This is a genomic window from Intestinimonas sp. HCP28S3_D6, assembly GCF_052065695.1.
In the GTDB taxonomy this organism is placed as follows: Bacteria; Bacillota; Clostridia; order Oscillospirales; family Oscillospiraceae; genus Intestinimonas.
On sequence record NZ_JBQHTM010000004.1, the window covers coordinates 1 to 57,671 of the forward strand.

Sequence of the window (57,671 nt, forward strand, 5' to 3'; positions counted from 1 at the left end):
TCCGAAAACTCCGTCATGAGCACTCCGTTCGACTTGCATGTGTTAAGCACGCCGCCAGCGTTCATCCTGAGCCAGGATCAAACTCTCAATAAAATGGTATCTAAAGAGCTTCCGCTCTTCAAATCATCTTATTGAAGCTATCCATAAGCTTCAAAGAAATCTTGTCAAGAGCCTTTCAAGTCACTCGACTAGAAAGGACATCTGTCCTTTTCTGGTGCTTCGTGTTTCGTTCTTCACGTTGTTTAATTTACAAGGTACACGCCGCTTTCACAGCGGTTCTTCATTTTACCACATTCCGTGGTGCTTGTCAAGCACTTTTTTCAACTTCTTTCGAAGTTTTCAGAGTACTTAACCCGTTTGCGTCTTACGCGAACTCATTTAGTTTACCAGATCATCGAGTTCTTGTCAAGAACTTTTTTCGAGGTTTTCCGAACTTTTCGTCACTCTCGAACTGGTTCTCTCTGACGCGTACTTGTTTATTCTAGCAAACTCACGAGCTTTTGTCAAGCACTTTTTTCAGATCTCAGAGATTTTCTTCTCGTCATCGTCCTGTTTTTGTGCCTCTCGCAAAGCGCTCAGTTAATATACCAAATCGTTCCCGCTTTGTCAACACTTTTTTTCAAATTTATTGACTTTTCCTGCCTTTCTTTTTTACAGCAGCAAAACATAACTATATCTGTCCCTTTTCCCCCTCTTTACACCCCAAGATATGGATGCATCCCAAAGGGCTTAGGAGCTCGGCGGCGCTCTCCCCCGTTTCCTCTCTCTGATATAGCTGCACAGCAGGGCCAGAAAGGGCAGCACAAAGGCCAGTACCAGCTGTCCCGCCGGAGCCAGCCAGGTGTCCAGATCCCGGGCGGCAAAGTCGTCCGGGAAGAGGAAAACGGCGGCCAGGAAGGCCAGGAGGGCGGCGAGAACCGGGGCCCGCTTCACCCATTTGGGGCCCACCAGGGTGGCAGCCATGGCCTTGACGGCAAAGAGGAGGGTACCCATCCAGACAAAATCGCTCAGAATCCAGAAGGCCATGACCACAGACTCCACCCGCTGGAAGGCGCCGTCCATACCCACGCCCCGGGCCATCTCGAAGAAGGGGACCTCCACCCGGGCGCACAGCTGCGCCCCCAACTGGGCCACGGCGCCCAGCTGGAGCAGGGTGATGACGATACAGGTACTCAGCAGCCACCGGCGGCCCCGCCGGGCGTCCCCCTCTCTGGGCGCCACCTGTGCGGCCAGAAAGCCGCCCAGCACGCCGCCGGAGAGGACGCCCACGGGCACCAGGGTGGCGGCGGCCGCGGCGGGCAGGTCCTGGGTCCACACGGGCAGCACCCGGCGGGGCCGGGCGTCCAGGAGGGAGAAGCCCACCACCAGCGCCAGGATGAGGGCCAGGACCAGAAAGCAGATCTCGGAGGCCCGGGCAAAGGCAGAGAGCTTCCGCCGGGCCATCCACACCACCACCGCCAGCAGCATCAGCAGAAAGACGGCGGGCGAGGCGCCCCGGTAGCCGGCGGTGACCATGCGCCCGGCGTAGAGTCGCCCCTCCAGGCACAGGAGGAAGAGGGCCCACACCATATATATAATTGTAATGGCCTTGCCCGCCGCCGGACCGAAGGCCCGTCGAAAGCCGCCGGAGAGTCCGTCCTGTCCCCTGGACAGGGTGTAGACGGCCCAGCCCGCCCCCAGCAGGGGCGGAAAGGCCAGCAGGCCGGTGAGCCAGGCGCTCTTGTCGGCCACGGCGGCGGTGAGTACGGGGAGCGCCCGCACCGCAGGGGTCAAAAGCCCGGTGAACAGCATCCCGTAGAGCTGCCGGGCGGAGATCCGGTCCCCCTCCATGGGGCACCTCCTTTCCTCAGCTTCTGGCCACGGTGGCCTCCACCTTCACCTCCAGGGTGAGGTTGGGAAAGACCTCCTGCCACTGTTTTTCCAGGGTGGCCTGCTTCCAGGGCACGGCCAGGGCCACCCGGTCCAGCAGGTGGATGGCGTCGGCGCGGAAGGCCTGAAACTGCGCCATGGCGGCCTCCATGGCCTCCCCGGCCAGCCGGGAGAGCTCCCCCTCCAGGGCCAACCGGTCCTCCTCCCCCAGCCGGGCGGCGGCGCCGGAGAGCTCCGCCGCCTGGGTCTCCAGGGCGCAGGCCACCCGCAGCCCCGTGAGGGTGTCCCCCTCAAAGACGGTGCGGAAGGTAGTCTTGACCCCGGTGATTTTTAAGGCGGTATAGCCCCGATCAGGGCCGGAGAGCTCCAGGATCTGCCCCTTGCCCATGCTCCGCAGCAGGTCGGCCCCGAAGGCGGCGTTCTCATCGGTGAAGCCCTGGAGGACGCCGTCCCGGATGACGGCATAGCCCGCCGTCACCAGCACATACTCCCCCTGGGCCCCCTGGCCGTCCTCGGCCTCCAGGCGCTCCAGGGCGGGGAGCAGGGTGGCGCCGTTCTCCAGCAGATCGGTGAGAGCCCCGCGGGCCATCTGGGGCCGGGGTCCGCCCAGCAGCTCGGCGTTCCGGGACATGGCGGAGAGCCGGTCAGGCAGGCTCTCCCCCTCCCCCGCCTCCAGCAGCAGGTCGGCGGCCTGGGCCCCCTTCACCACCCACAGCTCGGCCTCCAGCCGCAGCTCCGGGTCATGGGCCATGTGACCCAGCAGAGACTCCAAGCCCCGTTGGGCCTCCCCCTCCCCCACCAGGACCTGCTCCACGTCGCCGAAAAAGACAAAGTCCTCGCCCCGCTCGCCCATGTCGGAGCAGGCCGCCGAGATGGTGCCCGCCTGGGCCGAGAGGACCAGGGGCTCCTGGTCCCCCGGCCGGGCGCCGCTGGCGGCGGTAACCGTCACCGTCTCCCCCGCTCCGGCGTCCACCCCCAGGACCTCCATGAGCACCGTCTTATCGATCTGGTGGGCGTAGGGTAGGGCCGAGCACCCCGTGAGCAGGAAGCTGAGTATGACAAATGGGGAAATGATGCGTCTCATGGGGACCTCCTTTCCATTGAGTGGGGTGGGCCGGCATCGGCGCGCCAAACCACACGCAAAAATGGGGCCCCCGCGCGAGCCCAGCGCAGCGGGTCGCGTGGGGAGAGGACGAGCAAGGGAACGAAGCGAGTTTTCGCCGCCAGGCGGAAACAGAGCAAAGTGGACTTTGCGAGGACGACAAAACCCGTTTCTTTTTCCCTGCTGGAAAAAGAACGGTTTTTGGAATCCAAAGAAAAAGGGGCTCCCGGGCGGGTTAGGTGGCTCCAAATAGGAATCCGGCGGCCCGGCTTTACGCCCCCGTTGAGGTCCAGCCCCGTCTACGGTAGACTACCTCGGTGGAACAGGGATAAGTTGTGGTCCTATCCCCACTCTTTTCGCCGCCTGCGTGGGAGAGTGTCGGGGCGTGGCGCCGCTGCCTGGGATTGACGTCGCTGCGGCGCGGGTGGGAATTGTGGCGCAGAGCAGAGGCGCGTTGGTCGCCGCGCGGTCCCTCTTCTTTTCGTCACCGGGCGCAAGCTTTCAATTCTTTGCCTGCGTCCAGAGCGGGCCCAAAGTTCTTTTTGGGTACTTTTTCTTTTAAGAAAAAGTACCTTGGTTGCGGCGGTTGCGGGTGCGGAGGGCGGCCTCCCGGAGCTTGACGAAGGGCAGGGGCCGCCGGAGTACGGCGTAGACGGCGTGGCGCTGCCCGTCGTTGGCCACAAAGGGCGAGAGGTAGGCCACGCCGAAGGACTCCAGGGAGGAGAGGTGGCAGATGAGGAGCAGTCCCCCCATAGCCACGCCGAACATCCCCGCCAGGGCGGCCAAAGCGGCGAAGCCAAAGCGCCACAGCCGCAGGGCGGCGGCGAAGTCCTGGGAGGGCATGGTGTAGCCGGCGATGCCGGCGGCGGCCACCACGATGAGGACCACCGGGGAGACGATGCGGGCCTCCACGGCAGCGGAGCCCACCACCAGGCCGCCCAGGATGGAGACGGTCTGGCCGATGGAGCTGGGGAGCCGCAGTCCGGCCTCCTGGATGACCTCGAAGGCGGCCAGCATCATGATGACCTCAAAGATGGTGGTGAAGGGCACGTCCTGCTTGGCGGCCACGATGGCCAGGGCCAGCCGGGTGGGCAGCAGCTCCAGGTGGAAGGTGACAGCGGCGATATAGAGGGCTGGGAGAAAGAGGGTGGTGAGCATGCACAGGTACCGGAGCACCAGCAGGGCCGAGGCCGCCATCCAGCTCAGGGCCTTGTCCTGAGGGGTGCGGAAGAACTGGCTGAGCCCGGCGGGCAGCAGCCAGCCCATGGGCAGGCCGTCCACCAGCACCCCCACCCGGCCCTCCACGATGCCGGAGGAAAAGCGGTCGGGCCGCTCGGTGGAGAGGATGGTGGGAAAGGCGGTGCGCACCTCCCCGGTGAGGTACTCCTCCAGGCTGGCCGGGGAGATGAGGCCGTCGATGTCGATGGCGGCCAGCCGCCCCTCCACCGCCGCCACCGTCTCGGGGTTGGCGATGCCCTCGATCCACACCAGGTCCACCGGGGTCACCGTCTGCCGCCCCACCAGCAGCTCCTTGATGCGCAGGTCGGGGGCTCGGACCCGGCGGCGGAGGATGGAGGTGTTGGTGCGAATGGACTCCACGAAGGAGTCCCGGGGCCCCTTGAGGGGCGGCTCGTTCTCCGAGGGGGAGATGGACCGCTTCTCCTCGGTCTGGACCAGGAAGGAGAGCACCTTCCCCGTTTTGGGGAAAAAGAGGAGGCACCAGCCGTTGATGAGGTCGAAGGCCCCCTGGTCGGCGGTGGTCCGCTCCTCCACAATAAGGTTGTAGAGGGCCCCCTTCTGGATGCGCTCCACCGCCTGGGCCTCGTCACACTGTGCCAGCGTCTCGTCCTGGGCCAGAGGACGCAGGATGTAGTCGCTGATGCGCTCCATCTTCACCATGCCGGAGAGATAGCACAGGGTGGCCGTCCGGGCGGGGTCGCCCCCCAGAGCCACCGTCCGCTTGGCAAAGTCCACGCTGCCTCCAAAGACCCGCTCCAGGTTCTCCACCGTCAGGGGTCCTTCGATCCGGGGCTCCTGCCGCGGATGGGGCGGTACCGGCTCCCGCCGGCCCTTTTTCCGTCCAAACACCGTCCTCCCTCCTTTCTGGCCTAGTCTGTCCCGGCGTTTCCCCGTTTATTCCCCCATTTTGGGGAAAAATGGACCGGGAGGGTTGATTTTTCCCGGGAAACGGCTATACTTTTACCGTGCCGCCGGGCTTGCCCGGCTCTGAGGTGAACAGCGGAGGGTCCCCCTCCGGGAAAGATAGTGGAAAAAGGAGCGGCTATGGAAGCGAAAGATTTTTACGTCAACGCCACAAAAAAGCTCATCATCGAGGTGGACGGCAAGACCTATGCCCGTCACGCCATCCAGATCCCCTTCGTCAACGTGGGCGACGACTACGACGCCCTGGTGCGGCAGTACGTGGCGCCGGTGTGGCAGCCCGGCGACATCGTCTCCGTCAGTGAGAAGATCGTGGCCCTGTGCCAGAAGCGGGTGGTCTACGCCGAGGACGTGAAGCCCGGCCTCCTGGCCAACATCCTGTGCCGCTGCGTGGCCCAGACCGCCGCCGGCCCCGGCGCCGGCGTGCCCTACAAGATGCAGTTCGCCATCAACCAGTGCGGCGCCCCCAAGATCCTGTGGGCCGCCTTCCGGGCCGCCATCGACAAGCTCCGGGGCGTCCACGGCACCTTCTACAAGATCGCCGGCGACGAGGTCTACGGCCTGGACGGCTTCTTCGGCCACGACATCGAGGAGTATGCCGAGATGGGCATCCGCATCCCCGCCGACCCCGACGGGGTGTGTGAGAAGGTGCTCAAGGACACCGGCGTGGTCTCCATGATCGTGGACGCCAACGCCCTGGCCCAGGAGATTCTGGGCAAGTGCTCCGCCCTGAAGGACTGGCCCGACGAGAAGCTCGCAAAGCTCATCGGGGACAACCCCGCCGGCCAGGTGCGGCAGCTTACCCCCTTCATCCTCATCCGGGAGGTGCCCAAGGAGGAGGCCGCCGGGCTGGAGGCCAAGGCTCAGGCCGATATCGCCGCCCGGGAGGCTGCCCAACAGGGCTGAGCACCCCCGCAATACAGAACCCGAGGGCTGTCGAAAAAGCACATATGCGCTTGATTTTTGGCAAGAGCCTCGCAGAGTTCCGTCGTCCGCAGACGACGGAATGACATTTATTCCGTTTTTTCCGGGGACATGTGCCTCGGAAAAAACTCTCTTCAGCCTGCAAGCGTGCGAGTCGGGGCCCCAAACAAAGCCCAGCGAAGCGGGTTTGTTTGGGAGAGGAGGGGCAAGGAAGCGGAGCGATGCCTGGCCGTCAGGCCAGGATGAGCGGTGTGGACTTTGCCCCGACGAAGTGCGACGCAGCAGGCTGCATCCCTTCGAAAAAATGCTTGCATTTTTGAGAGAGCCTGTCGACTTTGTCGACAGGCTCAGCGGCGGACACATCACAGATGCGCCCGCCGTTTTGTCCCCTGGCCGCGGACACGGGTACCGAGCAGAGGCAGGCACGTCCCTTGCCCCGCCCGTCCCACTTTCGTTTGCGGCCTGAAAATTTCCTTTTTGCCCGATTTCTCTTGTCATCGCCGGGGAAATAGGCTATACTGAGACAAGACACGGCTGCGCGGCAGCCACATGGTAAAGTGGATCGGAGATGACAATATGGAACTGAAAAATTTCGACGCGATCCTGGAGCGCGTACCCAAGATGTCCCGTCCCATGCGGGTGATCCTGGCCGGTTCCGACGGCGAGAACATGCTCAAGGGTATCTTCGCCGCTCAGGAAAAGGGTCTGGTACAGCCCGTGCTGGTGGGCGACCGCGCCCGGACCATTACGGTCCTGGAGCAGTTCGGTCTGGAGAAGGAGCCCTACACCATGGTGGACACCCCTCCCGGACACAACATCACCCAGATGGCCATCGACATCATCAACTCCGGCGACGGCGACGTGCTTATGCGCGGCAACATCCCCACCCGTGACTTCCTGATGCCGGTGCTGGACGGCAAGAACGGCCTGCGCACCGACCGGCTCATGAGCCACGTGTCCCTGGCCTCCCTGCCCGAGTACCCCAAGCTGCTGGCCCTGAGTGACATGACCGTCATCATCAAGCCCAACATGACCCAGAAGAAGGCCATCATCAAGAACACCGCCGACGCCCTGAAGGCCTTCGGCTATGAGAATCCCAAGCTGGCCCTCCTCAGCCTGGTGGAGCAGGTGACCTTCCATATGCAGGACACCGTGGAGGCCCAGCGCCTGGTGGCCGAGCAGAAGCAGAAGCCCTTCGCCGACTGCGAGCTGTGGGGCCCCATCGCCTACGACCTCATTCTGAGCAAGGAGGCCGCCCGCCTGAAGCACTACGACTGCCCCTGGAGCGGCGGCGGCTTCGACGGCATCATCGCCCCCGACCTCTCCACCGCCAACACCCTGGTGAAGAGCTGGCTCATCCACGCCCACGCCGTCACCTGCGGCGCCGTGGTGGGTGCCAAGGTGCCCATCGCCCTCACCAGCCGCAGCGCCAACGAGGAGGAGACCTACCTCTCCCTGGTGTTCTGCGCCGTGCTGGACGCCTGGCGGAAGAAGAACAAGGCCGCCGAGGGCTGACAAACTCCATAGACAGAAAGTGGCTGGAGCAGACTGCCCCACCCACTTTTTTGTCCCCGGCGCGCCAAACCACTTCTAAAACGCACCCTCATCCGGCCCTGCGGGCCACCTTCCCCCTGAGAGGGGGAAGGTTTTACGGAGTAAATGACGGATGAGGGGGCGCTGATCGGGCACTCAGCCGGTTTCTGCCCTCTTCACACCCCCACGGCCTTGCGGCCCTTCCGGTCCTTCCGGCGGTCCCTGTGGAGGAGCTTTTCCCCCTCGCTGGCGGCAGCGGGGACCAGGGACAGCAGGAGCACCCAGCCCCAGGCCCGCAGGGGCATGGCCACGGTGCCGAAGACCAGCCGCAGGGGCGGGCACACCAGGGCGGCGAGGAGCAGGGCCAGCCCCACCAGGAAGGCCTTGACCATGGCCCGGTTGGAGGTGAGGCCCAGCTGGGCCACGGTTTTGTGGTCGCTGCGCACATCAAAGGCGTGGAAGAGCTGACAGAGGGTGAGGGTGGCGAAGGCCATGGTGCCGGCCAGAGCGCCGCCGTCGTGGGCCATGGACCAGCCCAGGCCCCAGGCGCCCAGGGTGACCGCCCCCACCAGCAGCCCCTGCCAGGCCAGGCGCAGAGAGAAGTCCTTGGTGAAGAGACTGGCGTGGGCGGGGCGGGGCCCCTCCTCCATGACCCCCTCCTCCACCGGCTCCACCCCCAGAGCCAGGGCGGGCAGGGAGTCGGTGACCAGGTTGAGCCACAGGAGCTGCACCGGCGTCAGGGGGGTCTGGGGCAGGTCCAGGGCGGTGGCCAGGGCCACGGCGGCAATCTCCCCGATGTTGCAGGAGAGCAGGTAGTGGATGGCCTTGCGGATGTTGGCAAAGATGCCCCGTCCCTCCTCCACCGCCCGGACGATGGTGGTGAAGTTGTCGTCGGTGAGCACCATGTCGGCGGCCCCCTTGGCCACGTCGGTGCCGGAGCGGCCCATGGCACAGCCGATGTCGGCGGCCTTGAGAGCAGGGGCGTCGTTGACCCCGTCCCCCGTCATGGCCACCACCTGGCCCCGCTTCTGCCAGGCCTGGACGATGCGCATTTTGTGCTCCGGGGTCACCCGGGCGTAGACGGAGAACTTCTCCACCTCCCGCTCCAGCATGTCCTGGGGCATGAAGTCCAGCTCCTCCCCGGTGACGGCCACATCCCCCGGCCGCAGCAGATCCAGCTCCCGGGCCACCGCCAGGGCGGTGAGCCGGTGGTCGCCGGTGATCATGACGGGTCGGATACCGGCGGTGAAGCACCGGGCCACCGCCTCCCGCACCTCCGGCCGAGGCGGGTCCATCATGCCCACCAGCCCCACCAGGGTGAGGCCCTTCTCCAGGCTGCGGGTGTCGGTGCCCGCCGGGAGGGCGGGCAGGTCCCGCCGGGCCACCGCCAGCACCCGCAGGGCCCGCTGGGCCATGGCCTCGTTGGCCGCCGCCGCCCGGCGGGCCACAGCCGGGGTGAAGTCGATCTCTCCGTTGGGCCCTAAAGCCTTGGCGCACAAGGAAAAGAGCACGTCGGGGGCCCCCTTCACCAGCAGGCGGCAGCCGCCGCTTTCCAGGGGGTGGAGGGTGCTCATCCGCTTCCGGTCGGAGTCGAAGGGGCACTCCCCTCTCCGGGGGTATTTCCGCTCCAGCTCGGACTTGTCCATCCCCGCAGCCCGGGCCGCCTCCACGATGGCGCACTCGGTGGGGTCCCCCACCGTCTTTGTGCCGCCGCCGTCCCGCACCAGCTCAGCATCCGAGCACAGGGCCCCACCGGAGAGGACGGCGTTCCGGTCCCCGCCGGGAGTCCACACCTCCTGGACCGTCATCCGGTTCTGGGTCAGGGTCCCCGTCTTGTCCGAGCAGATGACCCCGGCGCAGCCCAGGGTCTCCACCGCCGGCAGCCGCCGGACGATGGCCCCCCGCTTCGCCATCCGCTGCACTCCCAGGGCCAGCACAATGGTGACCACCGCGGGCAGGCCCTCCGGGATGGCGGCCACCGCCAGGGAGACGGCGGTGAGGAACATGTCCAGGATGCCCTTTCCCCGCAGCAAACCCACTCCGAACATGACGGCGCAGACGCACAGGCAGAGGAAGGAAAGGGTACCTGAAATTTCCGCCATCTTCTTCTGTAAAGGAGTTTCACCTTCACCTTGTTCCAGCAAGAGACCGGCGATGTGACCCATCTCGGTCTCCATGCCGGTGGCGGTGATGACGCAGGTCCCCCGGCCGGCGGTGATGACGGTGCCGGAGAGGACCATGTTCCTCCGGTCGCCCAGGGGCGTCTCCGGCGGCAGGGCGCCGCAGGCCTCCTTGGTGACGGGGAGGGACTCCCCGGTCATGGCCGACTCGTCGGCGGTGAGTCCCGCGGCGGAGAGGACCCTGGCGTCGGCGGGGACCAGGTCGCCGGCCTCCAGGCGGATGAGGTCGCCGGGCACCAGCTGAGCGGCCTCCACCCGGCAGGGCTGACCGTCCCGGACGGCATTGGCCATGGGGGCGGAGAGGTCCCGGAGGGCCTCCAGGGCCCGCTGGGCGCTGTCCTCCTGGGAGAGGGAGATGACGGCGTTCAAAAGGACGATGCCCAGGATGATGACGGCCTCCACCCAGTCCTCGCCGCCCCCGGCCCACAGGGAGAGCCCCGCCGCCCCCAGCAGCACCAGCACCATGGGGTCCTTGAGCTGGCCCAGCAGCCGCTTTAGCAGCCCCGGGCCCTCCCTGGCTTTGAGCTCGTTGCGTCCCCCCGTCTCCAGCCGCTTCTGGGCCTCCCCGGCGGAGAGGCCCTTTGTGCCGCTGGTCCCCAGCTCGTCCAGCACCGCTTTGGTGCCCATGGCGTACCATGCTCTCATTCCGCGTCCCCTCTTTTCCAAATTCTGTATGAAGCAGTATACCACCGGCCTGTCCGACTTTCCCCGTGAAGAAGGGCGGACGATTGGGGACATATTTTATTCTTGGGCCGCATAGGACGGGGACGGCATCTTCGGCGCCCCTCAAATATCATCCTGCGCCGCAGCAACGGCAATATCAGGCAGCGCCACCACGTCCCGACACCCACCCACTCAGGCGGCGAAAAAATTGCGGATAGGATCACAGCTCTTCCCTGTTCCACCGGCGGAGTCACCTGTGGACGGGGCTGGTCCTCTACGGGGGCGTAAAGCCGGGCCGCCGGATTCCTATTTGGAGCCACCTAACCCCCACGGGAGCCCCTTTTTCTTTGGATTTCAAAAACCATTCTTTTTCCAGCAGGGAAAAAGAAATGGTCTTTGACCGTCTCCCCCGTCCTTTCACATAACAGAATGGTTCATGGTTGGGGGCGTGGTTTGGTAGGCAGCCTTTGCTGCCCGATAAAAAACGGCCCCGCCCTGTTTTCACAGGGCGGGGCCGTTGGCTTACTTGATTATTTACGCCGCGGGGGTCTCGGTGGGGGCCACCGTCTCCGTGGGGGCGACGGTCTCAACGGGGACCTCGCTCTCGGCGGGGACGCTCTCCACAGGGGCCGTGGTCTCGGGCGCGGTGGTTTCGGTGGGGGCGGTGTCGGCCTGGCTGGCGGCGGAGATGTCGCTCCGGAGGGTGGTGAGGCCGTCGTAGTAGGCCTGGAGATCCAGGCTGTCCAGCTCCTCGGCGCGCTCCACCTGGGCCTCGTCCATCCACTGGTCAATCTGATCCTGCATCTTCACCTGGGCGTACTTGTCGTAGCCGGCCTCGTTGTCGGCGGAGAGGCGGAGGATGATGTGGTAGCCGTACTGGCTCTGGATGGGCTCGCTGATCTCGCCCTCGCCCAGAGCCTTGGTGCCCTCGTAGAACTCATCCACCATCTCGCCGGGACCAAAGGTGTAGCCATCGGTGCCGCCGTTGATATTGCCGGAGGAGTCCACGTCGTCGGTGTTCTCGGTCATGAGCTGGTCGAAGAGGGTCATGGGGTCCTCGGCGGAGAGGAGCTGGTCGTAAAGCGCCTGGGCCTGGGCCTGGGCGGCGGCCATGCCGTCATCGGTGACGTTGCCGTCGGCGTCGGTGACGGGCTCGGCCTTGATGAGGATGTGCTTGGCGTGGAAGACGCCGGCCTCGTTCAGCTTGTCGGCGTCGGGGGCGTCGGTGCCCTCGGTGCCGAAGAGTCCCTCCATCAGGTTGTTATAGAGGAAGCTGGCCTGGTTGATATGGAAGAAGCCCTCCTGGGAGAGGCCCATGTAGGAGATGAGGCGGACCAGCTCGGTGTCCACCTGGGCGCTCTGGGTCTCGGGGTCCAGGCCGGCCTGCTGGGCCAGGGACTCCTTCATGGTCTGGAGCTGCTCGTCATAGGCGGTCTGATTGTCCTTGGTCCAGCCCAGCTTCAGCTCATCGGCCTTGTTCTCCATGAGCTGGTAGAGGGTGGCGGTCTCCACGGCGCTGTCCAGGTAATACTGCCCCAGGGTCTGGCCATTCCCCATGTCCATGGTGAGGTCGGTCATGCCCCAGGCGGCGTACTGGTCGGCGTAGCTGCTCACCCAGTAGAGGAGTTCCTCGGCGGGCACCTGGGCGCCGTCTACGGTGAGGAGGGGGGTGTCCCGGGTAATGCCGGCGGTCTGCATGATAATGTCCTCCGGCACCTCGCTGGGCAGGGGGAGCTCCGTAAAGGTGGCCGCGGTGGAGCCGCAGCCGGCCAGGGCGCCGCCCAGCACGGCGGCAGACAGGGCCGCGCCTAACATTCTGGTGGTCAATTTCATGTTGTTCTCTCCTTAATGGTCTTGAATAGGCGGGGATAACTATACCACTTCCGCCGGAAAAAAACAATGGGAAAGGGGGCGCGCAGCGCCGGAGATGGAGATTTCTCGCCCGCGGCGCGGAAATGGCGGGGACGGGGCACGGGCTTGGCGGGCGGCCAAAGGCCGCCCCTACCCCCGTCGGAGGAACGGTTTTGTTCCCCGGATACAAAGGGGCCCGCCGCGGAAAGCGGCGGGCCCTCGTGTGCAGGCAGGGGTGTTTACCCCTCGTTTTCCTCCCACGTGTTGTGGCTGAGCTGGGTCTCCAGGATGTGGGTGCTGTCCAGGATGCCCGCCTCCCGCAGGGTGTCCAAGGTCTCCACCGAGGTGGTCTGGAGGGTGATGCGCACCCGCTCGTCCCCCCGCGCGGGGTCGTCCCACTGGTAGGTGAGCTCCAGGTCGGTGTAGTAGCAGTTCTCCATCCGGTCCATATCATCCATCAGATAGCGGCGGCCCAGGTCGCCGTGGGCGATGTCGTCCTTCAGGGCCTGGATGACCTCCTCCCGCCAGCCCACGGGGACGGGATAGGCGGCGTACGCCCCCGTCTCGGTGTTGTAGACGTCCAGAGAGATGCCGGTGAGGCGCAGAGAGCCGTCGGCCAGGGCCTCCTCCCGCCGGGCGGGGAAGTACTGCTCCTCAATGGCCTCCGGCCGGTTGAGGAGGGCGGAGAGCTTCCCGGCGGCGGAGTCGGGATCGGCCAGACTGGTCTCGTCCAGGGCGATGTAGTACCTCCGCTGCATCACGTCCCCGCCGATGAGGGTGTATCTGAGGGTCACCTGGCTGCTGCCGGCGGTCTCCACGTCCACCCATCTCCCGTCGGAGAGGGGTCTTACCTCATAGCAGCCATACACATCCATGTCCTCATGGCGCTCCTGTTCGTCCACCACGGCCTGATGGAAGTCCACCACAGCCCGGATGAGGTCGGGGTCGGTGGTGAAGATGTTCCCGTTTCCGCTGTCGTGGGGGGCGGTGGACATGGGGTCCACCTCCACCGACACCACCCGGTCGGGGTCGGGGGTCCGCCGCTCGAAGCCGGTGAGGTCCAGCTCCATGACGGCGATGAGGCAGGTGAAGGCCAGGCACAGGCCCACACAGCCCTTCCAGCTGCCTTTAAAGACCCAGAATTTTTTTTGGAGGAGCATCTCGGCCACGAAGTAGCCCACGGCGCCCCACACCAGCAAAAAGCCCAGCAGAGGCCAGCCCCCCTTGGGGAGGACGTAGGCGAAGAACTGGTAGAGGACCTGGCCCACGGAGAGGGCGGCGCAGACGCCCACGCCGTACTTGAAGAGGGGCTTGCTCCAGGCCACGGTGACCACGTCGCCCGCCCCCTCCAGGTGGCGGCGGCGGTAGAGCCACAGGGCGGCGGCGGTGAGGACGACGCCCACCAGGGCGTAGATGAGGACGGTGCCCATGCCGTGGAACCGGACCTGGAGCAGGCGCTCGGCCCCGATGCTCTCGGCGCTCCACTCGCTCTCCGTGGTCAGGTCGCTCATCAGCTGGAAGAAGGGGCTCAGCCATTCACACAGGCTTTCCAGCCGGCCCACGTTCACATAGCCGTAAACGAAGGAGGAGAGGACCTGGTTGATGAGGTAGAGCAGGCCCACCGCCAGCACGTTGAGGATGCCGTAGAAGGCAGGCAGGGCCAGGATGTGGCCGGTGAACATGGCACAGAAGACGGCGAAGGAGAAGAAGAAGAAATTGACCAGCACCTGCACTGCCAGCCACACCAGCAGCCCCCGCAGGTCCAGCACCCCCAGGGCGGCCTCGGTCAGGAGGGTGAGGAGAAAGACGGCCAGGGCGGGCAGGACGGTGAAGGAGAGGCCGGAGAGGTAGTTGGTAAAGAAGAGGTCCTCCCGGCGCAGGGGCAGGGCGTGGAAGAAGGCCACGCTGCGGCTGCTGTAAAGGTAGGAGAAGACGGCCATGGCCGAGAGGATGGCAAAGACCACGGCCACGATCACCGTGGAGCTGCAGGAGAGGCTCCGGACGGCGTCCACGGCGAAGTACCGGGCGGCGGTCATGCCGTTGATGTCGCCTCCGTTCTGGCCGCTCAGGAGGAGGGCCATGGGCAGGGCCACCAGCCAGCCCAGGGCGTACACCGCCCAGATGGGCCAGAACCGGGCCATGTTCTTCTTCCACAGGGCGGGGTAGAACCGCCGGTTTTTCTCAGAGGATGACGTCGCGGACCGCATAGTCCTCACCTCCCAGCTCATAGATGAAAATTTCCTCCAGCGTGAGGGGCAGGGCCTCCATTAGGATGGGAGCGTACACCGCCAGACGGTTGGTGACGTCGGTGGCGTTGCCCCGGACGATGAGGGTGTGGATACGCCCCACCTGGGAGACGTGGAGGACCTCCAGGTCGTCGGGCAGCTTGGGCATCTCCCGCTCCTGGAAGACCACCTGCATTTTGACCAGGTTTTCCTGGAGGTCGGTGAGGCTCCGCTCGATGAGCACCTTGCCGTGGGAGAGGATGCCCACCCGGTCGCACACGTCCTCCAGCTCCCGGAGGTTGTGGGAGGAGACCAGCACCGTGGTGCCCTCCTGGGCCACGTCGGCCATGATGAGGCTCCACACCTGCCGGCGCATCACCGGGTCCAGGCCGTCCACCGGCTCGTCCAGCACCAGCACCTCCGGCCGGCAGCACAGGGCCAGCCAGAAGGCGGCCTGCTTCTGCATGCCCTTGGACAGGCGGCGCATGGGCCGCCTCTCGTCAATCTGGGAAAAAAGGTCCCGGAGGGTCTGGTAGCGGCTCTGGTCAAACTTGGGGTAAAAGCCCTTCAAAAATTTGGCCATGTCCCGGGTGGAGGCCGACAGGAAGTAGTAGAGCTCGTCGGGGATGGAGGCCACCCGGGCCTTGGCCGCCGGGTTTTCGTAAATGGGCTCCCCCTCCAGCAGCACCTCCCCGGAATCCTGCCGGTAGATGCCGGTGATGTGGCGCAGCAGGGTGGATTTACCCGCTCCGTTGGGGCCCACCAGGCCGTACACCGACCCCTTGGGCACCGTCATGGTCAGCCCGTCTAGGGCCCGAAAGCCGTCAAAGGCCTTGACCACATTCCTTGCCTCAATCATGTCTCACTCTCTCCCTTCGTCCCCGCTTCGCTCACCCGCTCGGCCAGCTCCCGGGGAGTCATCCCCAGGAACAGCAGCTCGGTGACCGCCTCGTCCAGCTGCCGGAGCAGAGCCTCCCGCCGTCCGTGGGCGCCGTCGGCCCCTCTGGCCGCAAAGACGCCCCGGCCGGCCTCCGCCCGGAGATAGCCCTCCTGCTCCAGGGCCTCGTAGGCCCGCTGGATGGTGTTGGGGTTGATGGCCAGAGAGGCGGCCAGCGCCCGCACTGACGGGAACTGCTCCCCCTCCCGGATGGCACCGGTGATCACCAGGTGCCGCAGGCCGTCCTTGACCTGAAGATAGATGGGCCGGGCGTCCCGATAGTTGAGTTGGATCACAACCCGTCCTCCTTTCCTCCCCGCGGGGAAGTGTATGAACTGTCTTGGTACAGTCAGTATACAGGAACCAGTCAAAGGATGTCTTAAAAATTTATGACGTTTTTCCGACTCCCTGCCACTTTCTTCACCTGGACATTGGCTGTACAGGAGCCTATAATATATGTATGGGGGACCGCTGCCGTGTCCCCCGCCATTCGTCATCAAAGGAGGGCAAGGTGATTCCCATGCACAATCCAAACTACGATTCCTTTCTCCGCTGCGTCCAGGACCTGCTGGACACCCCGGAGGTCCGTTCCATGCGGCAGTACCCCCACCACCCCCGCACCACCTGCTATGAGCACTCGGTGTGCGTGGCCTACGTCTCCTACCGCCTGGCCCGCCGTTGGGGTCTGGATTACCGCGCCGCCGCCCGGGCGGGGCTGCTCCACGACCTCTACCTCTATAATTCCAGAAAGAAGCCGTCCTACTACGGCAACCAGTGCTTCACCCACCCCGTGGTGGCCCTGAAGAACGCCTGGGCCCTGTGCGGCAGCCTCACCCCCATGGAGGAGAACATCATCGTCTCCCACATGTGGCCTCTGGCCCGGAAAATGCCCCGGTACAAGGAGGCTCTGGTGGTCAACCTGGCCGATAAGCTGTGCGCCACCGCCGAGGTGGTGGGGCTCCGGCGGTTCTCCCGCCGGGTGGCCGCCCGGGCCTGGACCGTCCGGGATACCCCCGCCGTGGCCTGAACCCAAACGGCACCTGTCCCCTTTCCCAAAGCCGGACAGGTGCCGTTTCGTATTTTGGGTCGGCCGCGCAGCCCACCTCCAGAGGGAATGTCGTAGGTCCGCACCCACCACACCGCAATCCTCACCCACGCAGCGGCCTACGCCACCCACGTCGCAACAACGACAATACCAGGCAGCGCCACCACGCCCCGACACCCACCCATGCAGGCGGCGAAAAAACTGTGGATAGGACCACAGCCTGTCCCTGTTCCACCGGCGGAGTCACCTGTGGACGGTGCTGGTCCTCAACGGGGGCGTAAAGACGGGCCGCCGGATTCCTATTTGGGACCACTCAACCCACACGGGAGCCCCTTTTTCTTTGGATTCCAAAAACCGTTCTTTTTCCAGCAGGGAAAAAGAAACGGGTTTTGACCGTCTCCCCCGTCCTTACACATAACAGAATGGTTCATTGGTTCGGGGCGTGGTTTGGCGCGTCTAGGAAGCCGCGCCCCACAAATAACGCAGTCTCATGTTGGTGCGGCGGGCGGATGGTATCCGCCCCTACCCCATCTTTGCGGCGCGGTCTGCCGCGCCCACATCCCGCCAAAGCGCCCTTGCCCCCTTCTCCCCCCCCTGATTTTCCGGCAAATTGACGGAAAATGCCACCATTTTGCTTATTTTGGTACTACCAATCGCCCTTCTGTGAAAAAATTTGCGGTTAGGAGTGCAAAACACATACCAATCTGATATAATGTTCACGCGCGGGCGGACGGCGTGCCGGACCGCCCTGATCCGAACTCTTTTCTGGAGGCTTTTCTTATGGGATCTATGGGAGCCATCGTGTTCCTGCCCCGGGAGGACGACACCCCCTCCCTCATGCTGCAAGACATTCTCTTTGACCCGGCCTGCACCTGGCTGTCGGCGGCGCTGGAGCGCGCCGGCGTGGAGCGGTTCCTGGTGGTCTGCCACGGCGACGACCAGGCCGCCGCAGAAGCCTGCTTCCCCGCCGGGACTCAATTTGTCACCGAGGGCGCCGGCGACGCCGCCGGACGCCTGTCCGCCTTCCTCTCCGATCTGGAGGGCTCCGTGCTGGTCTTTACCCGCCCCGTCTTTCTGGACGACCAGGGAGCCGGCCGGCTCACCGGCCGCTTCGGGGAGGGCCTGCCCCGGGGCGAGGACGCCGGCGCCTACACCATGGACGCCCAGGCCCTCCGCTCCGCCATGGAGGAGGGCGGCGACTTCCTGACCGCCGTCCGGGCCCAGGGTAGCGCCTTCGGCGTCACCCCCGGCGCCTATAAGGGGCTTTTGCCCCTGGACCGCTCCACCCCCGTCTGGGACAGCGCCCAGTACTTCGCCCGCCACGCCTCGGTGGAGCGGCTGTGCGGCGAATTATCCACCGCCCCCGTCCGCTTCATTGATAAGGAGCAGGCCTATATCGGCCCCCGGGTCAAGGTGGGCGGCGGCACCGTCATCCTCCCCGGCACCATCCTGCGGGGGGAGACCATCATCGGCGCGGGCTGTGAGATCGGCCCCAACACCATGATCCGGGACTGCGTCATCGGAAACCGGGTGACGGTGAACGCCTCCCAGCTCAACGAGTCCACCGTGGACGACGGTACCACCGTGGGGCCCTTCGCCTACGTGCGGCCCAACTGCCACGTGGGCAAGGACGTGAAGGTGGGCGACTTCGTGGAGCTCAAGAACTCCACCATCGGCGACGGCACCAAGATCTCCCACCTCACCTACGTGGGAGACACCGACGCCGGGTCCCACATCAACTTCGGCTGCGGCACGGTGACCGTGAACTACGACGGCACCGCCAAGTTCCGCACCACCATCGGGGACAATGCCTTCATCGGCTGCAACACCAACCTGGTGGCCCCGGTGAAGATCGGGGACGGCGCCTACACCGCGGCGGGCAGCACCGTCACCGAGGATGTGCCGGCGGACAGCCTGTGCATCGCCCGCTCTCCCCAGACCATCAAGGTCCAGTGGGCGGCCAAGCGCCGCCGGGCCAAGGGCAAAAAGTAAGTGACATCCAGGTGTGGGCCTGTGAATGCGACATAAAGGAAAGAAAAAAATAACATTTTGTGAGGGATGCTGAAATGATCGCACACGGCAAGGACATCAAGATCTTCGCTGGCAACTCCAACCCCAAGCTGGCCCTGGACATCTGCACGAAGCTGGGCACCCAGCTGGGCAACGCCGAGGTGGGCACCTTCTCCGACGGTGAGAAGTCCGTGTCCATCTACGAGACCGTCCGCGGCTCCGACGTTTTCGTGGTCCAGTCCACCTGCTCCCCGGTCAACGACAATCTGATGGAGCTCCTCATCATGATCGACGCCATGAAGCGGGCCTCCGCCGGCCGGATCACCGCCGTGGTCCCCTACTTCGGCTACGCCCGTCAGGACCGCAAGACCAAGCCCCGCGACCCCATCTCCGCCAAGCTGGTGGCCAACCTCATCACCCGCGCCGGCGCCGACCGGGTGCTGACCATGGACCTCCACGCCAACCAGATCCAGGGCTTCTTCGACATCCCCGTGGACAATCTGCTGGGCTCCCCCATCTTCGTCCACCACTTCATGGAGAAGTACAAGGACTGCCACGACGAGGTCATGGTGGTCTCCCCCGATGTGGGCTCCGTGGCCCGGGCCCGCGCCTTCGCCCAGAAGCTGGATATGCCTCTGGCCATCGTGGATAAGCGCCGCCAGAAGGCCAACTCCTCCGAGGTCATGAACATCATCGGCGACGTCCGCGACAAGCGGGTCATCCTCCTGGACGACATGGTGGACACCGGCGGGTCCCTCTGCGGCGCCGCCAAGGCCCTGGTGGAGATCGGCGGCGCCAAGTCCGTCACCGCCTGCGCCTCCCACGGCGTCCTCTCCGGCCCCGCCATCCAGCGCATCCAGGACAGCGTCCTGGACGAGGTCATCTTCCTCGACACCATTCCCGCCCGTCCGGAAGTGAATTGTGCTAAGATTAAGTATCTCTCCGTGGCTGAGATGTTCGCAGAGGCCATCGAGCGCATCTACGAGGAGATCTCCGTCTCCAAGCTCTTCAACTGATCCATCCTTCCGACTGCGGCCCCTGTGACCCATGGGCCGAGGGGAACCGATGCCGTCAAACAGAGACTTTACCAAAGATTTTAGGGGCAGAGCCAAGGCTCTGCCCCCTTTGGCCGTTTGCCGTCTTTTTTCCGGCGGCGGCCCTGCGAGGTGTACTATGCTTTTCAACAAAAAGAGCGGCGGCGTGGACTGGCTGCTGGTGTGCCTGGGCAACCCCGGCGACCAGTATGAAAACACCCGCCACAACGTAGGCTTTATGGTGGCCGACGAGCTGGCCGAGCGACACAACATCCCCGTCCAGCGCCTGAAGTTCCGGGCCCTCACCAACACCATCACCGTGGGGGACCAGAAGGTCCTGCTCATGAAGCCGGTGACCTATATGAACCTGTCCGGCGAGGCCGTCCATGAGGCCGCCGCCTTCTACAAGATCCCGCCGGAGCACATTCTGGTGATCTCCGACGAGGTGTCCCTGGCCCCCGGCAAGATCCGGGTGCGCCGGTCCGGCTCCGCCGGCGGCCACAACGGCCTCAAGAACATCATCGCCCACCTGGGTACCGACCAGTTCCTCCGCATCCGGCTGGGGGTGGGCCAGAAGCCCCACCCTGACTACGACATGGCCGACTGGGTCCTGGGTAAGTTCCAGGGCGAGGACAAGAAGGCGGTGGAGGAGGCGGTCAAAAAGGCCGCCGACGCCGCCGAGTGCCTCATCCGGGAGGGCGTGGACAAGGCCATGAACCAATATAACGGGTGATCGCCCGGCCCGGCAGCATGGTATTTCCTTTATGTGGGGCGCGACGTCGTCGGGGCAAAGTCCGCACCGCTCACCCCGGCCTGACGGCCAGGTCTCGCTTTGCTCCCTTGCCCCTCCTCTCCCCAGAAAAGCGCTGCGCGCTTTCCCGGGGCCCCCTGATCTGCGCCAAGCCACGCCACGTTTCTCTTTTCCTTATGAGAGAACGGCCTCCGGCGGCCTACTTTCGGATGGCCGAAAGTAGGCAAAGGCGGGGCGGGGGGGGGGGGGGCCGGCGCGCCCCCCCCCGCCGCGCCAGCACGCAAAACCGCCCCTCATCCCCACCACCCACCGCCAAAGGAGCACCGTATGAAAGAGCTTCTCCACATCCTGGACCGGGTGCCGGAATTCGGCTCCCTGCTCACCGCCCTGGACTCGGGCGCCTGCCCGGCGGCCGTGTCCGGCCTGGCGGCGGTCCACCGCGCCCATTTTGCCGCCGGGCTCCGGGTCAAGGCCGGCCGGCCGGTGGTGGTGGTGTGTCCCGACGAGGGGGAGGTCCAGCGCTTCGCCGAGGACCTCCACGCCTTCACCGGAGAACCTGTCCTCACCCTGCCCAGCCGGGAGTTCACCTTCCACGACGCCGCCGTGGTCTCCCGCCAGTGGGAGCACCGCCGCCTGGCCGCCCTCCGCACCCTGGCCCAGGACGAGCCGCCCCTGGTGGTCACCACCCCGGAGGCCCTCCTCCAGCGCACCCTGCCCAAGCACCTCCTCCTCCAGACCGTCTACACCCTGCGGGTGGGGGAGGTGCACGACCTCAATGAGCTGGCCGAGAGCCTCACCGCCGCCGGCTACGTCCGCTGCGACCAGGTGGAGGGCGTGGGCCAGTTCGCCCTCCGGGGCGGCATCCTGGACCTCTTCTCCCCCGCCTGCGCCGAGCCCGTCCGCTGCGAGTTCTTCGGGGACGAGATCGACGCCATGGGCACCTTCGACCCCGCCACCCAGCGCCGGGTAGAGAACCGCCAGGTCTGCGACATCCTGCCGGTGGCCGAGGTGCTGCCCCAGCTCTCCCCCGGGGGCTATGTGGGTCTCACTGAGGCCATGGACGGCCTCATTTCCCAGGTAAAGGGCTCCAAGGGGGACCACGCCGCCCTCCTCACCACCCTCTCCCAGGACCGGGAACGGCTCTCCCAGGGCCTCTCCTTCCCCGCCACCGACCGCTATCTGGCCCTCATCTACCCCGAGTTGGCCACGGCGGCCGACTACCTGCCCGAGGACGCGGTGGTCTGTCTGGCCGAAAGCCCCCGGGTAGCGGAGCGGGCCCGGAACTACCTCTGGCGCATGGAGGAGGACGTGAAAACCCTGCTGGAGTCGGGGCTGGTGGCGGGACAGATCGCCCGGTTCGTCCGCACCTTTGAGGAGCTGATGGCCCGGCTCTCCGACTACCCCGTGGTCTTTCTGGACACCTTCACCTCCAACACCTACCCCCTGCGGCCCAAGTCCCTGCTGGACGTGCTCACCAAGCAGCTCCCCTCCTACGGCGCCAGCCTGGAAACCGCCGCCGCCGACCTGGAACACTACCAGAAGGCGGGCTTTGCCACCGTGGTGCTGGCCTCCGCCGAGCGCCGGTGCCTGGACCTCCAGGCCATGCTCCGGGAGAAGAAGGTCCGCACCGCCGTGGACTTCCAGCTCCACGAGCTCCCCGGCCCCGGCAAGGCCGTCATCTGCCTGGGGGGCCTCTCCGCCGGCTTTGAGTACCCCGACGCCTCTGCCGCCGTCCTCACCGAGGGCCGGGCCGTCCCCGCCCGGAAGGTGCGGACCAAGAAGGACTCCAGCCGCCAGAAGCTGGCCTCCTACGCCGATCTCTCCCCCGGCGACCTGGTGGTCCACGAGCACCACGGCATCGGCCGCTACGTGGGCATGGTGAAGATGAGCACCGACGGGGTGCAGAAGGACTATGTCAAAATCGCCTACGCCGGCTCCGACACCCTCTACGTCCCCGCCACCCAGCTGGACCTGGTGAGCAAGTATATCGGCTCCGGCGACGACACCGAGCACAAAAAGCTCAACAAGCTGGGGGGCACCGACTGGGAAAAGACCAAGACCCGGGCCAAAAAGGCGGTCCAGGACCTGGCCAAGGGCCTCATCCAGCTCTACGCCCAGCGGGAGCGGCTGCCCGGCTACGCCTTCGCCCCCGACTCTCCCTGGATGCAGGAGTTTGAGGACCAGTTCGAGTACACCGAGACCGACGACCAGCTCCGGTGCATCCAGGACATCAAGCGGGACATGGAGACGGCCAAGCCCATGGACCGGCTCCTCTGCGGCGACGTGGGCTACGGCAAGACCGAGGTGGCCTTCCGGGCCATCATGAAGTGCGTCCTGGACGGCAAACAGGCCGCCATCCTGGCCCCCACCACCGTCCTGGCCCGGCAGCACTACCTCTCCGCCCGGCGGCGGTTCGCCAAGTTCCCCGTGGAGATCGACGTGGTCTCCCGGTTCCGCACCCCGGCCCAGATGCGCCAGACCCTCATGGACCTGAAGGCGGGCAAGGTGGACCTCCTCATCGGCACCCACCGCCTCTTCAACAAGGATGTCCAGTTCAAGGACCTGGGGCTGCTGGTGGTGGACGAGGAGCAGCGCTTCGGCGTGGCCCACAAGGAGAAGCTCAAGGAGCTCTCCAAGCAGGTGGACGTGCTCACCCTGTCGGCCACCCCCATCCCCCGCACCCTCAACATGGCCCTCTCGGGCATCCGGGACATGTCCACCCTGGAGGAGCCCCCCCAGGACCGGCAGCCGGTGCAGACCTACGTGCTGGAGCACGACTGGTCGGTGCTCCGGGACGCCATGAGCCGGGAGCTGGAGCGGGGCGGCCAGGTCTACTACCTCCACAACCGGGTGGAGACCATCGACCGCACCGCCGGACGCATCCAGGCCATGCTGCCCGACGCCCGGGTGGCGGTGGCCCACGGCAAGATGACCCAGGAGGCCATCAACGACGTCATGAGCCAGATGACCGACGGCGAGGTGGACATCCTGGTGTGCACCACCATCATCGAGACGGGCATCGACATCCCCAACGCCAACACCCTCATCATCGAGGACGCCGACAAGATGGGCCTCTCCCAGCTCCACCAGCTCCGGGGACGGGTGGGCCGCTCCGCCCGGCGGGCCTTCGCCTATATGACCTACCGGAAGGGCAAGGTCCTCACCGAGGTCCAGACCAAGCGCCTGGCCGCCATCCGGGAGTTCGCCGAGTTCGGCTCCGGCTTCAAGATCGCCATGCGGGATCTGGAGATCCGGGGGGCCGGCAACGTGCTTGGCCCCGAGCAGTCCGGCTTCCTGGTGAGCGTGGGCTACGACATGTACCTCAAGCTGCTGGAGGAGGCCGTGCTGGAGGAGAAGGGCGAGACCGCCCAGCTCCCCGCCGAGTGCGCCGCCGACCTCACCGTGGCCGCCTCCATCCCCGACAAATACGTTCCCTCCCCCGAGCAGCGCATGGACCTCTATCGCCGCATCGCCCGCATCCGCAGCGAGCACGACGCCGACGACCTGGTGGATGAGCTCATCGACCGCTACGGCGACCCGCCCCGCACCGTCAACAACCTTATCTCGGTGGCCCTCCTCCGCGCCGCCGCCGCGGCGTGCGGCATCTCCGAGATCGCCCAGAAGGGGGAGCGGCTCCTCTTCGTCCTCTCCCAGGTGGACTTCAACAAGGTCTCCGCTCTCTGCGGCGGCCAGACCTACCGGGGCCGGCTCCTCTTCTCCGCCGGGGAAAAGCCCCACCTGGCCCTCCGGCTCAAGAAGGGGGAGGACCCCTTAAAGCTCTCCGCCAAGCTGGTGGAGGACTACGCCGCCCCCGCTGCGCCGCCCCCTACCGCCTCCTAAGCACAAGACACATTTCATTTCCCTCCGGACCCCGGCCAATGAGGCCGGGGTCCTTTTTTTAATTGGTAGGACCACTCGTTCTGTTCATAAGACAATCGGAACTTCTCCACAAATACATGTTCCGCTCATTGGAACAGCTTTGTCTCCGGATTTTTAAAATGGGAGAAAATACAGTAATCACGCACTTATTTGTGAGGTTCCCCTCACCTCGCGGTTGCATTTTTGGGGACAATCATATATAATACTCCCCAGAAGCAAGTGGATGGGAAAGCACAAGCTCTAAAAAATTTACTTAATTGGAGGTCAGATACCCATGAGAGATGTCTACATTGTAAATTGCTGCCGCACCGCTGTTGGCTCTTTCGGCGGAAGCCTGAAGGACACCCCCGCCGTGGATATGGGCGCCGTTGTTGTAAAGGAAGCCCTCAAGCGCGCCAATGTGGCTCCTGAGAACGTGGACGAAGTCATCTTCGGCGGCGTGCTCACCGCTGGCCTGGGCCAGAACATCGCTCGTCAGGTCACTGTGAAGGCCGGTATCCCCTACAGCGTTCCCGCCTTTACCGTTAACATGGTCTGCGGCTCCGGCATGAAGTCCGTCATGGAGGCTGCCCGCGCCATCATCTGCGGCGACGCCGACATCATCGTGGCCGGCGGCACCGAGAGCATGTCTCAGGCTCCCTTCGCCCTTCCCGACGAGCGCTGGGGCGCCCGCATGGGCGACAAGAAGGTCGTCGACACCATGATTAAGGACGGCCTGTGGGACGCCTACAACAACTACCACATGGGCACCACCGCTGAGAACATCTGCGACATCTGGGGCATCACCCGCCAGGAGCTGGACGAGTTCGCCGCCGCCTCCCAGCAGAAGGCCTGCGCCGCCATCGAGTCCGGCCGCTTCAACGACGAGATCGTCCCCGTGATGGTCAAGAAGAAGAAGGAAATGGTGGAGTTCAAGGTGGACGAGTACCCCAAGGCCGGCACCACCGCCGAGTCCGTGGCCAAGCTGAAGGGCGCCTTCCCCGTGGGTCCCGAGGGCGTGGAGGACCAGGTCGTCCACACCTTCCAGCCCACCCAGATCCATGAGGCCGATGCCCGCAAGCACGTCCAGCGCGTCACCGCCGCCAACGCCTCCGGCCTGAACGACGGCGCCGCCGCCATCATCGTGGCCTCCGGCGAGGCCGTGGAGAAGTACGGCCTGAAGCCCATGGCCAAGCTGATCGGCTGGGGCCAGGGCGGCGTCGATCCCAAGATCATGGGCGTGGGCCCCGTGCCCGCCTCCCGCAACGCCATGGCCAAGGCCGGCGTGACCATCGACGACATCGACCTCATCGAGGCCAACGAGGCCTTTGCCGCTCAGTCCGTGGCCGTGGGCCGTGAGCTGGGCTTCGACCTGAGCAAGCTGAACGTGAACGGCGGCGCCATCGCCATCGGCCACCCCATCGGCTGCTCCGGCGCCCGCATCATCGTCACCCTGCTCCACGAGATGGCCAAGCGCCCCGAGGCCAAGAAGGGCCTTGCCACCCTGTGCATCGGCGGCGGCATGGGCGTTGCCACCATCTTCGAGAAGTGCTGATTGCCGCGGGCCGACCTGAGTTGAGGTGACCCATGGATGTTCAAAAGCTGTATGAAGAGAAGCTGACCACCGCCGCCGAGGCGGTGAAGGTGGTCAAGTCCGGGGACTGGGTGGACTACGGGTGGTGTACCAACCATCCCGTGGCCCTGGATAAGGCCCTGGCGGAACGCAAGGACGAGCTTACGGATGTGAAGGTCCGGGGCGGCGTCACCATGTGGATGCCGGAGATCGCAAAGGCGGAAGATGCTCCTGAGCACTTCGTCTGGAATTCCTGGCATATGAGCGGCATCGACCGCAAGATCGTGGCCAAGGGTATGGGCTACTTCAGCCCCATGCGCTACTCCGAGCTGCCCCGCTTCTACCGGGATGACCTCCAGGTGGACGTGGCCATGCTCCAGGTCACACCCATGGACGCCCACGGCAACTTCAACTTCGGGCTGGTGACCTCCCATATCGCTGACATGCTGGCCAAGGCCAAAGTGGTCATCGTGGAGGTCAACAAGAACCTGCCCTGGGGCATCGGCCTCACGGGCAGCGAGATCAACATCAAGGACGTGGACATGGTGGTGGAGGGTGAGAACCCGCCGGTGGCCCAGCTGGGCGCCGGCGGCGCCCCCACCGACGTGGACCGGGCCGTGGCCGAGCTCATCGTGCCGGAGATCCCCAACGGGGCCTGTCTCCAGCTGGGCATCGGCGGCATGCCCAACACCATCGGCGCCATGATCGCCCAATCCGATCTGAAGGATCTGGGCGTCCACACCGAGATGTACGTGGATGCCTTCGTGGACATTGCCAAAGCGGGCAAGATCACCGGCGCCCGCAAGAACCTGGACAAGGGGCGGCAGGTATACGCCTTCGCCGCCGGCACCCAGAAGCTCTACGACTACATCGACCGCAACCCGGAGGTGCTGGGCGCCCCGGTGGACTACACCAACGACGTGCGGGTCATCGCCCAGCTGGACAACTTCATCTCCATCAACAACGCCATCGACCTGGACCTCTTCGGTCAGGTCAACGCCGAGAGCGCCGGCATCAAGCACATCTCCGGCACCGGCGGTCAGCTGGATTTCGTCATGGGGGCCTATCTCTCCAAGGGCGGCAAGAGCTTCATCTGCATGTCCTCCACCGTCGCCGGCAAGGACGGCAGCCTGAAGAGCCGCATCGTGCCCACCCTGACCCCCGGCACCATCGCCACCGATCCCCGGTCCACCATCCACTACCTGGTCACAGAGTACGGCATGGTGAACCTGAAGGGGACCACCACCTGGGAGCGGGCGGAGATGATCATCTCCATCGCCCACCCGGATTTCCGGGAGCAGCTCATCCAGGACGCCGAAAAGATGGGCATCTGGCGCAGGAGCAATCGGGTCTGAGTCCGTCACAGGCGGACAATATGCCGTCTCAATGGGACGAGGATGCGCATTTCCCCATCACAATTCCGGGCGGGATCTTTCCAAAAGATCCCGCCCTTTTTTATGGGTGTTTTTTTGCAAAATCACCCCGGTATTTTGGGTTTTGGCGGGGGCATAGGTGTTGCCACCGCCTGGAAAAAGTGCTAGAATACGAGTGAGCATCATAGTACCGACAGGAACGTGGGTCCCCTGCCGGGACTATTTGCCATTATTATTAGGAGGGAACGAACAGTGGCTAAAATTATTTCCGTGGAGGAAGCCGTAGCCATGATCCCCGACGGGGCAACCATCATGTTTGGCGGCTTCCTGGGCTGCGGCAGCGCCCATCACATCATCGAAGCCCTGGCCAACAGCGGCAAGAAGGACTTCACTATCATCGGCAACGACTGCGGCATGGCGACCGGCCCCAATGGCGAAGAATTTTACGGCATGGCCAAGCTGGTCCACAATCACCAGGTCAAGCACGTCATCGCGACCCACGTGGGTATGACCCCCGACGTGGCCACCCAGAGCATGGTGGACAAGACCCTCACCGTCGACCTCATCCCCCAGGGTTCCCTGGCTGAGATGATCCGCGCCGCCGGCGCCGGTCTGGGCGGCGTGCTCACCCCCACCGGTGTGGGCACCATCGTGGAGGACTCCCCCTTCTGCCTGGGCAAGCAGACCATCGACGGCAAGGACTACCTGCTCATGAAGCCTGTCCACGCCGACGTGGCCGTGGTCAACGCCCACATGATCGACAAGTTCGGCAACATGTGGTACAAGGGCACCACCCGCAACTTCAACACCGTTATGGCCACCGCCGCCGACCTGGTTATCGCCGAGGCCGACAACCTGGTGGAGATCGGTGACATCGCTCCTGAAAACGTCGTCACCTCCGGCGCTTTCGTCAACTACATCGTGGATGGAGGGAAGCTGTAATGGAAAAGTCTGAGATCAAAGGCTTCATTGCCAAGCGCGTGGCCAAGGAGCTCAAGGACGGCGACGTGGTGAACCTGGGCATCGGCCTGCCCACCATGGTCCCCGCTTATCTGCCCGAGGGCGTGCATGTGGTCCTCCAGTCCGAGAACGGCATCATCGGCACCGGCGCCAAGCCCACCGCTGACGATGCCGAGCCCTCCTACAAGACCGACGCCGGCGGCGCTCCCGCCCAGGCTGCCAAGTTCGGCTGCTACATCGACTCCGCCACCTCCTTCGGCTTCATCCGCGGCGGTCACGTCAACGCCACCATCCTGGGCGGCCTGGAAGTGGACCAGGAGGGCTCCCTGTCCAACTGGATCATCCCCGGCAAGAAGATGCCCGGCATGGGCGGCGCCATGGACCTGCTGGTGGGCGCCAAGACCGTCATCGTGGCCATGGAGCACACCGCCAAGGGCAAGCCCAAGATCCTGAAGAAGTGCACCCTGCCCTACACCGCCGTGCACTGCATCACCAAGATCATCACCGAGATGTGCGTGATGGAGGTCACCGACAAGGGTCTCGTCATGACCGAGATCAACCCCGAGTTCACCGTGGACGACGTCAAGGCCGCTACCGAGGCCGACTTCACCGTGGCCGAGGACCTGAAGGACATGACCGCCTGAGTTCAGGCCCACTGTCAGAAAGGGATTCTATGCCGCCCCGGACCGCTGGTCCGGGGCGGTTTTTTCTGTTTTGCGGACGGTAGATCGGCCTTGTGATGTGGGTAGGGGCGGATACCATCCGCCCAAAAGCCTTCCCCTGGGGGTCTGACTGTCCGGTGGACAGTCAGAAGAAATGACTTCTTCCTTAACCCGTGGTGGCGGCGTAAGCCGCCGGATGAGGGGGGACTTTAAGCATGGTTTACGCTTCGTTTTCTTTCTGCTACGTTTAAGGACGGGAGAGACGCTTTCAAAACCCGTTTCTTTTTCCCTGCTGGAAAAAGAACGGTTTTTGGAATCCAAAGAAAAAGGGGCTCCCGAGCGGGTTGAGTGGCTCCAAATAGGAATCCGGCGGCCCGGCTTTACGCCCCCATAGAGGTCCAGCCCCGTCTACGGTAGACTACCTCGGCGGAACAGGGAAAACTTGTGGTTCTATCCCACATTTTTTCGCCGCCTGCGTGGGTCGGTATCGGGACGTGGTGGCGCTGACTGGTTTTTTGCTGCGGCGCTGGGTGGTTTGCGAGGCCACCCGCAGACCTTCCCCATGTGGAACTGACAAAAAATGCGGGCGCTGCCGGTCGGCAGCGCCCGCTGATTTTATCCTATGGTGTTCAAAGTTTTTTTACCGCTCCGTCTCCGCCCTTCCTCCCGTGACCGGGCGCAGACGCCGGATGCGTTCCACGTCCGGAGCGATACCAAAGTTCTTTTTGCCTACTTTTTCTTTCAAGAAAAAGTAGGCTTGCCGACGACTTTGTGGCACTCGTTGACGGCCCGCTCCACGGCGTTAAGGATGTTCTGGTAGCCGGTGCAGCGGCACAGGTGCCCCGAGATGAGCTTGCGCAGCTCCTCCCGGGTGTACTGCTTGCCCGAACCCACGATCTCCACCGCCGACATGATGATGCCGGGGGTGCAGAAGCCGCACTGAACGGCGGCCTCCTCAATGAAGGCCTTCTGGATGGGGTTGAGTTCGCCGTTCTCACCCTGGAGGCCCTCCACGGTGAGGATGTGCTTGCCCTCGCACCAGGCGGTGAGGTAGATGCAGGAGTCGATGGCCACCCCGTCCACCAGGACGGTGCAGGCGCCGCACTCCCCCACCTCGCAGCCCCGCTTCACGCTGGTCAGCCCTAATCGGTCCCGGAGGGTGTCCAGCAGGGACTCCCGCAGGTCGTAACCCACCTCCACCGGCTTGCCGTTGACGGTGCAGTGCAGAATTTCCATCATATCTGAGCACCTCCCTTCCGGGCCGCCTCCAGGAGGGCGCGGCCGGAGAGCTCCTTCACCAGCTGGACCCGGAACTCCTTGGAGGCCCGCCAGCTGGTCCGGGGATTGATGTCCTGGAGGGCCAGCTCCCCGATCTGCTCCGCCGCCTGGGCCACGGTGAGACCCCGGACCCCGTCCTCGGCGGTGTGGGAGCGGATGGGGGTGGGGGCCGCCACGCCGAAGGCCAGGCGCACGTCCTCACAGACGGTCTTGTCCGCCGACAGCTTCACCAGGCAGCTCACCCCCAGGGTGGCGATGTCCATGGCGTTGCGCTGGGCGTATTTGATGTAGTGGCCGGTCCAGCCCTCAAAATTCTCCTTGGGGATGACGATGCGGCACAGGAGCTCGGCGGGCCGCAGGTCCACCTTGCCCACTCCCTTGTACCACGCGTCGATGGGCACCACCCGCCAGCCGTCGGGACCCTGGACGTGCATCTGTGCACCGAAGGCCATGAGGGTGGAAGCGGTGTCGGCGGAGGTGACGCCGTTACACACGTTGCCGCCGATGGTGCCCACCGCCCGGAGCTGAGGCCCGCCGGCCATGTCGGCGGCCTCCCCCAGCACGGGGACGTGGGAGCGGATGAGGGGATCGAAGGTCACATTGTGGAAGGTGGTGAGGGGCCCGATGGCCAGATCGCCGTTCTCCAGGGCCTTCACCCCGGCCAATTCGGCGTCCAGGCCGTGGATGGACACCAGCCGGCAGCCCGCCAGCTTGCCTTCCCTGATTTTAATGAGTACGTCGGAGCCTCCGGCGATGACCACCGCCTGGGGGTCCTTTTCCAGGGCGGCGATGGCGTCGGCCACCGACGAGGCCCGGTAGATGGATGTCAGGTCATACATGGCTCATTCCCCCTTTTCGATGAGTCCGGCTCCGGTGAAGGCCTCCACCATGCGCTGGGGATTCATGGGCAGCCGGTGGATGGCCACGCCGGTGGCCTGGAGGACGGCGTTCCGCACGGCCCCCGCCACCGGGATGGCGGGCGGCTCCCCCAGGGCCTTGTTTCCGAAGGGGCCGGAGGGGTCGTCGGTCTCCACGAAGAGGGCGTGGAGCTCCGGGTGGTCCATGGCGGTGGGCAGCTTGTAGTCCAGGAGGTTTCCGTTGAGGAGGCGGCCCTTGTCGTCGTACTTCATCTCCTCGCTGAGGGCGTAGCCCAAACCCATGCTCATGCCGCCGTGGACCTGGGCCTCGGCCAGCTTGGGGTTGATGAGCCTGCCCGAGTCGTGGACGTTGACGATACGCAGCACTTTGATCTTGCCCACGGGGATATCCACCTCCACCTCGGCGAAGCAGGCGCCGAAGGCGAAGGTGTTGTTCTTGCACTGGACGGTCTCCTCGGCGGTGATGTGCTCGCAGTGGCTCAGGGAGTAGAAGGCCTCCATGGCCAGGTCGGCCAGGCTGAGCACCGCCTCGCCGCTGACCGTGCTCACCACGTCCCGGCCCCGGATATCCAGGTTGCCCCGGTCCAGGTTGGTGAGGCCGGCGGCGAAGTCCAGCACCTTGGCCTTGAAGGACTCCCCCGCCTTCTTGATGGCCTTGCCGGTGACGTAGGTCTGCCGGGAGGCGTAGGCGCCGGTATCGAAGGGGGCGGTGTCGGTGTCCTGGAAGGAGACGATATGTACATCCTCGGTGGGGATGCCGATGGCCTGGGCGCACATCTGGGAAAAGACGGTGTCGCCGCCCTGGCCGATCTCGGTGGCGCCCAGCTGGAGCTGGACGGTGCCGTCCTGATTGAGGATGACCCGGGCGGAGGCCGTCTCCAGGGAGATGGGCCACACGCCGGTCTTGTAGGAAAAGACGGCCATGCCGATGCCCCGGCGGATGGGCCCCGTCTGGGGCTTGGCGTACTCCGCCCGGAGTTTCTCCCAGTCCATGAACTCGGCCCCCTTGCGGATGCACTCGGCCAGGCCCGTGGAGTGGCAGGTGATGCCGTTGGTGGGGTCCACGTAGCCCAGGGGCATGATGTTCTTGAGCCGGAAGGCGATGGGGTCCCAACCCATTTCCCGGGCAATGTCGTCCATGAAGCACTCTCCGGCGAAGTTGCACTGGGGGATGCCGTAGCCCCGCATGGCGCCGGTGGAGCCCAGGTTGGTGTAGACGGTGTAGGCGTCGGACCGGTGGGCGAAGGCGTCGGGGTAGGTCTGGCGGAAGCCGGTGACGGCGTTGGCCACGATGGAGTGGCCGTGGGAGGCGTAGCCGCCCTGGTTGCTCACCGCCCGGCAGGTACGGGCCATGAGACGCATGGACGCCGGGTCCACGGCGGCCTTCACGTCGAAGTGGATGGCGTGGCGGGAGCGGGTGTTCTGGAAGGTCTCCTCCCGGGTGAGCTCCAGCTTCACCTTCCGCCCGCCGATCTGGGTGGTGATCCAGGCGTTGAGGGGCTCGTAGAGGACCTCCTGCTTGTTGCCGAAGCCGCCGCCGATGTAGGGCTTGATGACCCGGATCTGACCCCAGCCGATGCCCAGGGCCTGGCCGATGACCCGGCGGACGATGTGGGGGATCTGGGTGGACGACACCACCACGATCCGGTCCCCCTCCATCCAGGCGTAGGACACCGGGTTCTCGATGTGGCAGTGCTGGACGGCCTGGCTGTCGATGTGGGCCTCAAAGTGGCGGTAGGCCGGGTCGGCAAAGACCTCGTCCACCCCCCGCCCGCCGGCACCCGGGGTCAGAACATCAAAGCAGGTATGCCGGAGGATGTTGTCCGGGTGCTCGTCGTGGATGGCCACCGCCCCCGGTGCCATGGCCGCCTCCGGGTCGGTGTAGACGGGGTACTCCTCATAGGTCACCTTGATGGCCTTCAGGGCGTGCTCGGCGGCGATCTCGTCCTCCGCCACCACCACGGCGATATCCTCCCCGTAGATGCGCACCCGCCGGGCCAGGAGCTTCCGGTCAGCCACGTCCTGATGGGCGGCCTCCACGCTCCAGGGGTGGCCCGGGGTGGGGAACTGAATGTCGGGAACGTCAAAGCAGGTGAGGATCTTCACCACACCGGGCACCTTGCGGGCCTCGGTGAGGTCCATGTCCTTCACCACGCCGTTGGCGATGGTGCTGTGGAGGATTCTGGCCACCAGGACCCCCTGGCCCCGGAGATCGTCGGTATATTTCGCCCGGCCGGTCACCTTGTCCAGGGCGTCCACCCGGTGGATGCTTCTTCCAATTTCCACAAAAGTACACCTCCTATCATGGGCATTATATCTCAATTGTGCTGAAAAAGAAAGAGGAAAGGCACAATCGCCTTCCCTCTTTGGAAGCAAATCGCAGGATGAGGCCTCCGCAGAGAGCCTCGCAGAGTTCTGCCGTCCGCAGACGGCAGAATCAAGTGAAATCTGTTTTTCCCCGGGACATGCGCCTGGGGAAAAACACTTCTCAGCCCGCAAACGTGCGAGCGCAGCGAGTGCGCTGCAGCGGGCTGCAGCCCTTTCGAGAACATGCCTGCATGTTCGAGAGTCATCCGATGGTGGTACCCGCCTGGCCCCGGAGGGCGTCGGCGGCATGCTCCAGATCGGTGATGACGCAGCGCCGGCCCGGTCCCGACTGGGCAAACTCCGCCCCGGCGGCCACCTTGGGCCCCATAGACCCGGCGGCGAACTCCCCCCGGGCCAGGTACTCCCGGGCCACCGGTACCGTCATGTGGGTGAGCTGGCGCTGGTTGGGCTTTCCGTAGTGGACGGCCACCCCGGCCACGCCGGTGAGGATGAGAAGGACCTGGGCGTCCAGCTCCCGGGCCAGGAGGGCGGCGGTGAAGTCCTTGTCCACCACGGCTCCCACCCCTTTGAGGGCGTTCCCCCGGGCGGCCACGGGGATGCCCCCTCCGCCCCCGGCCACCACCACGGTGCCGTGGTCCAGCAGGGTGCGGATGCTCTCCAGCTCCACCACCCGCTTGGGGCGGGGAGAGGCCACCGCCCGCCGCCAGCCCCGGCCGGCGTCCTCCATCACCGGGTTCCCCCGGCGGGCCATCTCCTGGGCCTCGGCCTGAGTGAGGAAGGCCCCGATGGGCTTGTCCGGATGGTCGAAGGCGGGATCGGCCGGGTCCACCTCCACCTGGGTGAGGAGGGTGACCACCGGCCGGTGCAGACCCCGGCGGAGGAGCTCCTCCCCCAGGGTGTTCTGGAGGTCGTAGCCGATGTAGCCCTGGGCCATGGCGGTACACACCGACAGGGGCGCCATGGGGTGGTCGGAGTCGGTGCGGGAGAGGCCGGTCATAGCGGCGCTGATGAGGCCGATCTGGGGTCCGCTGCCGTGGACCAGCACCACCTGGTCGCCCCCCTGGATGAGCCCGGAGAGCACCTTGGCCGTCTCCTCCGCCGCCCGGCGCTGCTCCGGCAGGGTCGCCCCCAAAGCGTTGCCCCCAATGGCGGCCACGATCCGTCTGCCCATGGCGCTCTCCCCCTCTCCATTGTCATTCTTACTCCCATCATACCACGCCCCGCCGCCTTGTCAATGTTTTTCCGCCGCCATCCAAAGTTTGACCTTTCCCCTTGATTTCTCCCCTTGGTATGTTATGATGGAGTCACCAACATCACCCGGGACGGCCGGCGGCCGCCCACGACGAAGGAGGCTTTTTGTCATGATCGATCTCACCCTCCACCCCGACGCCCTGGCCCGGAACATCCAGAAAGCCCGGGAAAACCGGGTGGTCATCCCCACCTACCAGCAGATGAAGCACCCGGAGACCGTGCCCGGCAAGATCCAGGACCGGCTGCGCCACGTGGGCCTGTGGGATGTGGACCCCCTCAACCTCTTCCGCATCACCTGGAAGAACGAGGCCAAGGCCTCCGGCGGCCTCTACCAGGAAGTGCCCAACTACATCGAGCTGCCCTCCGCCCTCACCGGCGTCCCCGCCCGCATCGTCTGCCTGGTGGGCAAGTGGTTCCCCACCGGCTGCCACAAAGTGGGGGCCGCCTACGGCTGCCTGGTGCCCCGGCTGGTCACCGGCCAGTTCGACGCCACCGCCGACCACGCCGTCTGGCCCTCCACCGGCAACTACTGCCGGGGCGGCGCCTTCAACTCCAAGCTGCTGGCGGTGGACTCGGTGGCCATCCTCCCCGAGGGTATGAGCCGGGAGCGCTTCGACTGGCTCAAGTCCATCGCCGGCGAGGTCATCGCCACCCCCGGCTGCGAGTCCAACGTGAAGGAGATCTTCGACAAGGCCAACGAGCTGAAACAACAGCCCCACATGATGGTCTTCAACCAGTTCGAGGAGATGGGCAACCACCTCTGGCACTATCAGGTCACCGGCGACGCCATCGCCACCGTCTTTGAGCACCTGAAAGGCCCCGGCGACCACATGGCGGGCGCCTGCTTCACCTCCGGCTCCGCCGGTACCATCGGCTGCGGCGACTACCTCAAGGAGGTCTACCCCACCATGAAGCTGGCCGTGGGCGAGGCCCTCCAGTGCCCCACCCTCCTCAACAACGGCTTCGGCGGCCACCGCATCGAGGGCATCGGCGACAAGCACGTGCCCTGGATCCATGACGTGAAGAACACCGACATGGTCATCGCCATCGACGACGAGGACTCCCAGCGGCTGCTGCGGCTCTTCAACGACCCCGCGGGCCTTCGCTACCTCAAGGAGGAGGCCGGGGTGGACGACGAGACCCTCTCCAAGCTCTCCTGGCTGGGCATCAGCGGCATCGCCAACGTGCTCTGCTGCATCAAGATGGCCAAGTACTACGAGTTCACCGGCAAGGACCTCATCTTCACCGTCCTCACCGACTCCGCCGACATGTACGGCTCCCGCATCCAGGAGTTGGCCGAGGAGTACGGTCCCTACGACGCCAAGGCGGCGGCGGTGGACCACAACCTCCACATGCTGGGCCTGCGGACCGACTCCATGGAGGAGCTCACCTACCCCGCCCGGAAGCGGGTCCACAACCTCAAATACTACACCTGGGTGGAGCAGCAGGGCCGCACCGTGGAGGAACTGGACGCCCTCTGGTACGACACCGAGCACACCTGGGACGCCGTCCACCACCAGGCCGACGCCCTGGACGAGCTCATCAACGCCTTCAACGAGGAAAGCGGCGTCCTGAAGAGCCTGTAAGGAGGTGTCCCATGAAATACGTCCTGGGCGCCAAGTGTACCCGCTGCGGCGCGGAGTACGAGGCCCTTCCAACGATCACAACCTGTAAATGCGGCGGTATATTAGACATTCAGTATTCGTATTCCGCCATCCGGGACCACTTTTCCCCCGCCGATCTGGAGCAAAACCACGACTACTCCATGTGGCGGTACCGGCCCTTCCTGCCGGTGGAGGAGGACTCCCCCGCCCCACCCCTGCGGGTGGGCTGGTCCCCTCTCTACAAGGCCGACCGGCTCGCCGGGGTCATGGGCCTCAAGACCCTCTACATCAAGGACGACGGCCAGAACCCCACCGCCTCCCTGAAGGACCGGGCCTCCGCCATGGCGGTGGTCAAGGCCCGGGAGGCCGGGGCGGACACCATCGCCTGCTCCTCCACCGGCAACGCCGCCTCCTCCCTGGCGGGCAACGCGGCGGCGGCGGGGCTGGCCACCTACATCTTCGTCCCCAGCCGGGCCCCCAAGGGCAAGGTGGCCCAGCTCATGATCTTCGGCGCCACCGTCATCAGCGTGGACGGCTCCTATGAGGACACCTTCGCCCTCTCCAAAGCCGCCATCGACCGCTGGGGCTGGTACAACCGCAACGCCGCCATCAACCCCTACCTCTCCGAGGGCAAAAAGACGGTGACCTTCGAGCTTATGGAGCAGCTCCACTGGCAGGTCCCCGACTATGTGGCCCTCTCCGTGGGGGACGGCTGCACCATCGCCGGGGTGTGGAAGGGGTTCATGGACCTCTACGAGACCGGCTTCATCGACCGCCTGCCCAAGCTCATTTCCACCCAGGCGGAGGGCTGCTGCCCCCTGAACCGGGCCCTCCAGACCGGGGAGCCCTGCTCGCCCATGGAGGAGAACACCCTGGCCGACTCCATCGCCGTGGGGGTGCCCCGGAACGCCGACAAGGCCCTGAACGCCGTCCGGGAATCCAAGGGCATCGCCGTCAACGTGTCCGACGAGGAGATTCTGGAGGCCATGCGCCTTCTGGGCCGGACCCAGGGGGTCTTTGGCGAGCCCGCCGGAGTCACCGGCACCGCCGGGGTGAAAAAGGCCCTGGAGCTGGGGCTCATCGACCCGGACGCCACCGTGGTGAGCATCGTCACGGGCAACGGCCTCAAGGACGTGGCCAACGGCATCAAGGCCGCCGGAGAGCCCATGCTGGTCCGCCCCGACCTGGACGCCCTGCTCTCCGCCTTCGACGCGCGGAACATCCACCCCTGACCACAAACTGAGAAAAGAGAGGTTTTGCCCATGTCCACGGCTCCCGTCTCCCGGGCGGCCAGAACCGCCGCCCTTCTCTACCCCGTCGTCACCGTCCTGGCCCTGGCCCTCACCTTCGCCCTCTTCATCGCCGGCGACGGCGGCTCCCTCACCCGGACCGTGGTCTTTATGGTGTGGCTGGCCCTGCTGGTCTACTCCCTCATCCGGGTCCTCAGCGACGTCCTCTCCGGTCAGCATAAGAAGGAGCAGAGTTTCCAGAACACCCTGGACGCCTTCGTCCAGAACACCGGCAGCGCCCAGAAGGCCATGGCCTACTTCACCGCCATGGAGGTGGTCTCCTCCGTGCTGAAGCTGGTGATCCCGGTGGTGCTGTGGGCCATCTTCCGCTGAATGTTTTCCGAGAAGCTGTAACGAAGTGCCGCGCGCACGGGCTTCCATTTTGACGGCACAGTCAGGATGGGAGCCCGTTTTTGTTCATATGAAAAGGAGGTTATCCTATGTCTATCCTCATCCGGAAGGGCACCCTGGTGCTGCCCGAGGGCCCCGTCCAGGCCGACCTGCGCATGGACGGCGGCAAGATCGTCCAGATCGGTCCCGACCTGCCCGCCGGGGATTCCCAGGTGGTGGAGGCCGCCGGGAAGCTGGTCTTCCCCGGCTTCATCGACACCCACACCCACTTCGAGATGAACAAGGGCCTGCCCAACGAGACCGCCGACGACTGGCGGACGGGCTCCATGGCCGCCCTGGCCGGGGGCACCACCACCGTGCTGGACTTTGCCGAATCCCAGCGGGGCTGCTCCCTGGCCTCCGCCCTGGAGACCTGGCACAAACGGACCGACGGGGTGGCCAGCTGCCACTACGGCTTCCACATGACCATCAAGGACTGGGACCCCCGTATCCAGGCCGAGCTGAAGGACATGACCGCCGCCGGGGTCACCTCCTACAAGGTCTACATGGCCTACGACAACCTGCGCCTCTCCGACGGGGTCATCTATGAGGTCCTGAAGGCCACGGCGGCGGAGGGGGCCGTGGTGGGCTGCCACTGCGAAAACGGCGACCTGGTGACCAAGGGCATTGCCGCCCAGAAGGCGGCGGGCAACCTGGGCACCCAGGCCCACCCCCTGTCCCGTCCCCCCCTGGTGGAGGCCGAGGCGGTGAGCCGTTATCTCTCCATCGCCGAGCTGGCGGGGGCGCCGGTGAACATCGTCCACCTCTCCACCCGCCGGGGCCTGGAGGCCGTCCGGGCCGCCCGCTCGAGAGGCCAGAAGCTCTACGTGGAGACCTGCCCCCAGTACCTCCTCCTGGACGACAGTCTCTATGACCTCCCCGACTTCGAGGGGGCCAAGTACGTCTTCTCGCCTCCCGCCCGGAGCAAGGACGATCAGTGTGCCCTGTGGGAGGGCATCGCCGCCGGGGACATCGACACCATGGGCACCGACCACTGCTCCTTTGACTTCCACGGGGTGAAGGAGCTGGGCCGGGAGGACTTTTCCAAAATCCCCAACGGCCTGCCCGGGGTGGAGCACCGCCCCGCCCTCATGTACCACTTCGGGGTGGGTCAGGGCCGGATGACGGTCAGCGACCTGGTGCGGCTCCTGGCGGAGCAGCCCGCCAAGCTCTTCGGCATGTGGCCCCGGAAGGGCTGCCTGGCCGTGGGCAGCGACGCCGACGTAGTCATTTTCGACCCCGCCCGCACCTGGACCATCACCGCCAGGGACCAGGTCCAGGCGGTGGACTACACCCCCTACGAGGGCATGACCCTCACCGGCAAACCCGAGGTCGTCTTTCTCAGCGGTCAGCTGGCCGCCCGGGACGGCAAGGTGGTCCTGGAGGGTCAGGGTCAGTTTGTCCACCGGGGAAAGAGCCAGTTCTGGCGGTAACGGAGGGAGTCACGGCCTCCGCGCTGCCTGCATCTAAAGGTTTCCCCTCATCCGTCATTTGCTTCGCAAATGCCACCACGGGCTAAGGAAGACGTGATTTCTTCAGACTGTCCACCGGACAGTCTGACCCCCAGGGGAAGGCTATGGTGGATAACCAACCTGCGCCGCAGCAACGGGAATCCCAGGCAGCGCCACCACATCCCGACACCCACCCACGCAGGCGGCGAAAAAACTGCGGATAGGACCACAGCTTGTCCCTGTTCCACCGGCGGAGTCACCTGTGGACGGGGCTGGTGCTCAATGGGGGCGTAAAGACGGGCCGCCGGATTCCTATTTGGAACCACTCAACCCTTTTAGAAGCCCCTTTTTCTTTGGATTCCAAAAACCGTTCTTTTTCCAGCAGGGAAAAAGAAACGGGTTTTGAGCCGTCTCCCCCGTCCTTTCACATAATAGAATGGTTCATGGTTCGGGGTGTGGTTTGGCGCGTCTAGGAAGCCGCGCCCCACAGACAATATGCTTCCCCGAAAGGAGGTCCAAATGAAGATCGCCTGCATCCTGCTGGCCTCCGGCTTTGGCCGACGGTACGGCGGCAACAAGCTCCTCACCCTCTGGGAGGGAATGCCCCTCTACCGCCGGGCCTTTGCCGCCCTGCCTCCCGCCCTCTTCTCCCCGGCGGTGGTCACCAGCCAGTACGGCCAGATCCTGGCCGACGCCGCCAAGGCGGGCTATCTGCCCATACAAAACTGCCACCCCTGGGAAGGGGTGGCAGCGGGCATCCGTCTGGGGCTTCAGGCGGCGTGGCACAGTGACGGCGCCCTGTTTGCCGTCTGTGACCAGCCAAATTTGACTACGGATAGTATTATCAAGTTGTTAAATGCCTTCCAGGAGTCACCGGACCGCATCCACGCCCTGGGCTTCCAGGGGAAAAAGGGGAACCCGGTGGTCTTTCCCAAGGCCCTCTACCCCGAGCTCATGGCCCTCAGCGGCGACACCGGCGGCAGCGCCGTCATCCGGGCCCACCGGGACCTCCTCACCCTCACGGAGGTGGGAGACCCCGCCGAGCTGGTGGACGTGGACACCCCCGGTTAGCCCTCCGCCGCCAGACGGAAAACCTTCTCCACGTCGGCCTTCTCGGCGTGGCCCTCGTGGACCTTCTTGCCGTCCACGTAGTAGGTGGGCACATAATAGTAGTCGTAGGTGTCGGCCAGGGCGGCCTCCTTGGCCTCGTCCACCATCTTGAAGGGGATGTCCTTCCACTCCGGATGCTCCGCCAGCAGCTCCTCCTGGAACCGGAGGGCCAGCTTGCAGTGGGGGCAGCCGGGCAGATAAAAGAGCAGAATATCTTTCATGTTTTTCTCCTTTGCGCGGGGGCTCCTTTGCCCCTCTGCGTCCATCATACCCGGTCCCGGCCCGAAATACAAGCCCGGACCGCAGAAAGGGGGCGTCCCATGACGCCGGAACAGTATATGACCCGGGCCCTGGAGCTGGCCCAGAAGGCCCTGGAGACAGGGGACGTGCCGGTGGGCTGCGTGGTGGCCGACCGGGACGGCGCCATCATCGGGGAGGGCTGGAACCGTCGGGAGGCCAACGGCGACGCCCTGGCCCACGCCGAGGTGGAGGCCATCCGGGCGGCCTGCGCCCATCGGGGGGGCTGGAACCTCCACGGCTGCTCCCTCTACGTCACCCTGGAGCCCTGCCCCATGTGCGCCGGGGCCATCGTCAACTCCCGCATCGACCGGGTGTACTACGGCGCCAAGGACGAAAAGGCGGGCTGCTGCGGCTCCGTCCTCAACCTCTTCATGGAGGACTTCAACCACCACCCCCGGGTCTATGGCGGCATCCTGAAGGAACCCTGCGCCGCCCTCCTGCGGCGCTTCTTTGAGGCCCTTCGGTGATGTTTCACAGATTTGTAACATCTGTGGCCTTCTTTTGTAACAATCTGCTGGTATCATCACAATCAGCAAGAGACGATTCTTCTTTTCATTCTATCCTCCGATCCGGGAAGAGAGCGACGGGCATTACCGCCGCTCTTTTTCTTTTTTCCCCAGATTACACGAACTTTACAGCAAATTGGGAAGATTTAATCTTCTTGTAACAATTCAGGATTTGATTGTTAACAAGTCTACGGTACTATAATACTCGCAAGAGACAGTTTCTTTTCATTTCATTGTATCCTCTTTCCTTTTGGCAGGGGCCGGACGTCAGGAGCAGGCGTCCGGTTTTTGCTGTTTTGGGGAACTTCGGGAAAAGGTGCCCTTTCCCCTTGAGCATTGTGGGAAAATAAGGTACAATCATCCTGATGAAGGGTCCGCCGCGCGCGGGCTCGCAACAGAGGAAAAGGGGTGGCAGACATGATGGGTTTGAGTTCTGTGGGGCTGAGCCACGGCTGGTCCTATGCCTCCGTCTATGTGCAGCAGCCCGGCGCCGCCGGCACGGCGGCCGTCGATCCCGTGGCCCCCGCCCAAACTGGGCCGATGCAGCCGGTACCGGAGGTGGCCCCCGTCCGGCGGGAGACTCCCCAGTGGGAGGTCCGGCTCCCGGAGGCCCGCCAGGGGGCTGACCCGGTGGAGATGGCCGTCCGGGGCCGCATCCAGTACGTGGACCCCGACACCCTTCAGGGGGAGACCGCCGTCCAGGAAACCAAGTCTGCCCAGGAGGTCATGGCGGAGGGCGAGTGCCAGACCTGTAAGGAGCGCAAGTACCAGGACGGCTCCAACGACCCCGGCGTCTCCTACAAGACTCCCACCAACATCGACCCCAGTCAGGCGGCTTCCTCCGTCCGGAGCCATGAGCAGGAGCACGTGACCCGGGAACAGTCTAAGGCACAGCGGGATGGCCGGGAGGTGGTCAGCCAGTCGGTGACCCTCCACACCGCCATCTGTCCCGAGTGCGGCAAGGTCTACGTCTCCGGCGGCACCACCCGCACTTCCACCCGGGCCCAGCAGGCCGCCCAGGCCTATCAGCAGCCGGAGGAGCAGCCCAGTCTCTTCCAGGCGGTGGCATGAGGAAGGAGGACGCCAAATGACATTTGACGCCATGTTTGCCCAGGTCAAAGAGCTCCTCTCTCAGGCCGACGCCAGCGGCATCGGGGAGCACCTGGCCTACCAGTTCAACATCACCGGGGAGGCCCAGGGCACCTTTTATCTGGAGGTAAAGGACGGGCAGCTCCACGTGGAGCCCTACGACTACCGGGACCGGGACGCCCTCTTCACCTGTTCGGCCGAGACCCTCTTCAAAATCGCCTCCGGGCAGTCTGACCCCATGGGGGCGGTCTTCCTGGGCAGACTGAAGGTGGAGGGCAACATCGACAAGGCCCTGAAGCTCAAGTCCCTCCTCCCCTCCAAATAGGATAAGACAAAACCGCGGCGGATGGCTGTCATCCGCCGCGGTTTTTCGTTTACTCGGGCTGAACGCCCGTCCACCAGATCCAGGGGGAGGTGCGGCCGATGTCCTGCTCCAGGGTCAGGGACAGGGTGAGGGTGACGTACCCCTCCAGTTCCCCCGTACCCAGGGCACAGGCGTCGGCGCCGTACTGACCCGTACAGAAGGCCATGGCCCCCTCCGTCCCCCAGATGGGCCGGAAGGCCAGCTCCACCCGGAAGGAGAGGGTGTCTGCCGTCTGGCTGAGGAGGGTAACGCTCCCCACCCGGACGTCGTCGGCCTTGAGGGGGTGGCCGTTGTTGGGAGCGGTGAGAAAGTGTTCGCCGTACCACGCCGCCCACGTCTCCCCCGCCTCCTGGCGGGAGGCCGCCGTATCGTCCTTTACGTTGATATTCATGTCCCAGGGCAGGTTATTGGCCCACATGGCCAGCTGCTCCGTCGTCCAGGTTTCCGGGTCTCCCGGCGGCAGGGTGTTCCAGCTGGGGCTGCTGCCCCGGTCGTGCCACTGGCCGTCTCCGCCGGCCTCACAGATGACACTCACATGGTACTGGAGGAGCACATAGCCGGCGAAGTTCCCGGTGCCCCGTGGGACGCCACCCCGGAAGAGGGGCTCCACCGCCTGGATGCCCCCCGCGGGCTGGATGGCCAGGGTCACCCAGGTGTCGGCGTAGCGGTTTTTCGAATCGTCCACCACATAGGTGTAGACCCCGTCGTCCTCCCTGGCGCCCCCCAGGATACCGTTGCCCTTGCCGTAAAAGACATTGGGCACCACCCACACGTCGCTGGCCTTCCAGGGGTTCCCCTCCGGGAGGGCGTAGAACTGCTGGCCGTAGGCCGACATCCAGCGGATGAGGACCTCGGCCTCATAGGAGCGCCGGCCGCCGGTCCAGTCGAAATCGGGGATGGTGACGGCGGTGGGGTCCAGGGCGGCCGCGGTGAGGCCGGGATCGGGCCGGACCTGCCGGGGCAGGTAGTCGTTGCCGCTCTGGGCGGCGGTGGTGAAAGCCGCTGTCCCCACCAGCAGGGACAGGGCCAGGGTCAGGGCCACCGCCAGCCTGGAGATCTTTTTGGGGCTTGTCATAGAGGTCACCCTTTCCATCAGTTCTTGTTTCCCCGCCCCCATGGAGGTGGCGGAGAGGAGGAGCCCGCCGGGGTGGGCGGCCTGGGCGGCCAGGGCCACCAGGGTGCGGCCGTAGGGGATGCACTCCCCGGCCCCCAGGCGTTTGACCGCCGCCGCGTCACAGGCCAATTCACAGTCCCGGCGGGAGAGGACGGCGGCCGCCCACACCAGGGGGTGGAACCACCACAGGGTGAGGCAGATCCCCCGGAGGAGAGCCCAGAAATTGTCCCCGTGGGCGCGGTGGCACAGCTCGTGGGTGAGGGCGTGGCGGCAGGCCGCGGGGTCGTCGGCCACGCTGGGCGGTAAATAGATGGCCGGGCGGAAGAGCCCCGCCAGGCAGGGTCCCGGCAGGTCCGCCACCACATACACCGGCACCGGAACGGAACCGTCCGGCCGGGCACAGGGGACCCGGTCCCGGCGCAGGCGGCGGTAGAGCCGCACATTCCCCACCAGGAACCAGCCTCCCACGGCGGCGGCGCCGGTGAGCCACAGGGCAAAACACACCTGCCCCACAGTAAGGGCGGGGGCGGTCTCCACCGTCTCCGGCGGCGTGTAGGTCTGGGCCGGGGCACTCTCCCCCTCCGGCTGTTCCTCCGGCAGGGTCTGCACGGTCTGGGCCACCGGCGTGGGGGCCAGCTCCTCCGCCAACCGGGCGGGCCACACCGCCAGCCGACCCGGCACCAGCAGGCGCAGGGCCACCAGCAGCCACAGGGCGTACCGGCCCAGGGCGGGGATGCGCCGCCCCAGGGTATGGCGCAGGAGGAGCACGGCCAGGATCACCGCCGTGGCCCACAGCAGGTGCTCAGGGACGGTCACGGCCGCTCCCCCCTTCCGCCCGGTCCAGGATGTCCATGAGGGTGCGGACGTCCTCCTCGGAGAGCCCTTTGGCGTCCACCATGGTGCTCACCAGACCGCCCAGGCTCCCCGCAAAGACCCGGTCCAGAAAGCGCTGGGCCTCCTGCCGCCGGGCCTCCTGCCGGGGACAGGCGGGCTCGTACACCCTGGCCCGGCCCTCTTCGTGGTAGGTCACCGCCCCCTTCTTCTCCATGCGGTTGAGGAAGGAGATCACCGTGTGCTTGCCCCACCCGGTCTCCCCCTCCAGCGCCGCCGTCAGCTGGGCGATGGTCTGGCCGCCATGGTCCCACAGGGCCTCCATCACCCGCCACTCCGACGCCGTCAGACTGATGGGCGCTTCCATACGCTCCACCTCCTTGGTAAGTATTTGTCTACCTGGAGCATAGCACAGAGGTAGACAGTTGTCAACCTATTGGGGGGGAGGTTTTGAGGGCCACTCTTCAAACCACACCACGTCGCAGAAGAGGTAATACCAGTCAGCGGCGCCACGCCCCCACACCCACCCGCGCAGGCGGCGAAAAAAGTGGAGATAGAACCACGGCTTGTCCCTGTTCCACCGGCGGAGTCACCTGTGGACGGTGCTGGTCCACAGCGGGGGCGTAAAGACGGGCCGCCGGATTCCTATTTGGAGCCACTCAACCCGCACGGGAGCCCCTTTTTCTTTGGATTCCAAAAACCGTTCTTTTTCCAGCAGGGAAGCGAAACGGGTTTTGAACCGTCTCCCCCGTCCTTGCACATCACAGAATGGTTCATGGTCCGGGGCGTGGTTTGGAGCGCAATCAGGGGCCCCGGGAAAGCGCGCAGCGCTTTTCTGGGGAGAGGAGGGGCAAGGGAGCGAAGCGAGACCTGGCCGTCAGGCCGGGGTGAGCGGTGCGGACTTTGCCCCGACGACGTCGCGCCCCACAAACAGCGCAGTACCGCTATAAAAACGAAGCGGTCCGCCGATTGGCGGACCGCTTTCTCGTTTCCTTATCTGTCTTCTCTGAAGTAAGCGTTGCCCAGGGACGCAGGAGGTTGATTTTCCCGCTTCTTGCGCATGCTGACGGCCACCAGAACGATGACGGTGACCACATAGGGCAGGATTTTGTAGAGCTGGCTGGGGATAAAGGGGAGCTGAAGGCGCATGTAGAGGATCATGAGGGCGCCGAAGAGGATGGAGCCCCAGATGGCGTTGAGGGGCCGCCACAGGCAGAAGATGACCAGCGCCACGGCCAGCCAGCCCTCGCCGGAGAGGCCCTCGTGGTTCCACACGCAGCCGGCGATGGTCATGATGTAGACCATGCCGCCGATGGCCGAGATGCCGCCGCCGATGACGGTGGCCAGATACTTGTAGCGGGTGATGTTGATGCCGGCGGCGTCGGCGGTGGCGGGGGACTCGCCCACGGAGCGCAGGTGGAGCCCGGCCCGGCTGCGGGTGAGGAACCAGGCCATGGCCACGGCGATGACCACCCCCACATAGACGAAGATGTTATAGCCGAAGATCAGGGGCCCCACCACGGGCAGCCCCCTCAGGGCCGCCGGGAAGGGGGAATTGGCAAAGACGTCCTTAAGGGCGTTGCTGATGGCCACGTAGCCGCCGGCGCTCACCCGCATGTACTCGCCGATGAACTGTCCGGCGCCGGTGCCGAAGATGGCCAGGGCCAGGCCGGTGACGTTCTGGTTGGCCCGGAGGGAGATGGTGAGGAAGGCGTAGATGAGGGCGCCGAAGGCTCCGGCCAGGAAGGCGAAGAGGATGGCCAGCACCACGGCCACGATGCCGTTGGCGCTCCCGCCGGCGGCCTGCTCGTAGTAGAAGGCCGCCCCCAGGCCCAGGGCGCCGCCCATGTACATCATGCCCTCCACGCCCAGGTTCAGATTGCCCGCCTTTTCCGACAGGATCTCGCCCACGGTGCCGAAGAGGAGAGGCGTGCCGTTGAGGACGGCGGCGCTGATGAGAAGGACCAGGAAGCTCTGATTGATGCTCATGCGCCGGTCACCTCCTTGTGGTGACCCCGGAGGATCACCCGGTAATTGATGAAGAACTCACAGCCCAGCATGCAGAAGAGGACCACGCCGGTGATGATGTCGGAGATGGAAGCGGGCACCTGCATCTGGGTCTGGAGGGTGTCGGCGCCCTTCTCCAGCACGGCCAGGAGGGCGGAGATGCCCACCATGGCGAAGGGGTTGAGCTGAGCCAGCCACGCCACGGTGATGGCGGTGAAGCCCACCCCGGCGGCCACCCCGGAGTGGAGGGTGTTGTCGGCGCCGGAGGAGACGATGAAGCCCACCAGGCCGGACACCGCCCCCGAAAGGAACATGGTCCGCATGACGATGCGCCCCACGTTCATGCCGGCGTAGCGGGCGGTATTCTCGCTCTCGCCCACCACGGCGATCTCATAGCCCTGCTTGGTGTACTTCATGTAGAAGTACATGAGGACGGTGAGGGCCAGCACGATGATCCAGCCGCAGTGGACCCCCAGCACCTTGGGGAGGACGCCGGCGGAGTCGTACTGGGGGATGATCTGGGAGCCGGGCCGGCCCTCCCAGGGTCCGCCCTGGAGCCAGTTGACAATGCCAATGGCGATGTAGTTCATCATGAGGGTGAAAAGGGTCTCGTTGGTGCCCCACCGGGTCTTGAAGAAGGCGGGGATCAGGGCCCAGATGCCGCCGAACACGGCCCCGGCGATGGCCATGACCACCAACAGCACCGGCCCAGGCAGCCTGTCGGCCCAGAAGAGGGCGAAGTAGGCGGCCCCCACGGCGCCGGCGGTGATCTGGCCCTCGGCGCCGATGTTCCAGAACTTCATCTTGAAGCAGGGGGTGATGGCCAGGGCGGTGCCCAGCAGGGGGATGGCGATGCGCACCGTCTGGCGGATGGCCGTCTTTTTGCCCAGGGAGCCGGTGAGGATGGTGCCGTAGGCCGAGATGGGGTTATTCCCGATGAGGAGAAAGACGACGGCGCCGATGAGGATGGCCACCACGAAGGCGGCCGCCCGGATGGCCCACATCTTTCCCCGGGACATGCCGTCCCGCTTGGCCAGCCGGATGAGGGGGGTATTGGCTTCATGCATGGTCTTCCGCCTCCTTTCCGCCGCCTACGTGGGTCATGAGGAGACCCACTTCCTCCTTGGTGGCGGTGCGGCCGTCCACCACCCCGGAGACCCGGCCTCCGCAGAGGACCAGGATGCGGTCACACAGCTCCAGCAGCACGTCCAGGTCCTCGCCCACCATGAGGACGGCCACCCCCTTCATCTTCTGCTCGTTGAGGAGGCGGTAGATGGTGTAGGAGGAGTTGATGTCCAGGCCCCGGACGGGGTAGGCCGTCATGAGTACCGTGGGGCTGGAGGCGATCTCCCGGCCCACCAGCACCTTCTGTACGTTGCCGCCGGAGAGCCGCCGCACCGGGGTGTTCACCCCGGGGGTGACGATCTCCAGCTCGTCGATGAGCTTCTCGGCCAGGGCCTTGGGAGGCTTCCGGTCCACGAAGGGACCGGGGTGCTCCTTGTAGGTCTTGAGCATCATGTTGTCCACCATGCCCATGCCCCCCACCAGGCCCATGCCCAGCCGGTCCTCAGGCACAAAGGCCAGGGAGACGCCGATCTTCTGGATCTGGGTGGGGGTCTTCCCCACCAGCTCCTCCCCCGCCTTGTCTACCGGCACGTGCTTGCCGGCAATGTCGCTCTTGGGGTGGGGCGGATAGTAGAAGATGTGGCCCGACTCCGCCTTCTGGAGCCCGGCGATGGCCTCCAGCAGCTCCTTCTGGCCCGAGCCGGCGATGCCGGCGATGCCCAGGATCTCGCCGCCCATGGCCTGGAAGCTCACGTCGGTGAGGGCGGGCACCCCGTCGCTGCCCAGGCAGTTGAGGCCCTTCACCTCCAGCCGCAGGTCGTGGTACTTGGCCTCCGGCCGGTCGATGTTCAGGCTCACCGCGTGGCCCACCATCATCTCGGTGAGCTTCTGGGGGTCGGTGTCGGCGGTGTTCACCGTGCCGATGTACTTGCCCTTGCGCAGCACCGCCACCTTGTCCGATATGGCCATGACCTCGTGGAGCTTGTGGGTGATGATGACGATGGCCTTGCCGTCGGCCTTCATGGCCCGCAGGATGTCGAAGAGGCGTTCGGTCTCCTGGGGGGTGAGCACCGCCGTGGGCTCGTCCAGGATGAGGATGTCGGCCCCCCGGTAGAGGACCTTGACGATCTCCACCGTCTGCTTCTCCGACACCGACATGTCGTAGATCTTCTTGTCCGGGTCGATGCCGAAGCCGTACCGGTCGCTGATCTCCCGCACCTTGCGGGCGATCTCCTTCCGGTCCAGCTTCTTTCCGTCGTGGAGGCCCAGGACGATGTTCTCGGCGGCGGTGAACACGTCCACCAGCTTGTAGTGCTGGTGGATCATGCCGATGCCGTGGTCGTAGGCGTCCTTGGGGGAGCGGATGGCGATGGGCTTCCCCTCCATGAGGATCTCGCCCTCGTCGGGCAGGTAGATTCCCGCCAGCATATTCATCAGCGTGGTCTTGCCGCTGCCGTTCTCCCCCAGCAGGGAGAGGATCTCCCCCCGGTCCAGGGCCAGGTCGATGTGGTCGTTGGCCACCACCTTGGCGCCGAAGCGCTTGGTGATGCCCCGCAGCTCAATGGCGTGGACAGTTTCCAAGGCTGTCATCCTTTCTCCCGTCTCCGTGACGGCCGTTTCTCGATTCCATTATACCGGAGGCCAATGGCCGGGGCAAGCCCCCGGAAAAAACGGGAGGACCGCCGGGACGGCGGTCCTCCCTTCTGCGCGCGGTATGACGCTTAATAAGCCTCGTTGACCCACTCGATGCCGTCGATCTTGGCGGTGAAGTAGGGGGCGGACTGGAAGTAGGACTCGTGGAAAGCGCCGTCAAACACGGCCTCCTCAGAGTCGGCCACGAAGTCGCCGTCGGTGTCGATGGCCATGCAGGAGGTCATCTCGGCGCCGTCCACGGTGAAGGTGGAGGTGTCAAAGACCTGGAGGGTGCCGTCGTGGATCTGCTGCTCCACCTCGGCCAGCTTCTCAGCGGTGCCGGCGGCGGCGATGTCCTCGTTGAGGGGAGTCATGACCACGGCGCCCATGTCCATGCCGTGGCACCAATCCTGGTCGAACTCCTCGCCGTTGGCCACGGCCTCGATGGCGTACTCAAAGTAGATGGACCAGTCGATGCGGGTGCCGATGAGGGAGGCCTCGGGGGCGATGGAGATCATGTCGTTGTTGTAGCCGGTGTGGAAGGCGCCGGCGGCCTGGGCGGCGGTGGCGGGGGTGGTGTTGTCGGAGTGCTGGGAGATCATGATGCAGCCCTCATCGCACAGGGCCTGGGCGGCGTTGCCCTCGGCGGTGGCGTCGGACCAGGAGCCCACGAAGTTGACCTTCATGGTCACGCTGGGGCACACGCTCTTGGCGCCCAGGTAGTAGGCGGTAAAGCCGGAGATCACCTCGGCGAAGGAGTAGGCGCCCACGTAGCCGATGACGGCCTGCTCGGGGGTAATCTCGCCGTTGTCGATCATCTCCTGCATCTTCATGCCGGCCACCACGCCGGCCAGGTAGCGGCCCTCATAGATGTTGGCAAAGGCGTTGTGGGTGTTGGGCAGGTCGTCCACGGCGGAGGCCTGGTTGGTGCAGGAGATGAACTGGATGTCGGGGTAGTCGGGGGCCACCTTCAGCATGTACTCCTCAAAGCCGAAGGAGTTGTTGATGATGAGCTGGCAGCCCTCCTCGGCCAGCTCGATGTTGGCCTCCTCGCAGGAGGAGTCCTCACCGATATTCCACTTCACGCTCCACTCCACGTTGATGCCCTTGGCGGCCAGGGCCTCGGTAGCGGCCTCCTGGCCGCGGATGAAGTTGTAGGTGTAGCCCTGGTCGTTCTCGTCGCCGATGCAGATGAGGCCCACCTTCACGGTCTTGGCGCCGTCGGTCTCCACGGGGGTGGTCTCGGCGGTGCCGGAGTCGGCGGGGGTGGTCTCGGTGCTGCCGCCGCCGGAGCAGGCGGCCAGGCCGAAGATCATGGACCCGGCCAGGAGCATGGCAAGGATGCGCTTCTTCATGATTCATTGTCCTCCTCAAAAATATGTTTGACACCCAAAAACGCAAAACGGCTGTCACAGCCGGGGTATCCGATGGAGAATACGTACCGCGGCGGGACAGCCGAAAGGCGATCCGCTCATCCCGGCAGGAGGGATTTGAACCCTCCCGCTCGGCTGCGGCAGCATGCTGGGAACCTATGTAATGAAAAAAGAATCGGTGAGCAAGGGACAGCAGCATTTTTTGCGGGGCGCGGCTTCCCAGATGCGCCCTCATTCGGCGGCGTCAGTCGCAGAACTCGATGCTGCCGTCGTCTCCCATGGACTTGACTCTCGCTAAGGATCTCCCAAAGCGGCCCGGCCGCTTTGGGTACCCATTGGATCAAACATGCTCGGCGGGAGTGAATCCCGCCTGCGCCAAGATTCCGCCTCCGGCGGAATGCTTGTGCGGCGTTACCGCCGCCCCGCGCTGCGGGGCCCCAGTGGAATCCCTGGCTCCGCCACGGTTTCAATCAACTTTAGTCGCAGAATTCAATACTTCCATCGTCCCCCATGGACTTGACCCTCGCCAGGGATTCCACCCGGACGCCCATGCTGCGGATGAGGTTGCCGCCGGGCTGGAAGGCCTTCTCCACGCAGATGCCGGCGCCCACCAGCTCCGCGCCCGCGTCCCGGACCAGGTTGACGAGGCCCTGGAGAGCAGAGCCGTTGGCCAGGAAGTCGTCGATGAGGAGCACCCGGTCGGTGGGGAGCAAAAACTCCTTGGACACGATGATGTCATAGACCTTGCCGTGGGTGAAGGACTCCACCTTGGAGGTGTACACGTCGCCGGCGATGTTCTTGGTCTTGTTCTTCTTGGCAAAGATCACCGGGCAACCAAAAAACTGCGCAGTCACACACGCGATCCCGATCCCCGATGCCTCGATGGTCAAAATCTTGGTGACTCCGCAGTCGCCGTACAGCCGGTAAAACTCCTTGCCGATCTCCTGAAAGAGGGCCACATCCATCTGGTGGTTGAGAAAGCTGTCCACCTTGAGCACGTCTCCGCCCCTGATCTTGCCGTCTTTTCGGATACGTTCCTCCAGAAGTTTCATTGGGCCACTCCTCCATCTTTATGAATTTGATTTCGATTCTATTCTACATGAAAATATCACTCCATTCAATCACGCAAAATGTCACAAAAAACCCCACCCCTTCCCCGACCTTTTGACGAAAACCACAGCATTTCTATTTCCGTTTTGTGGAATTTCCACAGAGTTCCACCGGGGAAAACCGACCTTTTCCAAGGCTATCCATTGTTTTTCCAGTCTTACCCTGATACAATAAAGGCGCAGTTTCCCTTTCCTTTTCACCCGCGTTGAATGGAGGTACTTACCCATGATCCTTCGGCGTCTGGCCGCACTTTCCCTGTGTCTGGTCTTTCTGTGTTCCCTGTCCGCCTCGGCCCTGGCGGTGGAGTTCCCCGACGTCTCCCCCGAGCACTGGGCCTACAATGATATCCAGCAGGCCTCCGACTACGGCCTCATCCAGGGCCTGGACGACGGCACCTTCCGGCCCGAGGAGCGGCTCAACCGGGCCAGCTTCGTCACCATCCTCCAGCGGATGTTCGGCTGGGAGAGCGTGACCCCGGCCACCCCCTCCTTTACCGACATCTCCCCCGACGACTGGTACTACGCCGCCGCCGAGACCGCCCTGGCCCACGGGGTGGTGGACGCCGGCGACCTCTTCCAGCCCCTGGCCTACATCACCCGGGAGGACATGGCCGTCATGCTGGTCCGGGCCCTGGGCTACGAGACCCTGGCGGGCGACATCGCCCCCACCGCCACCTCCTTCCCCGACGTCACCGACCACGCCGGCCACATCGCCCTGGCCGCCGCCTTCGGCCTCACCACCGGCGTGGAGGTGGACGGCCAGCTCCTCTTCCAGCCCGACGCCTTCGCCACCCGGGGCCAGGCCGCCGCCATGCTCAACCGGGTCTACCAGCGGATGCAGTCCAAGGTGGACTTCCTCACCGGCTTCTACGCCTTCTCCTCCTACTCCCAGATCTCCCTTACCGCCGACATGGACACCGTCTGCCTGGGCTGGGCCCGGATGGAGTGGAGCGACGCCGGACCCGTCCTCAACTCCTCCAAGACCAACGGCAACGACTGGGTGAAGCCCGCCGATTCCTCCACCGCCACCGACTATTTCCGGGGCAATGACACCCCCTACAACCTGAACGTCTACGCCGACACCACCCAGAACGTCACCCTCCCCGACGGCTCCGCCACCAGCGTGCTGGAGAAGGTCCTCCCCGACCCCGCCGCCCGGAGCCAGGCCGTCTCCGCCATCGCCTCGGCCAGCGCCGACTACGCCGGCATTGTCATCGACTTTGAGGGCCTGCGCACCGACCTCCTCAAGGCCGACTTCGTCACCTTCCTCACCGAGCTGCGCGCCGCCCTGCCGGCGGGCAAGTCCCTCTATGTCTGCGTCCCCCCCGACGACTGGTACAAGGGCTACGACTACCGGGCCATCGGCGAGGTGTGCGACAAGGTCATCCTCATGGCCCACGACTACCAGTGGACCAGCGTGCCGGCGGGCTACGTGGGCACCAAGGCCCCCGACTCCCCGGTGACCCCCTTCCCCAGCATCTACCGGGCCCTGTCCGCCATCACCGACCCGGCCACCGGCGTCCAGGACAAGAGCAAGATCGTCCTCCAGATCTCCTTTGCCGCCGTGGGCTTTGAGGTGGACCAGAGCGGCCTGCTGGCCGACACCACCATCTACCGCCCCGCCCCCGACACCGTGGCCAAGCGCCTGGCCCAGGCGGGCACCGTGGTGACCTACGACGAGAGCGACCGCAACCCCTCCGCCCTCTACACCACCGAGGAGGGCATGACCGTCCGGCTGTGGTACGAGGATGCCCGCAGCGTGGCCGACAAGCTCACCCTGGCCCGGATGATGGGCATTACCGGCGTCTCCGTGTGGCGGCTGGGCAACGTGCCCGCCTACAGCGACATCCCCAACTACAACGCCTGGTCCGCCATCCTGGCCCAGCGCTGACCCCGTCTCCATCCACATCCACGACAGGAGCTGAACGAACATGCCGCAGCAAAGCTGGCTGACCAAGAAAAACATCCAGGAGTTCCTCTTCATGACCCTGGGCATCACCCTGGTGTCGGTGGGCGTCTACTTCTTCAAGTTCCCCAACCACTTCTCCATCGGCGGCGTGTCCGGCCTGGCCATCGTCCTGGCTGAGCTCATCCCCGTGCCCTGGCTCACGGCGTCGGTCTACAACGGCGTCATCAACATCCTCTTCCTCCTGCTGGGCTTCCTCCTGTTGGACAAGGGCTTCGGCTTCCGCACCGTCTACTGTTCCATCCTATACTCCCTGGAGGTCCAGGTCTTTGAGTGGCTTTTCCCCATGTCGGGACCCCTCACCGACCAGCTCATCCTGGAGCTCTTCTTCGCCGTCCTCCTCCCCGCCCTGGGCTCCGGCATCCTCTTCAACCTGGACGCCTCCAGCGGCGGCACCGACATCGCCGCCATGATCCTCAAAAAGTACACCGGCCTGGACGTGGGCATGGCCCTCCTGTGCTCCGACGTCCTCATCGCCGCCTCCGCCCTGGTGGTCTTTGACGTCACCGCCGGATTGTGCTCTCTCCTGGGCCTGGCCTTCAAGTCGGTGCTGGTGGACAGCGTCATCGAGTCCCTCAACCGCCACAAGGCCTTCATGATTATCACCTACCAGCCCCAGATGGTCACCAAATATATCATCGAGACCCTGGGCCGGGGGGCCACCGTCTGGTCCGGCCAGGGGGCCTACACCCACGAAAACCACCAGGTCATCCTCACCGTCCTGGCCCGCCACCAGGCCGTCCTGCTGCGGCGCTACCTCAAGCAGAACGACCCCCACGCCTTCATGATCGTCACCAACTCCAGCGAGATCTTCGGCAAGGGTTTTCTCCGGGCGTGACCTCCGGGCATGCAAAAAGACCTTCCCCACGGGGAAGGTCTTTTTTTGTGTCTTTTGCTTTTTTTAGGCTCCCACGCTCAGGTCGAAGGACTCGGCCTGGGCGGCGATGTCGGTCTCGGTGGCCACGAAGAACTTGCCCTTGCTGCTGTCGAAGAGCAGGGAGAGCTTGGGGATGTGCTTGGCATAGCGCTCCTGGAGCTGGGCCTGGGTGAGGAAATGGTTCTCCACAAAGACCATCTCGGCGTCCCCCTCTACAAAGCGGCTGCCCACCGTGCGCCAGAAGTTGGCGCTGAAGATCTCCATGGTGGACATGATGAGGGCCTCCATGCCCTGGAGCTGGGAGCCGTACACCGCCTCGGCCGCCGCCGCCAGGAAGCTGTTCTCCAGCCCCGCCAGCACCGTCACCTTCTGATCTCCCCGGCGGTAGGTGAGCTCCTGGCTGATGGACGGCCCAAAGGGGGCTCCGGCGTAGTTGGGGTTGATGAGCCTGGTGCGTACATCCATGTTGAGGGTAGAGGCAAAGATGGCGTTGAACTCCTGTTCCACCACCTGGGCGTTGATCTTGGTCAGCCGGGGCTTGCCTAGGGTCCCTTTTCCCACGATGGCCAGGTCCGCCGTGGAGACATGCTCCACCAGCCAGCCGATGCCCTTACCCACGAAGTCCAACACTTCCTCCCGGCTGCACATCTCCTGCTCCACCATCTTCTCATACCCCTGCAGGGTGGTGGCCATAAACTCGTCGTGGAGCTGCTTGTGGATGCCGTAGTCGGCGTAGCCGATCCGCCGCATGTAGACCTCCTCCCGGATGGCATGCTCATCAAAATAGCCCCGCAGATAGCGCACGCCCTCCCGCAGAACAAACAGCCGCACCTTAAAATCCGCAATGCCCTTGGGGTCCTGCACCTTGTCCAGCAGCCGCCCCGCGATGGCAAACAGCTGCTTGTGGTCGTGGTCGAACTCCTCAATCCCCATCTCGTGGTCCTTGTTCCACTTGATCTCCATGGATCGCGCTCTCCTTTCTCGTGGATATGGGTTCGGCTCACCCCTCCCCCATTCGCTGTTTCACGTTTTTTTCTGTTAACGTTCTCGCTGTTCGTTTTATTGCAGGCAAACCAACAATCTTTTATTTAATAATGATTTTTATTATCATATCATGCCGATCGGTTTCTTGCAATTTTTTCTTTACGTCATAATATACTTTTTTACGCGCTTTTTTCATTGCAAAAAAGACTGCCCTCCGGAGGGCAGTCTTTTTGAGGCGTGGGCCGATTCGGCTCAGGTGACGCTTCGGGATGGACACCCCATCGGCATTTGCTCCTTCCGCCGGGCAGACTTACTGACTCGGAGAAGCAAATAGTTCCCGAAAATCGCCGTGTAGAACAGGATATCCAGGTATTTATCCCCGAATTTGGGGAGGAACAGCACCATAACGTGGATATATATAAGTGCGAAAAACACGTAGGCCAGACGCTGGAGCCGCTTCCAGTGGACGGCCTTCATGCGGGTGTGGACACACCGGAAGGAGGTGGCCATTAAAGGGAGCATGAGGGCGATCATGACCAGGGAGAGAACGGCGGCGGCAACGGTCTGGGGCTTCATGTCCCAGGGGTTGGTGAACAGATGAACGAAGTGCTTCAGGCCGTAGATGATGTTGTGGCCCAGGGTGAGGATACAGGCCAGGATGGACAACTGGCCCCGCACCCCCATCAGGGTGCGCACCACGGGCCGCCGCCCGTCCAGGGCGCCGGTGTACATCACCACCACGAACATGGCGGTGGAGAGGGCGCCCCGCTTGAAGAGGTTTACCACATATCGGGTGACCCACTCCGGGGCCAGGTCCCGGATGCCGGCCTGATAGTAGACCACCTCGGCGATTACAATGAACACCGCCAGGGCGTAAAAAGCGCCTGGATGCTTTTTGATGGCCCCATGACAGCACAGGACGAAGATAATGGTCAGGGCAAGGGAGACCAGGATATAGGGATACATGCCATTCCTCCTTTTTCTTTGCGGATCTATTTTGGTTAGCTTTTGCTAACCGTTTTGGAGTATAGACGATCTCCTACAATAAGTCAAGTATTTTTTATTTTCTCTCCTTTTCTGGAACCTTTTCCGCCTCCCGGGAAATTTTCCTCTCTCGACGGCTTTCCCCTTCCTTCTCCCTAAAACATGGTAAAATATGGGTGGTACGAAGGAGGTGGAGCGGTAATGGCGCTCTTTCGCAGGCGGGAGGGTCTTTTTGAGTCGGGCCGTGTGCTGTGGCTGCCGGTGGAATCCCTACAGCCCAACCCGGACCAGCCCCGGCAGTACTTTGCCCCTGAGGGTCTGGCAGAACTGGCCGAGAGCATCAAGGTCCACGGCATCCTCCAGCCCCTGTCCGTCCGCCGGACCGGCTCCGGCTTCGTGCTGGTGTCGGGAGAGCGGCGGCTCCGGGCCGCCAAGCTGGCCGGGCTCCGGGAGGTGCCCTGCATCGTGGTGGAGGTGGACGAGGTGTCCTCCTCCCTGCTGGCGCTGGTGGAAAACCTCCAGCGCCGGGACCTGGACTTCTGGGAGGAGGCCCAGGCCCTGGACAAGCTCATCCGAACCTACCACCTGTCCCAGGAGGAGGCCGCCCGCCGCATTGGGAAATCCCAGTCGGCGGTGGCCAATAAGCTGCGGCTGCTAAAGCTCTCTCCGGCGCTATTGGAGAAGCTGCGCGCCGCGGGGCTCACCGAGCGCCACGCCCGTGCCCTGCTGCGGCTGGAGGACGACCAAACCCGGTCGGCCGCCCTGGACCACATCATCGCCGGCGGGCTGACGGTGGCCCAGACCGAGGCCTATGTGGAATCCCTCCTCCACCCGGCCCCCGCCAAGCGGAAACCCACCTACCTCATCCGGGACGTTCGGCTCTTCCTCAACACGGTGAGCCGGGCCATGAAGGTGATGCAGGGGGCGGGCATCCCGGCCCAGTACGACCGCCAGGACACCGACGACGCCGTCCTTCTTACCATCCGCATTCCCAAGTGACTGTTTCACGTGAAACACATCCACCGGCACTTTGCCGCTGTTTCACGTGAAACGATCCCTCATTGGACCCTTTCCTTCCCATTTTTTCCAGGCGCCTTCTTTTGGACAGGATGTTTCACGTGAAACATCCTGGTTTTTTTGTCCCTTTTTCCGCCGTCTCCGACCATTTGTTTCACGTGAAA

At 64.6% G+C, this 57,671-nt stretch carries 44 protein-coding genes and 1 rRNA gene; 22 read left to right on the plus strand and 23 right to left on the minus strand.

The window, feature by feature from the left end; genetic code table 11:
- The 4 genes from ACTNBK_RS02210 to ACTNBK_RS02225 form a co-directional block, all read right to left on the minus strand.
- Positions 1-93: ribosomal RNA gene (locus ACTNBK_RS02210) — 16S ribosomal RNA — on the minus strand; the annotation flags it as partial.
- Between the two features lie 636 nt (positions 94-729).
- On the minus strand, positions 730-1,830 hold the full coding sequence (locus ACTNBK_RS02215; protein WP_441143210.1) for a GerAB/ArcD/ProY family transporter: 1,101 nt from the start codon (positions 1,828-1,830) through the stop codon (positions 730-732).
- Between the two features lie 16 nt (positions 1,831-1,846).
- The gene (locus ACTNBK_RS02220) at positions 1,847-2,953 is read right to left on the minus strand and encodes a Ger(x)C family spore germination protein (protein WP_441143212.1); all 1,107 of its coding nucleotides are present in this window, start codon (positions 2,951-2,953) and stop codon (positions 1,847-1,849) included.
- 576 nt (positions 2,954-3,529) lie between these two features.
- Positions 3,530-5,059, minus strand: a complete 1,530-nt coding sequence (locus ACTNBK_RS02225) for a spore germination protein (RefSeq protein ID WP_441143214.1) — start codon at positions 5,057-5,059, stop codon at positions 3,530-3,532.
- A 195-nt stretch (positions 5,060-5,254) separates the two neighbouring features.
- Between ACTNBK_RS02225 and ACTNBK_RS02230 the strand changes: the two genes are divergently transcribed.
- On the plus strand, positions 5,255-6,037 hold the full coding sequence (locus ACTNBK_RS02230) for a coenzyme F420-0:L-glutamate ligase (RefSeq protein WP_441143216.1): 783 nt from the start codon (positions 5,255-5,257) through the stop codon (positions 6,035-6,037).
- Positions 6,038-6,631: 594 nt separating this feature from the next.
- Complete coding sequence (locus tag ACTNBK_RS02235) at positions 6,632-7,570, plus strand: phosphate acyltransferase (RefSeq protein ID WP_294514867.1); 939 nt, start codon at positions 6,632-6,634, stop codon at positions 7,568-7,570.
- Positions 7,571-7,764: 194 nt separating this feature from the next.
- On the opposite strand, the gene ACTNBK_RS02240 is transcribed toward ACTNBK_RS02235, so the two are convergent.
- From ACTNBK_RS02240 to ACTNBK_RS02260, 5 genes are all read right to left on the minus strand, one after another.
- Entirely contained in the window at positions 7,765-10,413 is a 2,649-nt protein-coding gene (locus tag ACTNBK_RS02240; protein WP_441143219.1) for a calcium-translocating P-type ATPase, PMCA-type, read from the minus strand.
- 552 nt (positions 10,414-10,965) lie between these two features.
- Positions 10,966-12,264, minus strand: coding sequence for a peptidylprolyl isomerase (locus ACTNBK_RS02245; protein WP_441143221.1), 1,299 nt, complete (start codon positions 12,262-12,264; stop codon positions 10,966-10,968).
- 257 nt (positions 12,265-12,521) lie between these two features.
- Complete coding sequence (locus ACTNBK_RS02250) at positions 12,522-14,489, minus strand: ABC-2 transporter permease (RefSeq protein ID WP_441143223.1); 1,968 nt, start codon at positions 14,487-14,489, stop codon at positions 12,522-12,524.
- Entirely contained in the window at positions 14,464-15,366 is a 903-nt protein-coding gene (locus ACTNBK_RS02255; RefSeq protein ID WP_441143225.1) for an ABC transporter ATP-binding protein, read from the minus strand. The genes ACTNBK_RS02250 and ACTNBK_RS02255 overlap by 26 nt, the downstream gene beginning before the upstream one ends.
- Positions 15,363-15,740: a GntR family transcriptional regulator gene (locus tag ACTNBK_RS02260; protein WP_441143227.1), complete on the minus strand. Its 378-nt coding sequence runs from the start codon at positions 15,738-15,740 to the stop codon at positions 15,363-15,365. Before ACTNBK_RS02260 ends, ACTNBK_RS02255 begins: the two co-directional genes overlap by 4 nt.
- Before the next feature lie 224 nt (positions 15,741-15,964).
- On the opposite strand from ACTNBK_RS02260, the gene ACTNBK_RS02265 reads away from it, so the two are divergent.
- From ACTNBK_RS02265 to ACTNBK_RS02305, 9 genes are all read left to right on the plus strand, one after another.
- Positions 15,965-16,471, plus strand: a complete 507-nt coding sequence (locus tag ACTNBK_RS02265; RefSeq protein WP_441143229.1) for an HD domain-containing protein — start codon at positions 15,965-15,967, stop codon at positions 16,469-16,471.
- 798 nt (positions 16,472-17,269) lie between these two features.
- Positions 17,270-18,481, plus strand: a complete 1,212-nt coding sequence (locus tag ACTNBK_RS02270; protein ID WP_441143231.1) for a UDP-N-acetylglucosamine diphosphorylase — start codon at positions 17,270-17,272, stop codon at positions 18,479-18,481.
- Between the two features lie 74 nt (positions 18,482-18,555).
- Complete coding sequence (locus ACTNBK_RS02275; RefSeq protein WP_441143233.1) at positions 18,556-19,515, plus strand: ribose-phosphate pyrophosphokinase; 960 nt, start codon at positions 18,556-18,558, stop codon at positions 19,513-19,515.
- Positions 19,516-19,672: 157 nt separating this feature from the next.
- Positions 19,673-20,266, plus strand: a complete 594-nt coding sequence (gene pth / locus ACTNBK_RS02280) for an aminoacyl-tRNA hydrolase (protein WP_441143235.1) — start codon at positions 19,673-19,675, stop codon at positions 20,264-20,266.
- A 345-nt stretch (positions 20,267-20,611) separates the two neighbouring features.
- Positions 20,612-24,124: a transcription-repair coupling factor gene (gene mfd, locus ACTNBK_RS02285; RefSeq protein WP_441143237.1), complete on the plus strand. Its 3,513-nt coding sequence runs from the start codon at positions 20,612-20,614 to the stop codon at positions 24,122-24,124.
- Between the two features lie 313 nt (positions 24,125-24,437).
- Positions 24,438-25,697 carry an acetyl-CoA C-acetyltransferase gene (locus ACTNBK_RS02290; protein WP_441143239.1) on the plus strand — a complete coding sequence of 420 codons (1,260 nt, stop codon included), beginning with the start codon at positions 24,438-24,440 and terminating at the stop codon, positions 25,695-25,697.
- Positions 25,698-25,729: 32 nt separating this feature from the next.
- Positions 25,730-27,070, plus strand: a complete 1,341-nt coding sequence (locus ACTNBK_RS02295; RefSeq protein ID WP_441143241.1) for a butyryl-CoA:acetate CoA-transferase — start codon at positions 25,730-25,732, stop codon at positions 27,068-27,070.
- Between the two features lie 270 nt (positions 27,071-27,340).
- Positions 27,341-28,030: a CoA transferase subunit A gene (locus ACTNBK_RS02300; protein WP_227604464.1), complete on the plus strand. Its 690-nt coding sequence runs from the start codon at positions 27,341-27,343 to the stop codon at positions 28,028-28,030.
- Positions 28,030-28,692: a 3-oxoacid CoA-transferase subunit B gene (locus tag ACTNBK_RS02305; protein WP_441143243.1), complete on the plus strand. Its 663-nt coding sequence runs from the start codon at positions 28,030-28,032 to the stop codon at positions 28,690-28,692. Before ACTNBK_RS02300 ends, ACTNBK_RS02305 begins: the two co-directional genes overlap by 1 nt.
- A 759-nt stretch (positions 28,693-29,451) precedes the next feature.
- Here ACTNBK_RS02305 and xdhC read toward each other — a convergent pair.
- The 4 genes from xdhC to arcC form a co-directional block, all read right to left on the minus strand.
- Positions 29,452-29,949 carry a xanthine dehydrogenase subunit XdhC gene (gene xdhC, locus ACTNBK_RS02310; RefSeq protein WP_441143245.1) on the minus strand — a complete coding sequence of 166 codons (498 nt, stop codon included), beginning with the start codon at positions 29,947-29,949 and terminating at the stop codon, positions 29,452-29,454.
- Entirely contained in the window at positions 29,946-30,827 is an 882-nt protein-coding gene (gene xdhB / locus ACTNBK_RS02315; RefSeq protein ID WP_441143247.1) for a xanthine dehydrogenase subunit XdhB, read from the minus strand. The genes xdhC and xdhB overlap by 4 nt, the downstream gene beginning before the upstream one ends.
- Before the next feature lie 3 nt (positions 30,828-30,830).
- The gene (gene xdhA, locus ACTNBK_RS02320; RefSeq protein ID WP_441143249.1) at positions 30,831-33,152 is read right to left on the minus strand and encodes a xanthine dehydrogenase subunit XdhA; all 2,322 of its coding nucleotides are present in this window, start codon (positions 33,150-33,152) and stop codon (positions 30,831-30,833) included.
- 283 nt (positions 33,153-33,435) lie between these two features.
- Entirely contained in the window at positions 33,436-34,365 is a 930-nt protein-coding gene (arcC, locus tag ACTNBK_RS02325; RefSeq protein ID WP_441143251.1) for a carbamate kinase, read from the minus strand.
- 190 nt (positions 34,366-34,555) lie between these two features.
- Between arcC and ACTNBK_RS02330 the strand changes: the two genes are divergently transcribed.
- The 5 genes from ACTNBK_RS02330 (at position 34,556) to ACTNBK_RS02350 (ending at position 40,250) form a co-directional block, all read left to right on the plus strand.
- Positions 34,556-36,031 (plus strand): pyridoxal-phosphate dependent enzyme, encoded by a 1,476-nt coding sequence (locus ACTNBK_RS02330; RefSeq protein WP_441143253.1) that lies wholly within the window; start codon positions 34,556-34,558, stop codon positions 36,029-36,031.
- Positions 36,032-36,042: 11 nt separating this feature from the next.
- Positions 36,043-37,281, plus strand: a complete 1,239-nt coding sequence (locus ACTNBK_RS02335) for a threonine synthase (RefSeq protein ID WP_441143255.1) — start codon at positions 36,043-36,045, stop codon at positions 37,279-37,281.
- 30 nt (positions 37,282-37,311) lie between these two features.
- Complete coding sequence (locus ACTNBK_RS02340) at positions 37,312-37,671, plus strand: hypothetical protein (protein WP_441143257.1); 360 nt, start codon at positions 37,312-37,314, stop codon at positions 37,669-37,671.
- A 107-nt stretch (positions 37,672-37,778) separates the two neighbouring features.
- A complete protein-coding gene (hydA, locus tag ACTNBK_RS02345) occupies positions 37,779-39,161 on the plus strand; it encodes a dihydropyrimidinase (RefSeq protein ID WP_441143259.1) in 1,383 nt (460 codons plus the stop codon).
- A gap of 537 nt (positions 39,162-39,698) precedes the next feature.
- On the plus strand, positions 39,699-40,250 hold the full coding sequence (locus ACTNBK_RS02350) for a nucleotidyltransferase family protein (RefSeq protein ID WP_441143261.1): 552 nt from the start codon (positions 39,699-39,701) through the stop codon (positions 40,248-40,250).
- Here ACTNBK_RS02350 and ACTNBK_RS02355 read toward each other — a convergent pair.
- The gene (locus tag ACTNBK_RS02355; RefSeq protein WP_441143263.1) at positions 40,247-40,510 is read right to left on the minus strand and encodes a thioredoxin family protein; all 264 of its coding nucleotides are present in this window, start codon (positions 40,508-40,510) and stop codon (positions 40,247-40,249) included. The genes ACTNBK_RS02350 and ACTNBK_RS02355 overlap by 4 nt on opposite strands.
- Positions 40,511-40,609: 99 nt before the next feature.
- Here ACTNBK_RS02355 and ACTNBK_RS02360 point away from each other — a divergent pair, with 99 nt between their 5' ends.
- The 3 genes from ACTNBK_RS02360 (at position 40,610) to ACTNBK_RS02370 (ending at position 42,509) form a co-directional block, all read left to right on the plus strand.
- Entirely contained in the window at positions 40,610-41,056 is a 447-nt protein-coding gene (locus ACTNBK_RS02360) for a nucleoside deaminase (RefSeq protein ID WP_441143265.1), read from the plus strand.
- 456 nt (positions 41,057-41,512) lie between these two features.
- Positions 41,513-42,166 (plus strand): hypothetical protein, encoded by a 654-nt coding sequence (locus ACTNBK_RS02365; protein ID WP_441143267.1) that lies wholly within the window; start codon positions 41,513-41,515, stop codon positions 42,164-42,166.
- A gap of 16 nt (positions 42,167-42,182) precedes the next feature.
- On the plus strand, positions 42,183-42,509 hold the full coding sequence (locus tag ACTNBK_RS02370; protein WP_441143269.1) for an SCP2 sterol-binding domain-containing protein: 327 nt from the start codon (positions 42,183-42,185) through the stop codon (positions 42,507-42,509).
- A gap of 49 nt (positions 42,510-42,558) precedes the next feature.
- On the opposite strand, the gene ACTNBK_RS02375 is transcribed toward ACTNBK_RS02370, so the two are convergent.
- The 7 genes from ACTNBK_RS02375 to ACTNBK_RS02405 form a co-directional block, all read right to left on the minus strand.
- Positions 42,559-44,478 (minus strand): M56 family metallopeptidase, encoded by a 1,920-nt coding sequence (locus ACTNBK_RS02375; protein WP_441143271.1) that lies wholly within the window; start codon positions 44,476-44,478, stop codon positions 42,559-42,561.
- The gene (locus tag ACTNBK_RS02380) at positions 44,465-44,860 is read right to left on the minus strand and encodes a BlaI/MecI/CopY family transcriptional regulator (protein ID WP_441143273.1); all 396 of its coding nucleotides are present in this window, start codon (positions 44,858-44,860) and stop codon (positions 44,465-44,467) included. Before ACTNBK_RS02380 ends, ACTNBK_RS02375 begins: the two co-directional genes overlap by 14 nt.
- A gap of 626 nt (positions 44,861-45,486) precedes the next feature.
- Positions 45,487-46,482, minus strand: a complete 996-nt coding sequence (locus ACTNBK_RS02385; RefSeq protein ID WP_441143275.1) for an ABC transporter permease — start codon at positions 46,480-46,482, stop codon at positions 45,487-45,489.
- Positions 46,479-47,567 (minus strand): ABC transporter permease, encoded by a 1,089-nt coding sequence (locus ACTNBK_RS02390; protein WP_441143277.1) that lies wholly within the window; start codon positions 47,565-47,567, stop codon positions 46,479-46,481. Before ACTNBK_RS02390 ends, ACTNBK_RS02385 begins: the two co-directional genes overlap by 4 nt.
- Positions 47,560-49,155 carry an ABC transporter ATP-binding protein gene (locus tag ACTNBK_RS02395; RefSeq protein ID WP_441143279.1) on the minus strand — a complete coding sequence of 532 codons (1,596 nt, stop codon included), beginning with the start codon at positions 49,153-49,155 and terminating at the stop codon, positions 47,560-47,562. The genes ACTNBK_RS02390 and ACTNBK_RS02395 overlap by 8 nt, the downstream gene beginning before the upstream one ends.
- 131 nt (positions 49,156-49,286) lie before the next feature.
- The gene (locus tag ACTNBK_RS02400; RefSeq protein ID WP_441143281.1) at positions 49,287-50,552 is read right to left on the minus strand and encodes a BMP family ABC transporter substrate-binding protein; all 1,266 of its coding nucleotides are present in this window, start codon (positions 50,550-50,552) and stop codon (positions 49,287-49,289) included.
- Between the two features lie 494 nt (positions 50,553-51,046).
- Positions 51,047-51,622: a xanthine phosphoribosyltransferase gene (locus tag ACTNBK_RS02405; RefSeq protein WP_441143283.1), complete on the minus strand. Its 576-nt coding sequence runs from the start codon at positions 51,620-51,622 to the stop codon at positions 51,047-51,049.
- 283 nt (positions 51,623-51,905) lie between these two features.
- On the opposite strand from ACTNBK_RS02405, the gene ACTNBK_RS02410 reads away from it, so the two are divergent.
- Both ACTNBK_RS02410 and ACTNBK_RS02415 read left to right on the plus strand, forming a co-directional pair.
- Complete coding sequence (locus tag ACTNBK_RS02410) at positions 51,906-53,570, plus strand: S-layer homology domain-containing protein (RefSeq protein ID WP_441143285.1); 1,665 nt, start codon at positions 51,906-51,908, stop codon at positions 53,568-53,570.
- A 40-nt stretch (positions 53,571-53,610) separates the two neighbouring features.
- Positions 53,611-54,483: a YitT family protein gene (locus ACTNBK_RS02415; protein ID WP_441143287.1), complete on the plus strand. Its 873-nt coding sequence runs from the start codon at positions 53,611-53,613 to the stop codon at positions 54,481-54,483.
- Positions 54,484-54,546: 63 nt separating this feature from the next.
- On the opposite strand, the gene ACTNBK_RS02420 is transcribed toward ACTNBK_RS02415, so the two are convergent.
- Together ACTNBK_RS02420 and ACTNBK_RS02425 are read right to left on the minus strand one after the other, a co-directional pair.
- Positions 54,547-55,485 carry a bacteriohemerythrin gene (locus tag ACTNBK_RS02420; RefSeq protein ID WP_441143289.1) on the minus strand — a complete coding sequence of 313 codons (939 nt, stop codon included), beginning with the start codon at positions 55,483-55,485 and terminating at the stop codon, positions 54,547-54,549.
- 273 nt (positions 55,486-55,758) lie between these two features.
- The gene (locus ACTNBK_RS02425; protein ID WP_441143291.1) at positions 55,759-56,472 is read right to left on the minus strand and encodes a hypothetical protein; all 714 of its coding nucleotides are present in this window, start codon (positions 56,470-56,472) and stop codon (positions 55,759-55,761) included.
- A gap of 219 nt (positions 56,473-56,691) precedes the next feature.
- Between ACTNBK_RS02425 and ACTNBK_RS02430 the strand changes: the two genes are divergently transcribed.
- Positions 56,692-57,489, plus strand: a complete 798-nt coding sequence (locus ACTNBK_RS02430) for a ParB/RepB/Spo0J family partition protein (RefSeq protein ID WP_441143293.1) — start codon at positions 56,692-56,694, stop codon at positions 57,487-57,489.
- Positions 57,490-57,671: the final 182 nt, after the last annotated feature.

What these genes read in the sequence shown, in the direction of transcription:
- ACTNBK_RS02255 (WP_441143225.1), bottom strand. Translation starts at nt 15,366, where the DNA reads ATGATTGAGGCAAGGAATGTGGTCAAGGCCTTTGACGGCTTTCGGGCC.
- ACTNBK_RS02330 (WP_441143253.1), top strand. Translation starts at nt 34,556, where the DNA reads ATGATCGATCTCACCCTCCACCCCGACGCCCTGGCCCGGAACATCCAG.
- ACTNBK_RS02415 (WP_441143287.1), top strand. Translation starts at nt 53,611, where the DNA reads ATGCCGCAGCAAAGCTGGCTGACCAAGAAAAACATCCAGGAGTTCCTC.
- ACTNBK_RS02430 (WP_441143293.1), top strand. Translation starts at nt 56,692, where the DNA reads ATGGCGCTCTTTCGCAGGCGGGAGGGTCTTTTTGAGTCGGGCCGTGTG.
- ACTNBK_RS02350 (WP_441143261.1), top strand. Translation starts at nt 39,699, where the DNA reads ATGAAGATCGCCTGCATCCTGCTGGCCTCCGGCTTTGGCCGACGGTAC.
- ACTNBK_RS02400 (WP_441143281.1), bottom strand. Translation starts at nt 50,552, where the DNA reads ATGAAGAAGCGCATCCTTGCCATGCTCCTGGCCGGGTCCATGATCTTC.
- ACTNBK_RS02290 (WP_441143239.1), top strand. Translation starts at nt 24,438, where the DNA reads ATGAGAGATGTCTACATTGTAAATTGCTGCCGCACCGCTGTTGGCTCT.
- ACTNBK_RS02335 (WP_441143255.1), top strand. Translation starts at nt 36,043, where the DNA reads ATGAAATACGTCCTGGGCGCCAAGTGTACCCGCTGCGGCGCGGAGTAC.
- ACTNBK_RS02250 (WP_441143223.1), bottom strand. Translation starts at nt 14,489, where the DNA reads ATGCGGTCCGCGACGTCATCCTCTGAGAAAAACCGGCGGTTCTACCCC.
- xdhC (WP_441143245.1), bottom strand. Translation starts at nt 29,949, where the DNA reads ATGATGGAAATTCTGCACTGCACCGTCAACGGCAAGCCGGTGGAGGTG.
- ACTNBK_RS02295 (WP_441143241.1), top strand. Translation starts at nt 25,730, where the DNA reads ATGGATGTTCAAAAGCTGTATGAAGAGAAGCTGACCACCGCCGCCGAG.
- ACTNBK_RS02265 (WP_441143229.1), top strand. Translation starts at nt 15,965, where the DNA reads ATGCACAATCCAAACTACGATTCCTTTCTCCGCTGCGTCCAGGACCTG.
- pth (WP_441143235.1), top strand. Translation starts at nt 19,673, where the DNA reads ATGCTTTTCAACAAAAAGAGCGGCGGCGTGGACTGGCTGCTGGTGTGC.
- ACTNBK_RS02230 (WP_441143216.1), top strand. Translation starts at nt 5,255, where the DNA reads ATGGAAGCGAAAGATTTTTACGTCAACGCCACAAAAAAGCTCATCATC.
- mfd (WP_441143237.1), top strand. Translation starts at nt 20,612, where the DNA reads ATGAAAGAGCTTCTCCACATCCTGGACCGGGTGCCGGAATTCGGCTCC.
- ACTNBK_RS02355 (WP_441143263.1), bottom strand. Translation starts at nt 40,510, where the DNA reads ATGAAAGATATTCTGCTCTTTTATCTGCCCGGCTGCCCCCACTGCAAG.
- hydA (WP_441143259.1), top strand. Translation starts at nt 37,779, where the DNA reads ATGTCTATCCTCATCCGGAAGGGCACCCTGGTGCTGCCCGAGGGCCCC.
- ACTNBK_RS02270 (WP_441143231.1), top strand. Translation starts at nt 17,270, where the DNA reads ATGGGATCTATGGGAGCCATCGTGTTCCTGCCCCGGGAGGACGACACC.
- ACTNBK_RS02305 (WP_441143243.1), top strand. Translation starts at nt 28,030, where the DNA reads ATGGAAAAGTCTGAGATCAAAGGCTTCATTGCCAAGCGCGTGGCCAAG.
- ACTNBK_RS02370 (WP_441143269.1), top strand. Translation starts at nt 42,183, where the DNA reads ATGACATTTGACGCCATGTTTGCCCAGGTCAAAGAGCTCCTCTCTCAG.
- ACTNBK_RS02240 (WP_441143219.1), bottom strand. Translation starts at nt 10,413, where the DNA reads ATGAGAGCATGGTACGCCATGGGCACCAAAGCGGTGCTGGACGAGCTG.
- ACTNBK_RS02215 (WP_441143210.1), bottom strand. Translation starts at nt 1,830, where the DNA reads ATGGAGGGGGACCGGATCTCCGCCCGGCAGCTCTACGGGATGCTGTTC.
- ACTNBK_RS02425 (WP_441143291.1), bottom strand. Translation starts at nt 56,472, where the DNA reads ATGTATCCCTATATCCTGGTCTCCCTTGCCCTGACCATTATCTTCGTC.
- ACTNBK_RS02380 (WP_441143273.1), bottom strand. Translation starts at nt 44,860, where the DNA reads ATGGAAGCGCCCATCAGTCTGACGGCGTCGGAGTGGCGGGTGATGGAG.
- ACTNBK_RS02365 (WP_441143267.1), top strand. Translation starts at nt 41,513, where the DNA reads ATGATGGGTTTGAGTTCTGTGGGGCTGAGCCACGGCTGGTCCTATGCC.
- arcC (WP_441143251.1), bottom strand. Translation starts at nt 34,365, where the DNA reads ATGGGCAGACGGATCGTGGCCGCCATTGGGGGCAACGCTTTGGGGGCG.
- ACTNBK_RS02340 (WP_441143257.1), top strand. Translation starts at nt 37,312, where the DNA reads ATGTCCACGGCTCCCGTCTCCCGGGCGGCCAGAACCGCCGCCCTTCTC.
- ACTNBK_RS02405 (WP_441143283.1), bottom strand. Translation starts at nt 51,622, where the DNA reads ATGAAACTTCTGGAGGAACGTATCCGAAAAGACGGCAAGATCAGGGGC.
- ACTNBK_RS02275 (WP_441143233.1), top strand. Translation starts at nt 18,556, where the DNA reads ATGATCGCACACGGCAAGGACATCAAGATCTTCGCTGGCAACTCCAAC.
- ACTNBK_RS02245 (WP_441143221.1), bottom strand. Translation starts at nt 12,264, where the DNA reads ATGAAATTGACCACCAGAATGTTAGGCGCGGCCCTGTCTGCCGCCGTG.
- xdhB (WP_441143247.1), bottom strand. Translation starts at nt 30,827, where the DNA reads ATGTATGACCTGACATCCATCTACCGGGCCTCGTCGGTGGCCGACGCC.
- ACTNBK_RS02360 (WP_441143265.1), top strand. Translation starts at nt 40,610, where the DNA reads ATGACGCCGGAACAGTATATGACCCGGGCCCTGGAGCTGGCCCAGAAG.
- ACTNBK_RS02235 (WP_294514867.1), top strand. Translation starts at nt 6,632, where the DNA reads ATGGAACTGAAAAATTTCGACGCGATCCTGGAGCGCGTACCCAAGATG.
- ACTNBK_RS02395 (WP_441143279.1), bottom strand. Translation starts at nt 49,155, where the DNA reads ATGACAGCCTTGGAAACTGTCCACGCCATTGAGCTGCGGGGCATCACC.
- ACTNBK_RS02385 (WP_441143275.1), bottom strand. Translation starts at nt 46,482, where the DNA reads ATGAGCATCAATCAGAGCTTCCTGGTCCTTCTCATCAGCGCCGCCGTC.
- ACTNBK_RS02410 (WP_441143285.1), top strand. Translation starts at nt 51,906, where the DNA reads ATGATCCTTCGGCGTCTGGCCGCACTTTCCCTGTGTCTGGTCTTTCTG.
- ACTNBK_RS02220 (WP_441143212.1), bottom strand. Translation starts at nt 2,953, where the DNA reads ATGAGACGCATCATTTCCCCATTTGTCATACTCAGCTTCCTGCTCACG.
- ACTNBK_RS02420 (WP_441143289.1), bottom strand. Translation starts at nt 55,485, where the DNA reads ATGGAGATCAAGTGGAACAAGGACCACGAGATGGGGATTGAGGAGTTC.
- ACTNBK_RS02390 (WP_441143277.1), bottom strand. Translation starts at nt 47,567, where the DNA reads ATGCATGAAGCCAATACCCCCCTCATCCGGCTGGCCAAGCGGGACGGC.